The organism is Variovorax sp. OK605, from assembly GCF_900115445.1.
In the GTDB taxonomy this organism is placed as follows: domain Bacteria; phylum Pseudomonadota; class Gammaproteobacteria; order Burkholderiales; family Burkholderiaceae_C; genus Variovorax.
This window is the reverse complement of the sequence record NZ_FOWL01000005.1, coordinates 114,607-169,721: the sequence shown is the minus strand read 5'-3', so window position 1 is coordinate 169,721 and position 55,115 is coordinate 114,607. Positions and strand designations below refer to the sequence as shown.

The 55,115-nt window shown below is 69.3% G+C and carries 53 protein-coding genes and 1 pseudogene (2 of these 54 only partly in view); 27 read left to right on the top strand and 27 right to left on the bottom strand.

What is annotated here, in order from left to right:
- The 8 genes from zigA to BM013_RS15030 all read right to left on the bottom strand — a co-directional run.
- Window positions 1–1,140 carry the 5' portion of a zinc metallochaperone GTPase ZigA gene (gene zigA / locus BM013_RS15065; protein ID WP_093128359.1) on the bottom strand. Its footprint begins 54 nt before the window's first position, so only the first 1,140 of its 1,194 coding nucleotides appear in the window; its start codon is at window positions 1,138–1,140; its stop codon lies beyond the left edge, outside the window.
- A gap of 154 nt (window positions 1,141–1,294) precedes the next feature.
- Window positions 1,295–2,008 carry a DUF899 family protein gene (locus BM013_RS15060; protein WP_093128357.1) on the bottom strand — a complete coding sequence of 238 codons (714 nt, stop codon included), beginning with the start codon at window positions 2,006–2,008 and terminating at the stop codon, window positions 1,295–1,297.
- A 124-nt stretch (window positions 2,009–2,132) separates the two neighbouring features.
- On the bottom strand, window positions 2,133–4,286 hold the full coding sequence (locus tag BM013_RS15055; RefSeq protein ID WP_371280128.1) for a site-2 protease family protein: 2,154 nt from the start codon (window positions 4,284–4,286) through the stop codon (window positions 2,133–2,135).
- 16 nt (window positions 4,287–4,302) lie between these two features.
- Window positions 4,303–5,679, bottom strand: a complete 1,377-nt coding sequence (locus BM013_RS15050; RefSeq protein WP_256221513.1) for an efflux RND transporter periplasmic adaptor subunit — start codon at window positions 5,677–5,679, stop codon at window positions 4,303–4,305.
- The gene (locus tag BM013_RS15045) at window positions 5,676–6,503 is read right to left on the bottom strand and encodes an efflux RND transporter periplasmic adaptor subunit (RefSeq protein WP_093128356.1); all 828 of its coding nucleotides are present in this window, start codon (window positions 6,501–6,503) and stop codon (window positions 5,676–5,678) included. Before BM013_RS15045 ends, BM013_RS15050 begins: the two co-directional genes overlap by 4 nt.
- The gene (locus BM013_RS15040) at window positions 6,500–8,005 is read right to left on the bottom strand and encodes a TolC family protein (protein ID WP_093128355.1); all 1,506 of its coding nucleotides are present in this window, start codon (window positions 8,003–8,005) and stop codon (window positions 6,500–6,502) included. The genes BM013_RS15045 and BM013_RS15040 overlap by 4 nt, the downstream gene beginning before the upstream one ends.
- Before the next feature lie 38 nt (window positions 8,006–8,043).
- Window positions 8,044–15,615, bottom strand: coding sequence for an Ig-like domain-containing protein (locus BM013_RS42140; RefSeq protein WP_093128353.1), 7,572 nt, complete (start codon window positions 15,613–15,615; stop codon window positions 8,044–8,046).
- Window positions 15,612–16,496 (bottom strand): sulfotransferase family protein, encoded by an 885-nt coding sequence (locus BM013_RS15030; RefSeq protein ID WP_093128351.1) that lies wholly within the window; start codon window positions 16,494–16,496, stop codon window positions 15,612–15,614. Before BM013_RS15030 ends, BM013_RS42140 begins: the two co-directional genes overlap by 4 nt.
- Before the next feature lie 177 nt (window positions 16,497–16,673).
- Here BM013_RS15030 and cysC point away from each other — a divergent pair.
- Window positions 16,674–17,201 (top strand): annotated as a pseudogene (cysC, locus tag BM013_RS15025) (adenylyl-sulfate kinase); the annotation flags it as partial.
- A 27-nt stretch (window positions 17,202–17,228) separates the two neighbouring features.
- Here cysC and BM013_RS15020 read toward each other — a convergent pair.
- The gene (locus BM013_RS15020) at window positions 17,229–18,125 is read right to left on the bottom strand and encodes an SDR family oxidoreductase (protein ID WP_093128348.1); all 897 of its coding nucleotides are present in this window, start codon (window positions 18,123–18,125) and stop codon (window positions 17,229–17,231) included.
- Window positions 18,126–18,182: 57 nt separating this feature from the next.
- A complete protein-coding gene (locus BM013_RS15015) occupies window positions 18,183–19,076 on the bottom strand; it encodes a helix-turn-helix domain-containing protein (RefSeq protein ID WP_093128347.1) in 894 nt (297 codons plus the stop codon).
- A 125-nt stretch (window positions 19,077–19,201) separates the two neighbouring features.
- Here BM013_RS15015 and BM013_RS15010 point away from each other — a divergent pair, with 125 nt between their 5' ends.
- Window positions 19,202–19,855, top strand: coding sequence for a glutathione S-transferase (locus tag BM013_RS15010; protein ID WP_093128716.1), 654 nt, complete (start codon window positions 19,202–19,204; stop codon window positions 19,853–19,855).
- Between the two features lie 3 nt (window positions 19,856–19,858).
- Here the strand turns inward: BM013_RS15010 and BM013_RS15005 are convergent, their stop codons facing one another.
- Entirely contained in the window at window positions 19,859–20,761 is a 903-nt protein-coding gene (locus BM013_RS15005) for a LysR substrate-binding domain-containing protein (RefSeq protein ID WP_093128345.1), read from the bottom strand.
- A 155-nt stretch (window positions 20,762–20,916) separates the two neighbouring features.
- Here BM013_RS15005 and BM013_RS15000 point away from each other — a divergent pair, with 155 nt between their 5' ends.
- A complete protein-coding gene (locus BM013_RS15000; protein WP_093128343.1) occupies window positions 20,917–22,284 on the top strand; it encodes an MFS transporter in 1,368 nt (455 codons plus the stop codon).
- A gap of 52 nt (window positions 22,285–22,336) precedes the next feature.
- Window positions 22,337–23,440 (top strand): M14 family metallopeptidase, encoded by a 1,104-nt coding sequence (locus BM013_RS14995; protein WP_093128341.1) that lies wholly within the window; start codon window positions 22,337–22,339, stop codon window positions 23,438–23,440.
- Between the two features lie 28 nt (window positions 23,441–23,468).
- Here BM013_RS14995 and BM013_RS14990 read toward each other — a convergent pair whose 3' ends face one another.
- The 3 genes from BM013_RS14990 to BM013_RS14980 all read right to left on the bottom strand — a co-directional run bounded on the left by BM013_RS14990 (window position 23,469) and on the right by BM013_RS14980 (window position 25,041).
- Window positions 23,469–24,266 carry an enoyl-CoA hydratase/isomerase family protein gene (locus BM013_RS14990; protein WP_093128340.1) on the bottom strand — a complete coding sequence of 266 codons (798 nt, stop codon included), beginning with the start codon at window positions 24,264–24,266 and terminating at the stop codon, window positions 23,469–23,471.
- A gap of 17 nt (window positions 24,267–24,283) precedes the next feature.
- Window positions 24,284–24,706, bottom strand: a complete 423-nt coding sequence (locus tag BM013_RS14985) for a hypothetical protein (protein WP_093128338.1) — start codon at window positions 24,704–24,706, stop codon at window positions 24,284–24,286.
- A 62-nt stretch (window positions 24,707–24,768) separates the two neighbouring features.
- The gene (locus BM013_RS14980) at window positions 24,769–25,041 is read right to left on the bottom strand and encodes a DUF2164 domain-containing protein (protein ID WP_093128337.1); all 273 of its coding nucleotides are present in this window, start codon (window positions 25,039–25,041) and stop codon (window positions 24,769–24,771) included.
- A gap of 146 nt (window positions 25,042–25,187) precedes the next feature.
- On the opposite strand from BM013_RS14980, the gene BM013_RS14975 reads away from it, so the two are divergent.
- Both BM013_RS14975 and BM013_RS14970 read left to right on the top strand, forming a co-directional pair.
- Entirely contained in the window at window positions 25,188–26,393 is a 1,206-nt protein-coding gene (locus BM013_RS14975; RefSeq protein ID WP_093128336.1) for a YncE family protein, read from the top strand.
- A 30-nt stretch (window positions 26,394–26,423) separates the two neighbouring features.
- Complete coding sequence (locus BM013_RS14970) at window positions 26,424–26,636, top strand: hypothetical protein (RefSeq protein WP_093128334.1); 213 nt, start codon at window positions 26,424–26,426, stop codon at window positions 26,634–26,636.
- A gap of 30 nt (window positions 26,637–26,666) precedes the next feature.
- Here BM013_RS14970 and BM013_RS14965 read toward each other — a convergent pair whose 3' ends face one another.
- The 3 genes from BM013_RS14965 to BM013_RS14955 form a co-directional block, all read right to left on the bottom strand.
- Complete coding sequence (locus tag BM013_RS14965; RefSeq protein ID WP_093128333.1) at window positions 26,667–27,575, bottom strand: DUF808 domain-containing protein; 909 nt, start codon at window positions 27,573–27,575, stop codon at window positions 26,667–26,669.
- Window positions 27,576–27,724: 149 nt separating this feature from the next.
- Window positions 27,725–28,408 (bottom strand): PepSY-associated TM helix domain-containing protein, encoded by a 684-nt coding sequence (locus BM013_RS14960; RefSeq protein WP_093128332.1) that lies wholly within the window; start codon window positions 28,406–28,408, stop codon window positions 27,725–27,727.
- 7 nt (window positions 28,409–28,415) lie between these two features.
- Window positions 28,416–28,934 (bottom strand): GNAT family N-acetyltransferase, encoded by a 519-nt coding sequence (locus tag BM013_RS14955; RefSeq protein ID WP_093128331.1) that lies wholly within the window; start codon window positions 28,932–28,934, stop codon window positions 28,416–28,418.
- 87 nt (window positions 28,935–29,021) lie between these two features.
- Between BM013_RS14955 and BM013_RS41220 the strand changes: the two genes are divergently transcribed.
- The 3 genes from BM013_RS41220 to BM013_RS14945 are packed head-to-tail and all read left to right on the top strand — an operon-like array spanning window position 29,022 to window position 29,775.
- Window positions 29,022–29,171 carry a hypothetical protein gene (locus BM013_RS41220; RefSeq protein WP_015866429.1) on the top strand — a complete coding sequence of 50 codons (150 nt, stop codon included), beginning with the start codon at window positions 29,022–29,024 and terminating at the stop codon, window positions 29,169–29,171.
- Between the two features lie 47 nt (window positions 29,172–29,218).
- Complete coding sequence (locus BM013_RS14950) at window positions 29,219–29,491, top strand: VF530 family protein (protein ID WP_093128330.1); 273 nt, start codon at window positions 29,219–29,221, stop codon at window positions 29,489–29,491.
- Complete coding sequence (locus BM013_RS14945) at window positions 29,488–29,775, top strand: 2Fe-2S iron-sulfur cluster-binding protein (RefSeq protein ID WP_093128328.1); 288 nt, start codon at window positions 29,488–29,490, stop codon at window positions 29,773–29,775. Before BM013_RS14950 ends, BM013_RS14945 begins: the two co-directional genes overlap by 4 nt.
- Here the strand turns inward: BM013_RS14945 and BM013_RS14940 are convergent.
- The gene (locus tag BM013_RS14940; RefSeq protein ID WP_093128327.1) at window positions 29,772–30,986 is read right to left on the bottom strand and encodes an MFS transporter; all 1,215 of its coding nucleotides are present in this window, start codon (window positions 30,984–30,986) and stop codon (window positions 29,772–29,774) included. The two genes, BM013_RS14945 and BM013_RS14940, sit on opposite strands and share 4 nt — an antisense overlap.
- A 209-nt stretch (window positions 30,987–31,195) precedes the next feature.
- Between BM013_RS14940 and BM013_RS14935 the strand changes: the two genes are divergently transcribed.
- Window positions 31,196–31,855, top strand: coding sequence for an RluA family pseudouridine synthase (locus BM013_RS14935; protein ID WP_093128325.1), 660 nt, complete (start codon window positions 31,196–31,198; stop codon window positions 31,853–31,855).
- Between the two features lie 23 nt (window positions 31,856–31,878).
- On the opposite strand, the gene BM013_RS14930 is transcribed toward BM013_RS14935, so the two are convergent.
- The 5 genes from BM013_RS14930 to egtB all read right to left on the bottom strand — a co-directional run bounded on the left by BM013_RS14930 (window position 31,879) and on the right by egtB (window position 36,586).
- Window positions 31,879–32,325 (bottom strand): universal stress protein, encoded by a 447-nt coding sequence (locus tag BM013_RS14930; protein WP_093128323.1) that lies wholly within the window; start codon window positions 32,323–32,325, stop codon window positions 31,879–31,881.
- Window positions 32,326–32,492: 167 nt separating this feature from the next.
- Window positions 32,493–33,248, bottom strand: coding sequence for a 2OG-Fe dioxygenase family protein (locus BM013_RS14925; protein ID WP_093128322.1), 756 nt, complete (start codon window positions 33,246–33,248; stop codon window positions 32,493–32,495).
- On the bottom strand, window positions 33,245–33,529 hold the full coding sequence (locus BM013_RS14920) for a DUF427 domain-containing protein (protein ID WP_093128320.1): 285 nt from the start codon (window positions 33,527–33,529) through the stop codon (window positions 33,245–33,247). Before BM013_RS14920 ends, BM013_RS14925 begins: the two co-directional genes overlap by 4 nt.
- Before the next feature lie 772 nt (window positions 33,530–34,301).
- Window positions 34,302–35,321, bottom strand: a complete 1,020-nt coding sequence (egtD, locus tag BM013_RS14910) for an L-histidine N(alpha)-methyltransferase (protein ID WP_093128319.1) — start codon at window positions 35,319–35,321, stop codon at window positions 34,302–34,304.
- Window positions 35,322–35,323: 2 nt separating this feature from the next.
- Window positions 35,324–36,586 carry an ergothioneine biosynthesis protein EgtB gene (gene egtB / locus BM013_RS14905; protein WP_093128318.1) on the bottom strand — a complete coding sequence of 421 codons (1,263 nt, stop codon included), beginning with the start codon at window positions 36,584–36,586 and terminating at the stop codon, window positions 35,324–35,326.
- A 167-nt stretch (window positions 36,587–36,753) separates the two neighbouring features.
- Here egtB and BM013_RS14900 point away from each other — a divergent pair, with 167 nt between their 5' ends.
- Window positions 36,754–38,100 (top strand): NAD(P)/FAD-dependent oxidoreductase, encoded by a 1,347-nt coding sequence (locus tag BM013_RS14900; RefSeq protein ID WP_093128316.1) that lies wholly within the window; start codon window positions 36,754–36,756, stop codon window positions 38,098–38,100.
- Window positions 38,101–38,126: 26 nt separating this feature from the next.
- Entirely contained in the window at window positions 38,127–38,375 is a 249-nt protein-coding gene (locus tag BM013_RS14895; RefSeq protein ID WP_093128315.1) for a hypothetical protein, read from the top strand.
- Between the two features lie 29 nt (window positions 38,376–38,404).
- Here BM013_RS14895 and BM013_RS14890 read toward each other — a convergent pair whose 3' ends face one another.
- The gene (locus BM013_RS14890) at window positions 38,405–40,333 is read right to left on the bottom strand and encodes a PhoX family protein (RefSeq protein ID WP_093128314.1); all 1,929 of its coding nucleotides are present in this window, start codon (window positions 40,331–40,333) and stop codon (window positions 38,405–38,407) included.
- Window positions 40,334–40,441: 108 nt separating this feature from the next.
- Window positions 40,442–40,882, bottom strand: a complete 441-nt coding sequence (locus tag BM013_RS14885) for a thermonuclease family protein (protein ID WP_256221510.1) — start codon at window positions 40,880–40,882, stop codon at window positions 40,442–40,444.
- A 260-nt stretch (window positions 40,883–41,142) separates the two neighbouring features.
- On the opposite strand from BM013_RS14885, the gene BM013_RS14880 reads away from it, so the two are divergent.
- Complete coding sequence (locus BM013_RS14880; RefSeq protein ID WP_093128310.1) at window positions 41,143–41,622, top strand: tetratricopeptide repeat protein; 480 nt, start codon at window positions 41,143–41,145, stop codon at window positions 41,620–41,622.
- Between the two features lie 49 nt (window positions 41,623–41,671).
- Here the strand turns inward: BM013_RS14880 and BM013_RS14875 are convergent, their stop codons facing one another.
- A complete protein-coding gene (locus BM013_RS14875; protein WP_093128309.1) occupies window positions 41,672–43,369 on the bottom strand; it encodes a long-chain fatty acid--CoA ligase in 1,698 nt (565 codons plus the stop codon).
- Window positions 43,370–43,656: 287 nt separating this feature from the next.
- Between BM013_RS14875 and BM013_RS14870 the strand changes: the two genes are divergently transcribed.
- Window positions 43,657–44,097: an OsmC family protein gene (locus tag BM013_RS14870; RefSeq protein WP_093128307.1), complete on the top strand. Its 441-nt coding sequence runs from the start codon at window positions 43,657–43,659 to the stop codon at window positions 44,095–44,097.
- 43 nt (window positions 44,098–44,140) lie between these two features.
- Window positions 44,141–45,115 carry a Bug family tripartite tricarboxylate transporter substrate binding protein gene (locus BM013_RS14865; protein ID WP_093128305.1) on the top strand — a complete coding sequence of 325 codons (975 nt, stop codon included), beginning with the start codon at window positions 44,141–44,143 and terminating at the stop codon, window positions 45,113–45,115.
- A 41-nt stretch (window positions 45,116–45,156) separates the two neighbouring features.
- Here the strand turns inward: BM013_RS14865 and BM013_RS14860 are convergent, their stop codons facing one another.
- A complete protein-coding gene (locus BM013_RS14860) occupies window positions 45,157–45,876 on the bottom strand; it encodes a Crp/Fnr family transcriptional regulator (RefSeq protein ID WP_093128304.1) in 720 nt (239 codons plus the stop codon).
- A gap of 141 nt (window positions 45,877–46,017) precedes the next feature.
- On the opposite strand from BM013_RS14860, the gene BM013_RS14855 reads away from it, so the two are divergent.
- The 12 genes from BM013_RS14855 to BM013_RS14800 all read left to right on the top strand — a co-directional run.
- Window positions 46,018–46,524: an ester cyclase gene (locus tag BM013_RS14855; RefSeq protein ID WP_093128302.1), complete on the top strand. Its 507-nt coding sequence runs from the start codon at window positions 46,018–46,020 to the stop codon at window positions 46,522–46,524.
- Window positions 46,521–47,294 carry an SDR family NAD(P)-dependent oxidoreductase gene (locus BM013_RS14850; protein WP_093128301.1) on the top strand — a complete coding sequence of 258 codons (774 nt, stop codon included), beginning with the start codon at window positions 46,521–46,523 and terminating at the stop codon, window positions 47,292–47,294. The genes BM013_RS14855 and BM013_RS14850 overlap by 4 nt, the downstream gene beginning before the upstream one ends.
- A 203-nt stretch (window positions 47,295–47,497) precedes the next feature.
- Entirely contained in the window at window positions 47,498–48,577 is a 1,080-nt protein-coding gene (locus BM013_RS14845; RefSeq protein ID WP_093128299.1) for an MBL fold metallo-hydrolase, read from the top strand.
- A 33-nt stretch (window positions 48,578–48,610) separates the two neighbouring features.
- Entirely contained in the window at window positions 48,611–49,963 is a 1,353-nt protein-coding gene (locus tag BM013_RS14840; RefSeq protein WP_093128298.1) for an MFS transporter, read from the top strand.
- A 99-nt stretch (window positions 49,964–50,062) separates the two neighbouring features.
- Entirely contained in the window at window positions 50,063–50,863 is an 801-nt protein-coding gene (locus BM013_RS14835; protein ID WP_093128296.1) for a GntR family transcriptional regulator, read from the top strand.
- A complete protein-coding gene (locus BM013_RS14830) occupies window positions 50,860–51,660 on the top strand; it encodes a transporter substrate-binding domain-containing protein (RefSeq protein ID WP_093128294.1) in 801 nt (266 codons plus the stop codon). The genes BM013_RS14835 and BM013_RS14830 overlap by 4 nt, the downstream gene beginning before the upstream one ends.
- A gap of 15 nt (window positions 51,661–51,675) precedes the next feature.
- Entirely contained in the window at window positions 51,676–52,338 is a 663-nt protein-coding gene (locus tag BM013_RS14825; protein WP_093128293.1) for an amino acid ABC transporter permease, read from the top strand.
- 19 nt (window positions 52,339–52,357) lie between these two features.
- Window positions 52,358–53,011, top strand: coding sequence for an amino acid ABC transporter permease (locus BM013_RS14820; protein WP_093128291.1), 654 nt, complete (start codon window positions 52,358–52,360; stop codon window positions 53,009–53,011).
- Window positions 52,995–53,774: an amino acid ABC transporter ATP-binding protein gene (locus BM013_RS14815; protein ID WP_093128290.1), complete on the top strand. Its 780-nt coding sequence runs from the start codon at window positions 52,995–52,997 to the stop codon at window positions 53,772–53,774. The genes BM013_RS14820 and BM013_RS14815 overlap by 17 nt, the downstream gene beginning before the upstream one ends.
- A gap of 226 nt (window positions 53,775–54,000) precedes the next feature.
- Window positions 54,001–54,462 carry a P-loop nucleotide/nucleoside kinase family protein gene (locus BM013_RS14810; RefSeq protein WP_093128288.1) on the top strand — a complete coding sequence of 154 codons (462 nt, stop codon included), beginning with the start codon at window positions 54,001–54,003 and terminating at the stop codon, window positions 54,460–54,462.
- A gap of 29 nt (window positions 54,463–54,491) precedes the next feature.
- Window positions 54,492–55,001, top strand: a complete 510-nt coding sequence (locus tag BM013_RS14805) for a GNAT family N-acetyltransferase (protein ID WP_093128286.1) — start codon at window positions 54,492–54,494, stop codon at window positions 54,999–55,001.
- Between the two features lie 21 nt (window positions 55,002–55,022).
- Window positions 55,023–55,115, top strand: partial view of a LysR family transcriptional regulator gene (locus BM013_RS14800; RefSeq protein WP_093128285.1) — the beginning only. The gene runs 801 nt beyond the window's last position; the window shows 93 of its 894 coding nt (coding positions 1–93); its start codon is at window positions 55,023–55,025; its stop codon lies beyond the right edge, outside the window.

Here is a 55,115-nt window from a genome sequence, read left to right as displayed (position 1 = left end):
GAAGCGCATCTCGTCCTCGGTGAGCAGGCAGGCGTCGAGCCGGGCGCGCAGCGCGTCCTCGTCCATGCCGATGCCGATCAGCACCAACTCCTGCCGCGCGTCGCCGGTGGCCGGGTCCCAGTTCTTGCGGATCAGCTCCAGCGCGTCGGCGTCGCTGGGCCAGTGCTCGCGCGGCACCGCCGCCCACCAGAAACCCGCCGCGCCGTAGCGGCATGCGCCGCCGGCCTGCGACCACGAGCCGGCCCGCGTGGCGCGGCTCGCGAGCCAGAAGAAGCCCTTGGAGCGCACCACGCCCTCCCATTCGCTTTGCACCAGCTTCCAGAAGCGCATCGGGTGGAACGGCAGGCGCGAGCGGTACACGAAGCTGCGGATGCCATAGGCCTCGCTCTCGGGCACATGCTCGCCGCGCAGCTCGGCCAGCCAGCCGGGCGCCTGCTCGGCCTGGTCGAAGTCGAACAGGCCGGTGTCGAGCACCCGCTCGAGCGGCACGCGGCCGAACTCCGACAGCTCGATGCGCGCGCGCGGGTTCAGGCTGCGCAGCATGGCCATGAGCCGCTCGCGCTCCTCGGCGCTCACCAGGTCGGTCTTGTTCAGCACCAGCACGTCGCAGAACTCGATCTGCTCGATCAGCAGGTCGACCACCGTGCGCGTGTCCTCGTCGCCCAGCGACTGGCCGCGCTGGCCCAGGCTGTCGGCAGAGCCGTAGTCGCGCAGGAAGTTGAAGGCGTCGACCACCGTCACCATGGTGTCCAGCCGCGCCACGTCGCCCAGGCTCTTGCCGTCCTCGCCGGCAAAGGTGAAGGTCTCGGCCACGGGCAGCGGCTCCGAGATGCCGGTGGACTCGATCACCAGCTGGTCGAAGCGCCCCTCCTTGGCGAGCCGCCTCACCTCCAGCAGCAGGTCTTCGCGCAGGGTGCAGCAGATGCAGCCGTTGCTCATTTCCACCAGCTTCTCTTCGGTGCGCGAGAGCTTGGCGCCGCCGTCGCGCACCAGCGCGGCGTCGATGTTGACCTCGCTCATGTCGTTCACGATGACCGCCACGCGGCGTCCCTCGCGGTTGTGGAGGATGTGGTTCAGCAGCGTGGTCTTGCCGGCGCCCAGAAAGCCGGAGAGCACGGTGACGGGAAGGCGGTCGGGCATGGGGCGGGCTCCATATATTGCAACAGGATTGCATTATAGGAACCAATGCAACTTTGTTGCATTTGAAGATGACCCCGAACGCAGGTCGGCCGGTGGCTCACCGTGCGCGCCGATGATCGCTGGGGTCGCGCTGCGGTCGTACCGACGGGCCGCGCTAGTAGCCCAGCTTCGGGTACCAGTCCTTGCCGCGCCCTTCCGGCGTCATGTCGAGCAGGTTCCAGATCGGCATCGGGTCGGGCGCGCCGCGCGGGTCCTGGCCGGCGTCCGCGGTGCCGGCGCCCATCTCGGCGGCCCAGAAATGGCGCAGGGTGTCGCCGTCGCGGCGGAACACGTTGAAGGCCGCGTTGTCGCCGCTGTCGTCCGTCTCGCCGGCGTAGTCCCGGTTGAAGTCGGTGCCGGCCGACGAGTACAGCGGCAGGTGGCGCCAGCCGCGCTCGCTGGCAAAGGCCGTCATGCGCTCGATCGGCGAGGTGGCGATGACCGCGAACGCCACGCGCTGCAGGATGTCGGGCATCTCGCCGTCGTAGGCGCTCAGCAGCGAGGTGCACATGGGGCACGGCCGCTCGCGCCGGGTGCCGAACATCCAGTTGTAGGTGATGAGGGTGTGGTGCTTGCCGAAGAGCGCGGAGAACTTCACCGGTCCGTCGGCGCCCTGGAACAGATAGTCCTCCGGCACGGGCCCGCCGGGCGGCAGCGCGCGGCGCATTTCGGCCACGTGCTCGATGCGCCGGCGCAGGTCGATTTCCTCGGCCAGCAACTCGGTGCGCGCCTTGCGGTAAGCGGCGCTTTCGCCTGGAAAGCGCACGGGGCTGGACCTGGCGAGCTGGCTGGCAGACGCAGGGCCGGTGAATTCGGCGTGGGACGGCATGGCGGGTCACCTCCTGGAGGGCACAACATTGAACCTGCCGCCATCTTGATCCTTGGGCGGGCCCTTCGCCAGTCCGCGCAATTCGCCTGCACGCGGCGCATTTGTCCTACGCCGGCGCCCTGCCCTACAACCCGCCCTCGCGGTGCAGCACCGCGGCCAGCTGACGCAGCCACTGCCCGGCAAAACTCTGGTGCGAATTGCCGATGACGGCGCTGCCGGTGCGCTCCCGCCCGGTGCCCGGCATGCCGGTGCACTCGTGCAGCCGCACGCGAAAGCGCGCGTCGTGCGGCTGGGCCACGCCGTTGCCGTCCAGCTTGGCGGGAATGGGCCCGCCGTACGGGCTGGTCAGGGCCAGGTGCTCCACGCTGGGCAAGGCGATGCGGTCGACGCTCTGCACGCGGCAGTCCACGCGCGGCACGCCGGGTTCGTCGGCGATGAAGCGCGCGGGCGCGCCGGCCTCGATGCGCGGCAGGAACGCCTCTTCCACGTACGCATCGACCTTCACGCCCTCGGGCGCGGCCACCTGCACCAGCCGTTCGCCGCGCGCCACCCACACGCCGGGCTGCAGGGCGCTGTTCAGGCTGACCACCACGCCGTCGAAGCTCGCGCGCAGCTGCAGCTGCTGGTTGAGCGCCAGCAGGCCCGCCACTTCTTCCCGGGCGCCTTCCAGGCGTTGCAGGAGTCCCGCGCCGCTCTGCTGCAGCCGCTCGGAAAAAGGCTGCTGCTCCAGCTGCCAGCGCAGCTGCTGCTCGCGCGCCTGCGCCAGGCCCAGCTGGCGCCGCAGGTCGGACGAATCGAGCGTCAGCAGCACCTCGTCGGCCTTCACCTTCCGGTGCACCGCCACCTGCATGCCCTGCACCTGCGCCGGCGCCGGCGCATACAGCCACTGGGCCTGCTGCGCGCCCAGCACGGCCGGCGCCTCGACACCGCGCGGCCACGGCACCAGCACCACCAGCAGCGCCACCAGCGCCAGCCCGGCGCTGCGCACCGCCTGCCGGTTCAGCCGCATGCGGGCACGCTGCGACCACCACACGGCCACTTCCTTCTGCACCGGCCGGGCAATGAACCAGCCCAGCTCCACCGCCAGCAGCAGGATGCCCAGCGCCTTGAAGAACAGGCTGTAGACCAGGAAAGCGATGCCCAGGAACAGCACCAGCCGGTAGACCCACACCGCATAGGCGAAGGCCACCAGCCCGCGCTGGCGCCGCGGCGCGAAGGTTTCCGGCGGCGGCTCGCCCCAGCCGAAGAGCCATTCGCGCAGCCGCCAGCGGCCGAGTGCGAAAGCGCGCTCGTGCAGGTTGGGCACTTCCAGCCAGTCGCACATCAGGAAGTAGCCGTCGAAGCGCATGAACGGGCTCAGGTTGATGGCGAGCGTGACCAGCCAGGTGCTGGTGGCCAGCAGGAACACGCCGGCGCGCACCGGCCCGTCGGGCAGGAAGTTCCACAGCAGCGTGGCCACAGCCGCCAGCGCCAGCTCCGCGGCCATGCCGGCCGAGCTGATGAACAGCCGCGCGCGGCGCGACGGCAGCTTCCACGCCTCGTTGGTGTCGGTGTAGAGCATGGGCACCATCACCATGAAGGCCACGCCCATGTTGGGCACGCGGCAGCCGTAGCGGTAGGCGGTGAAGGCGTGGCCGAGCTCGTGCGCCACCTTGGCCACGCTCAGCGCCAGGCCGATGGCCACCACGCCCTGCCAGCTGCTGTAGCCGGAGAACTGGTGCATGAAGCTGTCCCACTGCTGCGCCACCAGGTACAGCCCCAGCGCGCCCACGCCCAGCACGGCCCACCAGAACTGCGGCGTGAACACCCAGCCGATGCGCGGCAGCATGGCGCGCAGGAAGGGCATGGGCCGCACCAGCGGAATGCGAAAGAACAGGTAGTGCTTGAGCAGCCACATCGCGTGGCCCATGCGGGTGGCGTTGGCGTAGTGGGCCAGGCGCGTGTTGTCCTCGGCGCTGCGCGCCACCAGCAGGTGGTGGTGGCGCAAGAAGGCGAACACCGCCTCGATGTCGGCCTGCGACACCTCCAGCGTGGTGTCGTGCCGGACGGCGGCCAGCACCTGGGCGGCCTCGCGCATCGACCAGCGCGACAGGATCTCGAAGGCCGGCCAGCCGATCTGGAAGAAGCGGTTGTCGATCGGGTCGTGCAGCGTCCAGCTCGGCACGCCGTCGGCGTCCGTCGGGCCAGGGTGAATGGCCAGCTCCTGGCGCAGCGCCGGCAGCGTGCTCAGGGGCGGCGGCGCCATGCCGTTGCCTGCAACCATGTCCGCGGGGTGCAAGGGGTGCGTCCTCGGCCTAGATGCCCAGCCACTGCCGCAGCGTGGTCAGCGGGCGGCGCAGCGCGTAGTAGAGCAGCGGCACGCGGCTGCCGTGCAGCTTGGCGGTGCCCATGAGGCCGATGCGCGGCAGCGTCTCGCCGGGCTTGAAGTCGGCCTTCAGGCGGTAGGCGATCTGCCCGTCGCGCGTGGGCTCGGCGCTGTAGGCCACCTGGGTCACCACGGCGTCGTAGCTCGACAGCGGGCTGGCGTTGGGGTACAGGCTCACGGCCGCGCCGGGCTCGGCGTCGAAGCGCTCGCCCACGGGCAGCCAGATCGACAGCTCCACCTTGGCGGGGTCGGCCAGCGTGAGCACGCGCTCGCCGAGCTGCACGGTCTTGCCCTGCCATTCGTTGACGTCGGAAATCACGGCGATGCCGCCGCGGTCGGCGCGCACCTGCACGCGGCCCATCAGCTCGTTGAGGTAGCCGAGCTCGACCTTCTTTTCTTGCAGCGCGCCACGGCGCAGCGACATGTCGAGCTTGCCCTTGTCGTCGGTCACGGCCATCTGCGCCGACTGGCGGAACTCTTCCTGCGCCGTGTCGTAGGCCTTGCTGGCCACGGCCTGGCGCGCCTGCAGCGCGGCCTGGTCGAGGTTGAACAGCGGCGTGCCCGCGCTCACCGCCTGGTTGGGCTGCACCAGCACGCGGTCGACCACGCCGTCCTGCGGGGCGCGCACCAGGAACGGGTCCTTGGGAATGACTTCGGCCGGGGCCAGCACGCTCTTCTGCACCGGAAAGCAGGCCACCAGCACGGGCAGCAGCCACACCCAGCGGCGGCGGCGGTTGCGCCGCAGGGTGTCGCGCAGCCGGTGCAGCGCCGTGGGGCGCGGCGCGAAGGCGGCCAACGCGTGGGCATAGCTGCCGCCGATCTCGGCGGCCAGCGCCATGTCGTGCGGCGTCCAGGCGCTGTCGGCCGCGAACAGCAGGTAGCCGGTGGGCGCCGCGTCGCCGCGCTTCAGTGGCACCCACAGCACGTGGGCGGGCAGCCACTCGCCCCATTCGGCGGCCAGCTCGGGCACGTCGGCCGGCGACAGCGCCGCGATGGCGTCGCTCCCCGGCCTGCCGATGGCCGCGCGAAAGAGCCGCGCCAGCCAGTGGATGTAGGGCGCGTTCGGGTTCGGCTCGGGCAGGCCCGACACCGCCGCCACGCGGCTGATGCCGGCCACCGCGGTGTCCACGCGCCAGAACGCCGCCTGCCGGTAGCGCAGCACCTGCAGGCTCTCGTTGACCATGACGAAGGCCAGCGCCTGCGGGCTGGCCGCGTCGCGCGCGCGACGCGCGAGCTGCACCAGTCCCAGGAGCTGGGCGACCGGCTCGCTCACTGTGCCGCCGGGTTGTTCGGGCGAAGTGCTCAACGTGCCGGGGTCGGTGCGGGGGTGGAGGCAGGCGCGAACGTGGCCCAGCCGCCCATGCCGGGCAGCAGGCCCGCGGCATTGCCGTCGACCACGCCGGTGACGCCGATGGTCTGGCTGACCGGGTCGATGCGCGCACCGAGCCGCGCGATGCGCGCGCTGACCTGCGTGCCCAGCTCGTCGACCTGCACCTGGAACTTGCTGCCGACCTTCAACCGCGAGAGCCATTGCGACGGCACGATCAGCTGGAGCTCCAGCTCGCTGGTGTCGATCAGGCCCAGCAGCGGCGTGCCCGGCGTGACGTACTGGTAGTTCGCGGCCTGCCGCTTGGCGATGCGGCCGTTGAAGGGTGCGTGGATGGTGCAGCGGTTGACCGTGGCCTGCGAGTACGCGACCTCCGCCGTGCCCTCGTTCACCCGGCCCTGGGCCTGCTGGAGTTCCAGCGCACCGGTCGAGTTGAGCTCGGCCAGGCGCTTCTGCACCACCAGCGTCTGCTTTGCGGTGTCGAGCGTGGCGCGGGCCTTGCCCAGCTGCGCCTGGAACAGCGAGCAGTCGAAGGCCACCAGCGTCTGGCCGGCGCGGAAGGCGTCGCCTTCGCGCAGCGGCAGGCTGGAGATCTTCGCGGCCAGCTCGCTGGAGATGACCACCTCGTTGCGCGGCGCGAACTGGGTGCGGATGCGGTTGTCGGAAGCGCCCGGCGCATCTGCAGGCGCCTTCATGGCGGCAGGCGCGGGTGCGTTCGCCGGCGTGGCGGGCGGCGCGGCCTGCACCATGCCCGCGCAGGCGGCCAGCAGGGCCGTGCCCAGGAATCGGCGAGCCAGCGTCATTGCGTCTTGCTCACTTCGTCGGCCCAGCGCGCTTCCATGGTGCCGACGGCGCTGCGCAGCGCCGACAGGTCATGGCTGTCGATGCTCGCGGGCAGCGGGTCCAGGCCCAGCGTGCTCAGCATCTGGCCGTAGGCGTTCTGCATCGCGCCGTAGCTCTGGTACAGGCGCAGCTCGGAGGTGAGCGCGCTGGCGGCGGCGCGCACTTCCTGCAGCTTGCCGGTGGCGCTGGCGCGCGTGGCGTTGCGCACGTGGCCGAGGAACTTCTGGTCGACGTCGTCCATGTCCTTGCTCAGTTCGTACTGGCGCAGGCGCCCGGTGTAGTCGCGCAGCGCCACGTGGGTCTGCGTGAGCACGGCCATCGACACGGCCAGGTGCTGCTGCCTGGCCAGCTCTTCCTGCGCCTGTGCATTGGCGCGGATCGACTGTGCGTTGATCAGGTTGAACAGGTTGAAGCTCACGCGCAGGCCGGCGTCGCGCCAGTTGCTGTTCACCAGGAAGCTGTTGCTGTCGTAGTGCTGGCCGATGCCGAACTCCAGGCCCGGCAGCAGCCGCGTGATGGCCTTCTTGGTTTCGAGCACGCTGATGCGTTCGTTGTAGCGCGCTTCCATCAGCTCGGGGCGCAGCATCAGCGCGGTTTCTTCCATCTTGTCCACCGGCATCCTGAAGGTGGGCGCGGCCAGTGCGGTGGGCAGCGCGATGGTGAAGCGCGTGCCGGGCTCCAGGTTCATCAGCGACGCCAGCTGCGGCTTGGCCTGCGACAGCTCGTCGTTGATGGCCTCGAGCTGGCGGATCACGTCCAGCAGCTGGCGCTGGTAGTTCAGCACTTCCAGCGGGGCCATGAGTTTCTCTTGCTCGATCTTGCGGGAGTCGTCCAGCGCGCGGCGCGCGTCGGCGACCACCACGTCGATCTTGCTGCCGAGCTTCTCGGCGCCCGCGGCCTGCCAGTAGGCCTGGCGCACCTGCTGCATGACCTGGTGCACCGTCTTGCGGCGGCGCTCCTGCGCCACCAGCACGCGGTCGGCCTGCTGCTGCGACTGGAAGTAGCTCACGCCGAAGTCGAGCACGTTCCAGGTCAGGCCGAGGTCGCCGGTCACGCGGTCGCGGTCGGTCGAGGTCGAGGGCACCAGCGACTGGGCGCCGGTGGACAGGCTGCGCGACGACGAGCCGTTCTCGTTGTTGCGACCGGCGTAGCCGGCGGCCACGGTGAGCTGGGGCAGCAGGTCGTTCTGGCTCAGGTCGAGCTGGCGCTGCGCCAGCACCTCTTCCATGCGCTTCAGGCGGTAGTCGAGGTTGTATTTCAGCGCGCGGGCCATGGCCTCGTCCAGCGTCACCGGGCCGCTCAGGGCTTCCTGGTTGGCGGTGATGGCGGTGCGCTCGGTGGCGATGGCGGCGCGGCGCTCGCCCATCTCGATGGGGCGCGGCTGCATCGCGCAGCCGCCGAGCAGCAGAACCGCCGCGGCGGCCAGCACGGTGAGTGCCCGGGGTGCTTCGAGTTTGGTCATGGTGGGGAAAGTCTCTGGTTGAATGGGGTGGTCGCGGTTCACGAAATTTCAGCCGGTGCCTGCACGCCGTCGCGCTCGGCGGCCGCCGGGCTCAGGCGGCCCAGCAGCGCCGCGCCGTGAAGGTCTTGCGCGTGCTTGCCGAAGCGGGCGAACTGGTCGTCCAGGCTGGCGCGGCCGGCGGCATGGCGCCCGGCGGGCGTCGGGGCCGGCGCGGGTGCCGGCGCGGCCGCATCGAAGTTGAACTCGACCACGGTGCTGACCCGGTGGCCGAGGTTGTCGGTGGCGATCACCGCGATCTTCACCACCCCCTTGGCGCCCGCCGGCGGTTCGCCGGAGATCACGCCGCTGACGGGGTCGAAGCGCATCCACGCCGGCAGCGGCGCACCGCTGAGCTGGCGCGCCTCGACGCTGACGATCGCGCCCGGGTCGCCCGAGACGAAGGTGCCGTCCGGCAGGTTGAACGAGAAGCCGCGGCCCACGCGCAACGCATGCGAGCCCGAGTCGGGCACGGCCGTCAGGCCCTGCGCGCCGCTGTCGGGGAAGCGCACGAGGCCCGAGAGGTTGCGCACCAGCGGCGACGCGTCGTAATCCACCGTGCCCAGCGCGTTCAGGCGCAGGAGGTGGTCGATGGTGAGCGGTGCCGCGGCGGACACCGGCACCAGCAGCGAGGTGGCGCGCTCGTCGTGGCGCCATGCATCGAGCGAGGAGCCCACGCTCAGCGTGCCGGCTTCGAAAGGCACCGCCGCCACCGGCTCGTGCGCCTTGCGCTCGCCGAACAGCGGCGCGCCCAGCGAGGTGTCGATGACCGGCGCGAGCGTCGACACGCTGGGCGTTGCCGCGCCGAACTTGCGCTCCTCGCCGTCGAAGCCCTGCGTCATCGCGTTGCCGGCCACGTCGGCCACCGTGCGCGCGCCCGGGCGCAGGTCGAGCTGCAGCGTGCCTTCGCCGGTGATGTCGCCGACGCTCACGCGCCAGGTGAGCGCATCGACGCGGGTCACGCCCGTGATGCTGCCGCGCGCCTGGCCGCCGGTGCGCAACGCGAAGTCGGCGCTGCTCAGGCCGTCGACCGGCTCCGAGAAATGCACGAGGTAGCTCGCGCCGCTGCCGCTGCCCGCTTCGAAGCTCAGGCCGGTGGCCGTCGGCGCGGTCACGTCGAGCACGTAGTTGGCCGACAGCGCGGTGCCCGCGCCGACATTGCCCGCCGCGTCGGTCACGCCGGCCAGGTTCAGCCGGATCGCGTTGGCGGCGGCGTCGAGGCCGGCCGTGGGCGTGAAGGTCGCGCTCCAGGTGATGCCGCCGTCGGTGCTGCTCACCGCCGACAGCGTGCCGTTGGCCACCGTGAGGTCGGCGTTGCTGAAGCCGCTCACGGCTTCCGAGAAGGTGATGGTCACCTTCGTGGTCTCGCCCGCGGCCAGGGCCGCGTCGGCCAGCACGATGGTGGCCGTGGGTCCCTGCGTGTCGATGGCGATGGCCGGCGTGGTGCCGGCCGCGCCGTCGTTGCCCGCGGCATCGGCATAGGCGCCGGCCGCCACGGTGATGCTCGCCGAGCCTGTCGCCAGGCCCGCCGTCGGCGTGAAGATGGCGGTGCGCGTCAGGCCGGTGCCGGTGATGGCGCCGAGCGTGCCGCCGCTGACGACCACGTCGCCCGCCGTGAAGCTGGCACCGGGGTTTTCGCTGAAGCTGAAGGTGATGGTCGCGGTCTCGCCGATCTTCAAGGCACCGGCGTCGCTGGTGATGGCCAGCGTGGGCGGCAGCGTGTCGATGGCGATGGATGGCGCGGCGCCGGCACCGCCGGCGTTGCCGGCTGCGTCGGTGTAGCTGCCGGCCGCGACGGTGATGCTCGCCGTGCCGGCGGCCACGCCGGCGATCGGCGTGAAGATGGCCGTGCGCACGGCGCCGGTGGTCGTGAGGCCGCTGAGCGTGCCGCCCGCCACGGCGATGTTGCCCGCGGTGAAGCTGGCGCCGGGGTCTTCGCTGAAGGTGAAGGTGACGATGGCCGTCTGGCCGGCCTTCACCGTGCTCACGTCGCTGGTGATGGCCAGCGCGGGCGGCGTGCTGTCGACGTCATAGGTGTTCGACGACACCACGCCCACGCCCGCGTTGCCGGCCTGGTCCGCGACGCCGCCGGCGTCCACGCGCACTGTGTTGCCGCTGTGGGTCACGCCGGCCGTCGGGGTCAGGGTGGCGGTGAAGACCCTGTTGTCGCTGGTGGCGAGCCCCGACAGCTGGCCGCTGTCCGTGAGCACGTCGCCGAGCGTGAAACCCGACACCGCTTCGGAGAAGGTGAAGGTCACTGTCGCGGTCTGGGTGGCCGACAGGCTGGTGCGGTCCACCACGATCGTGACGGTGGGCGGCAGCGTATCGATGGCGATCGATGGCGCGGTGCCCGCGCCGCCGCCGTTGCCCGCTGCGTCCGTGTAGCTGCCGGGCGCCACGGTGATGCTGGCCGCGCCGGCGTTCAGGTTCGCGCTTGGCGTGAAGGTGGCGGTGCGGGTCAGTCCGGTTCCGGTGAGGGCACCGAGCGCGCCGCCGCTCACCACGATGTCGCTGTCGATGAAGCTCGCGCCCGGGTCTTCGCTGAACGTGAAGGTGATGGTGGCCGTCTGGCCGGCCTTGACGGCGCTGACGTCGCTGCTGATGGTCAGCGTCGGGGGCAGCGTGTCGATGCTGATCGACGGCGCGATGCCGGACGCGCCGGCGTTGCCTGCGGCATCGGCATAGGCCCCGGCCATCACGGCGATGCTAGACAAGCCCGCCGCCGTGCCTGCCGCTGGCGTGAAGATGGCGGTGCGGGTCAGTCCGGTTCCGGTGAGGGCACCGAGCACGCCGCCGCTCACCACGATGTCGCCGTCGACGAAGCTCGCGCCCGGGTCTTCGCTGAACGTGAAAGTGATGGTGGCCGTCTGGCCGGCCTTCAGCAGCGAGACGTCGCTGCTGATGCTCAGCGTGGGCGCCTGCGTGTCGATCACGATCGCCTGGTTGGCGCCAAGCGAACCGGCCGCGCCCGGCGAGGCCAGGGCCAGAGCGGCATCGTTGCCGGTCAGGTCGCGAATGCTGCCGCCATTCAGCGCCAGCGCGGTGGTGGAAAGGTAGTCGAGGTCGGCGCTGGTGTCGCCGGCTTGCACCGTGTAGCGGAACGTCAGCGTGCCGGTGCCGCTGCCGCCCAGGTAGTTGACGACCCGGTCGGTGGCGCCCGTTTCCAGCGTGATCTGCGGCGTGCCCGTGACGTAGACGTTCTCGCTGAAGTTGACCTGGATGTCGATGACGTCGCCGGCCTTGTGCGCGCCGTTGCCAGCGCCCGCGGTGACCGAGTTCACGGTCGGCGGCGTGGTGTCCACGTTGGACACGGTTACGCCGTTGGTCGTGTCGGCGATCACCAGGGCGACGTCCGCGCCCGGCGCCCAGTCTTCCGCGGCCGACAGGTTGTAGGCCGTGCCGCCCGTGGAGCTGGCGCCGGCCTTGTTCATCAGCGCGGCCAGGCCCGCGGCGTCCGTGAGGCTGAGCTGCAGGGTGAAGCCGGTGCCCGAGGTGATCTCGACGTTCGCGGTATCGGTCAGCGTGTAGGTCGCGCCCCCTTGCCCCGTCAGCGTCAGCTTGCTGGCGATGATGTCGTTCGCTCCCCCCGCCGCATGCGTGAAGCCGGTGCCCGTGACCACGAGCACGCCGGTGCCCGCGTCGTAGGTGGCGCTGGTGATGGAGGGCATCGCGACGTTGCTCACGGTGACGCCGTTGCCTGTCGTGTCCGCCACCACGACGACCGCGTCCGCGCCCGCGGCCCAGTCCTCGGCGGCCGACAGGTTGTAGGCGGTGGTGTCGGTCGAGTCCGTGCCGTTCTTGTTGGCGATCTGGTTCAGCATCGCGCGGTCGTTGGCGCTCAGCACCAGCGTGAACGACGTGGCGGAGGTGATCTCCACGTTGGCGGTGTCGCTCAGCGTGTAGGTGGCACTGCCTTCGCCGGTGAAGGTGAACTTGTTGGCGACGATGTCGTTGCCGGCGCCGCTCAGGTGCGCAAAGCCCGTGCCGGTGACGACCACCGTGCCGGTGACGGCGTCGTAGGTGGCGCTGGCAATGATGGGCACGGGCACGTTGCTGACCGTGACCACGTTGCCCGTGTCGGCGATGTTGCCGCCCGTGACGGCGCTGTTCCAGTCGTCGGAGGCACCGAGGCTGTAGCCTGCGCCGCCGGTCGAAGCGACGCCGTTGCGGTTGAACAATACGGCGACGCCCGCGATGTCGGCGCCGCTGAGCGTCACGCTGAAGCTGGTGCCGCTGGTGATCTCGACGTTCGACGTGGTCGACAGCGTGTAGGTCGCGCCGCCTTCACCGGTGAAGGTCAGCTTGCTGACGGTGATGTCGTTGGTGGCGCCCACGGTCTTGACAAGCCCCGTGCCGGTGACCGTCAGCACGTGCGTGCCGGCGTCGTAGGTGGCCGACGTGATGGTGGGCGCGGTGACGTTGGACACCGTCACGCCGTTGCCGGCCACGTCGGCGGCCGTCGTCCGGCTGGCGTCCCAGCTGGCGGCCGCGTTCAGGTTGAAGGTGGTGGTGTCGACGGCCGAGGTGCCGTTCTGATTCAGGATGCCGTTGATGGCGAGCTTGTCGGTCGCGTTCAAGTTCACCTGGAACGTGGTCCCGCTGCTCGCCGTCACGTTGGCGCTGGTCAGCGTGTAGCTGCCGCCCTGGCCGGTCAACGAGAGCTTCGACACGTCGATGGTGTCGCCGGTGGTCATGTTGCTGCCCGTGACCGTCAGGATGCCCGTGCTCGCGTCGTAGGTGGCGCTGGTGATGACGGGTGGCAGGTTCGACACCGTGATGCCGTTGTTGGCGGTGTCGGCAATGTCGCCGCCGGTGACGGTGCTGTTCCAGTCGTCGGCCGCGGCGATGTTGTACGTCGTGTTGTTGCCCGACGTGGTGCCGTTCTTGTTGAACAGCGCGGCGACGCCCGCGATGTCGGCCCCGCTCAGTGTCACGCTGAAGCCGGTGCCGCTGCTGATCTCGACGTTCGACGTGGTCGACAGCGTGTAGGTCGCGCCGCCTTCACCGGTGAAAGTGAGCTTGCTGACGGTGATGTCGTTGGTGGCGCCCAGGGTCTGGACCAGACCGGTGCCGGTCACGGTCAGCACGTGCGTGGTGGCGTCGTAGGTGGCCGAGGTGATCGTCGGTGCGGTGACGTTGGAGACCGTCACGCCATTGCTCAAGCGGTCGGGCAGCACGCCGAGCGTTGGCTCCCAACCCAGGCCCGCTGCGACGTTGAAGGTGGTGGTGTCGACGGCTGCGGTGCCGTTCTTGTTGAAGATGCCGTTGATGGCGAGCTTGTCGGCCGCGCTCAGCGTGATCGTGAAGGCGTTGCCGCTGATCGCAGTTGCAACCCCGCCAGTCAGCGTGTACGAGCCGCCTTGGCCCGTCAACGAGAACTTGCTTCCATCGACGATGGCGCCGTTGGGCATGCCAGTGCCCGTGACGGTCAGCACGCCGGCGGCGGCGTCGTACGCGGCACCCGTGATCGTGGACGGCGTGAACGTCGTGGTCGTACCCAGGCTGCCCTGAGCTGCCGTTCCGCTGGGTGCGGCCTGGCCGTTGCCACCGCCCAGGCCGCCAACGCCGCCGCCGCCCACGTTGTTTCCTGCGGTCAGCGAGCTGGAAGTGCTGGCGTCCAGTCTCACGGCGGCACTGCTCGCAGACCAGATTCCGCCGACACCCATGCCGCCAGCCCCGCCAGCAGCATTGCTTAGGCTGGCTGGATCAGCCCCGCCCCCGCCCCCGCCCCCGGCACCGATGTTGTTGGAAAGAGTGCTTGCCGCAATGGTGAGCGTGCCGGTGCCGGCGTTGTAGATGCCGCCCACGGCGTTGCCTCCTCGGCCGCCGGCAGCGTCGTAGCCCACGCCGCCGCCGCCGCCGCCGATCGACAAGCCGGCGCCGCCGTTCGCAGTGCCCCCCGCACCGCCCCCGGCGTAACCTGCGCCGGTGCCAGCCGCACCGCCGCTGGTGTTGCCACCCGCGCCGCCCAGGAAGTTGCCGTTCAAAAAGTAGCCTGCGCCCCTGCCGCCTGTGCCGGCCGAAGGACCAGCTTGAACGTAGTCTCCGAAGTTGCTGCCCCCAGCGCCGCCGAAGGTGCTCCCGAATCCGCCGCCACCACCGCCGGCACCGTTGGCAGGACCGTTGAAAAGATTGCCGCCCGCACCGCCGCCGCCGGCGGCCTTGTTATTCGTGACAGCGCTGTTCGTGATGGTGAGAGTGCCCGCGTTGTAGATGCCTGCGCCGAGGGCATCTTTGCCGTCGCCGCCGGCACCTTGCTGACGATCTCCACCGGCGCCCGTGAGGAAGCCGTTCTTGATGGTCAACCCATTGAGGGCCACCACGCTGTTTGCCGCGATGTTGAGCACCCGGGACTGGTTGTTGCCGTCGATGGTGACAAGCGGCGTGCTGCCACCGCCCGGGGCGCCGTCGATCGACAGGTTCTTGTCGACGAGCAGTTCGCCGTTGACCAGCGTGATGGTCATGCCGGCATTGAACACGATGGTGTCGTTTGCGGCCGCCCAATGAATCGCCTCGCGCAACGACAGGCCACCGCCGTCCGCCATATCGGCTGCATAGTTCGCGGCGATATTCCCGTCCGCGCCGCTGTCGAGGTTGGTGGTCACCGTCAGCTGCGCCAGGCTGTGGTCGTACGCCTGCAGCGACGCCTGCGCGAACGGCGAGGCTGCTTCGATGCGGCCGGTGGTCACTTCGAGCACCCAGTCGCCGCCCGCGCCGGTGCGGTTGCTCGACGCCGCGATGTCGGCGCCGGTCAGGCCGGCCAGTTGGCCGAGCAGTTGCGCGCCGTCTTCGCCGGCACCGGTGTTGCAGCTGTACAGCAGGATGTCGCCGCCGGCCACGATGCCCTGGCCGATGCGGGCGAAGTCGGCGCTGTGCGCCTGCACCGTGCTGTTGTCGATGAAGGTGGTGCCCAGCCAGAGGTTGCCCTCGTAGCCGTGGGCCAGCACGTGCACCGCGCTGGCGCCGGGGTGGGCGCTCAGGTAGTCGGCCATCTGCTTCACGCCGTCGGCATTGGCCGAGAGGTAGACCACCTCGGCGTCGGGCGAGATGCCCTTGAGCAGCTCGGCGCTGTCTTCCACGCGGCTGTCGACGAAGACGACGTCGTGCGCGGGGGTGGCCGCCAGGGTCGACGGGGCGACGCTGGCCGCCACGGTGCGGCTGGCATCGGCGGCTGCAGCGGGTGCGGGCACGGTATCGGTGCCGGCGCTCTTGACGGGCGCGACGGTGGGTGCCACCGGTGCGGCTGCGGGGGCCTGCGTTTCGCGCGGCGCCACGGCCGCCGGTGCGTCGACCGGGGCCACGGCGGGGTGTGCCGCCGGCGCCAGCGCCGTGTCGGCGGCATGCGCGGCCGCCGGGTCGTTGGCCACCGCGGTGGCGACGGCGGCGCCGTCGAACATGATGCGCGGCTCCAGCGCCATCATGTGGACCTTGCCGGCGCGCGGCATGGCGGCGGGGCTGGCGGCGGCGGCGTCGGCGCTGTTGCCCGATCGCTTGCCCTTGCGCGAGGTGTGCTCGCCCACGGCCACGAAGGACTGCGTGATCTCGTTCCAGAGGGTGCTGAAAATGCGGTTCATGCGTTGTTGTCCTGCTTGGCCTGTGGGGGCGCCTGGGCATCGGTGGATGCGTCGGCGGGTCGGGCGGTGATCACGCTGGCGCGGCTGTTGGCGCCGTCCTGCCAGAAATTCATGTTCGTGTACTGCGCGAAAAGGTCGGGCGGCAGCACGGTGCGGCGCGGTTTCAGCGAGACCTCGGGGCGCACCTTGTGCAGCCCGGCCACGCCGAGCGCGGAGTCGAATTCGGGCGCGTCGAACGCCAGGTTGCGGAAGTCGTGCCCCTCGAACCAGGGCTCGCCGATGAACTGGTAGACCAGCGGCAGCACCTTGTCGGGCGCGTTGGCCAGCAGGTCGTAGTCGACCACCAGCAAGGCGCCGGCCTGCTCGCTGTAGAAGGCTTCCTTGATCGCCGTCCAGGCAAAGCCGACCAGCCGGTTGCGCTGCGACAGCGTTTCCACGCGGCTGTAGACCGTGTTGCGCTCGATGGCGTCGTTGAACAGCCGGGTGTTCTCGTAGGGGTTGGCGCGGTACAGCCGCTCGATGCTGTCCATGACCCACGCCACGTTGCGCACGCAGGCGATCACCTTGGCGTCGGGGAACAGGTCGCGCACGGCGGGCAGCCTGGCCGACCAGACGCGGTTGGTGTCGAAGACGACGCTGCCTTCGGGCTTGTCGGCGTAGTAGCTGGCGAAGAGGCCGCGCAGCAGGCGCTGGCGCTGCGCGGTGGTCACCACGGGGCCGAACTCGGAGCCGGCGCTGACCTGGTCGAGCAGGCTGTTGACGAAGGCGCCGACCGGGCTGGTCATGCCTGCATGGAAGCGGGGGTTCTGCCGCAGGATGGCGGACAGCAGCGTGGAACCCGAGCGTGGCATGCCCGAGATGAAATGGATCTTGTTGTTCATGTTGACTGCACAGCGCTCACTGCACGTCGCTACAGCAGGCAGAAACCGCTTGTCTCATCCCGTTGTTGTGCGCCCTGGGGCTTTCAAGGCCCAACTTGGTCAGGGGATGTAAGTAAAAGTTAATAGATTACTGCAAAGCCTTACCATTCGTCCATGTTTTTTAACAAATCGCCTGGGAAGTCGTCTGCGGTGCGTTGCGTCTGGCTGACCGGCCTGTCCGGCGCGGGCAAATCGACCATTGCCGGCCTGCTCCACGATCGGCTGAACGCGCAGGGGCTGCACAGCTGCGTGCTCGACGGCGACCGGCTGCGCACCGGACTCAACGCGGATCTGGGGTTTTCCGAGGCCGATCGCATCGAGAACGTGCGCCGGGTCGGAGAGGTCGCGAAGTTGATGGCCGATGCGGGGCTGATCGTGCTGGTAGCGGTCATTTCCCCCTACCGGGCGCAGCGCCGCCTCGCGCGCGGGCTGTTCGCCGAGGGCGAATTCCTCGAAGTCTTCGTCGACGCGCCGCTGGCGGAGTGCGAGCGGCGCGACACCAAGGGCCTCTACGCGAAGGCACGCCGGGGCGAGTTGAAGAACTTCACCGGCATCGACAGCGCGTACCAGCCGCCGGAAGCACCCGAGCTGCGGCTTTCGACGGTGGACCTGGGTGCGCCGGCGTGCGCCGCGCGGGTCCTTCAACGGCTGGGCCTGCCGGACTGAAGCGACGCCGGGCGTGCGCTGGCCCGGTTACATCTCGAAGGCCTCGACGCGCCTTCCGTCGATGTCGGTGAAGCCGTATTCACGCGCCAGGTCGGCCACGCGCAGCACCTCGCCGGTCTTGCTCATCACGTTCGCGTCCCCCGCCAGCGCGGCCACGGCCCGCCCCAGGTAGCGCGGCGATTCGGTGCGCGCGAGCGCCGGGCGCTCCTGCCAGTGCGCCTCGTCGGCCTGGTGGCCGGCCAGCACGAACTCGGTGCGCATCCAGCCCGGCGACACCGCCACCGACGCCACGCCGTGCGGCTTCAGTTCCTGCGCCATGCCGAAGGCCAGCCGCGTCATCGAGGCCTTGGCCAGGTCGTAGAACAGGTTGCCGCGCAGGTAGTGGCCGCGGTCCCAGAAGGTGGTGGTGACCATCAGCCCCTTCTTCTGCCGCACCATCAGCGGCGCGGCGCAACGCCCGGCCAGCAGGTGGTTGCGCACGCCGCGGTCGAACATGGCGTCCCAGTTGGCAAGCGGGTGCTCCCAGAACGGCGCGTCGAACACGCCGTTGAAGCTCTCGTGCCCGCCCCAGGCATTGTTCACGAGCAGGTCGATGTGGCCGGCCTCATGCGCCACACGGGCGAACAGCGCGGCCACCTCGTCTTCCTGCGTGTGGTCGCACCGCACCGCAATGCCGCGCCCGCCCTGGCGCGTGACCTCGTCGGCGGTGTCGTCGATGCTGCCGGGCACGGCGTCCATGCCCGACAGCGACAGCAGTTGCCCATAGCTGCCGGCGGGCTGCGCGCGCGTGCTGCGGCCGGTGACGTACACGGTGGCGCCCGCCGCGCCCAGTTCCAGCGCCATGCCGCGCCCCGCGCCGCGGCTCGCGCCGGTGACCACGGCCACGCAGTCCTTCAGCGCGCGGCTCTTCGTTTCGTTCTGCATCTTCTTCGTCGCTCCTTCGATCCGATGTTGCTGGGAGCGGCCGAAGATAGTCCGCCCTCAGCCCGCCGTCTTGGAAGAACCCGCAATCGCGCGCCCCATGAACTCGGTCGGCGTGACGCCGCACAGCGCGCGGAACTCGTTGACCAGGTGCGACTGGTCGTAGAAGCCGCCCTCGAACGCCACATCGGCCCAGGCGGGCGACGGTTGGCGTCGCAGCGCGCGCAGGCAGCCATGCATGCGCGCGAGCCGGCTCCAGGCGCGCGGCGAGAGGCCGACATGGGCATGAAAGAGCTGCTGCAGCCGCCGCTCGCCGACACCGATGGCCGCCGCCACCTCGCGCAGCGGCCGGCGCCCGCCGGACGAGGCGATGAGCTGCGCGGCGTGCGTGGCAGCAGCTGCTGCGTTGCCTGCGGCCTCCCGGCCCTGGAGCCGCTGCTGCAGCACGGTGTGCAGCAACGCGACCCGCGCCGCATCGCTGCGCGCCCCGGCCATGCGTTCGAGCAGCAAGGCGCCCTCCCCGTGCCACAAGGCATCGAGGTGCAGCGCGCTGCCGAGGATCCCGCCACTCTCGCCGATCTCGCCGGCCGGCACCCCCAGCAATGCCGCCGCGGCGCCGGTGCGCAAGGTGACCGAGAGCCCTTCGACCTTCCGGCGCATGCGCAGAACGACCGGCGTGGCCGATGCGCCGATGGCTTGCACCGCCTGCCCTTCGTTGCCGTTGGCCGACGGCGCGTCGCCGAGGTTGAACACCAGCCGCACCGCGCCGTCGGGCACCACGCGTTCGAGCACCTCATGGCCTTCGGCGAAGTTCTCGCGGTACAGCAGGATGTGCGCGATGTGGCCGCGCAAGGCCGCGCCCACCGGGAACGCACGCAGCGCGCCGGCGGGCACGCCCGATTCCGGCCCGTGCAAGGGGTCGTCGTCGAGCCGGAGGAAGAGGCGTTCGCCCATGGCGGGGATTGTGGGGAAAAACCCGCAGCGGCGCGAGTGCGGCGCCGTCGCCGAAAATCGGCCGCTCCGCCTGTTTCCTGTTCCGCCTGTTCCGCCTGTTCCGCCTGTTCTGCCTCGTTCCCCGCATGCCCACCGCGCTCCCCGTCCTCTATTCGTTCCGCCGCTGCCCCTACGCGATGCGCGCCCGGCTCGCGCTGGTCGCGAGCGGCCAGGCCTGCGAGCTGCGCGAAGTGGCGTTGAAGAACAAGCCGGCCGAGATGCTCGCGGCCTCGCCCAAGGGCACGGTGCCGGTGCTGCTGACCGAAGACGGCACGGTGCTGGAGCAGAGCCTCGACCTGATGCTTTGGGCACTGCAGCGCAGCGACCCGCAGCGCTGGCTGCAACCCGCCACCGGCACGCTGGAGGACATGCGCGCGCTGATCGCCGCGTGCGACGACGACTTCAAGCGCCAGCTCGACCGCTACAAGTACCCCGAGCGCCATGCCGACGGCGGCGAGCCCGCGCGCGAGCGCGGTGCGCAGTTCCTGCGCGGCCTCGAAGCCAGGCTCTCGGCATCGGCCCACCTCGCCGGCGGCCACGCCACGCTGGCCGACGCCGCGCTGATGCCCTTCGTGCGCCAGTTCGCGATGGTCGATGCCGCGTGGTTCGACAGCCAGCCATGGCCGCGCCTGCAAGCCTGGCTCGCGGGCTGGACCTCGTCGGCGTTGTTCGAGCGCGCCATGCACAAGTACGCGCCCTGGAAGAGCGGCGAGGCCGGCATCGACTTTCCGCCGGCCTGAGCGTCAGGCGTTCATCGCCATTGCGGAGGCCCGCTGGATGCACTCGATGAAGTGCTGCGCCGCCGGCGTCGTCAGCTGCCCGCGCCGGCGCACCACGCACACGTTGAGCATCGGCAGGCGCTCCTCGACCTCCACGCGGCGGATGCCGTGCCGCTTGAAGGTGAGCTTGACCAGCGGCTCGACGAACAGCCCGATCAGGTCCATGTGCCCCACCAGCCCGAGCGCCACCGTGACCGACTGGCCCTGGATGATGCGCGACGGCGGCGGCAGCCCCAGCGGCGTGAACAGCGGCGCCACCGACTCGCGCCCCCGGTGGTCGTCGCCCGGCAGGATCCATTCGGCGCCGTAGAGGTCGAGCAGCGAGCGCGCCCCGCGCAGCGGATGGCGGTTGCGCATGCCCACCACCAGCTGCACCGGGAACAGCTCGAGCGCCTCGAACTGCGCGTCGAGCGTGCCCGGCACCACGTGCGCCACCGCGAAGTCGAGGTAGCCGTCGCGCAGCCGCGCCAGCATCCACGGCAGCACCGCCTCGCTGAACTGCACGTCGACCGCGGGCAGGCGCGTGTGGAAGTCCTTGAAGGCCGCGGGCAGCACGGTGAGCGCGAACGAGGCGCTCACGGCCATCGACACCGACCCGGTGGCGCCGTCGCGGATCTGCGCGATCTCGTCGCGGGCGCGCTGCATGTCGGCCAGCAGCAGCCGCGCGCGCGGCGCGAAGACCTTGCCGAACTCGGTGAGCCGCACGCCCTTCACGCTGCGCTCCACCAGCGGCGCACCCACTTCACGCTCGAGCTCGCGCACGATCTTGGTCACCGCCGGCTGCGACAGCCCCAGCACGCGCGCCGCGGCGCGGATGCTCATCTGCTCGACCACCGCCACGAAGGCGTGCAGCTGGTTGGGTTTCATCGGATGCGCTTCATAGGGTAGACCTCAAGACAACAAAAAGTTATCGTTTTGCCCCAATTATTGTCTTTTCATGACAGTACGGAGTCTCTAGCATCCGGCGCGGTCAGGCCGAACCTTTTGCCTGCCGCCCCCTCGAAAAGCACAACTGGAAAGACATGAGCATTCCTAGCCACCAGCCTTCGCCTTCATCGGTCCCGTCGGCCTCGTCTACCTCCTCTGCCTCCTCTGCCTCCTCCCCTGCGCGGCGGCGCCAGACCATCGTTGCCACCACCATCGGCAACGGCCTGGAGTTCTTCGATTTCACGGTGTACGGCTTCCTGGCGCTGGTGATCGGCAAACTGTTCTTTCCGACCTTCAACTCTTATGGCCAGCTGCTGCTGACGGTGGCCAGCTTCGGCGTGGGTTTCATCATGCGGCCGCTGGGCGGCATCGTGATCGGCGCCTACGCCGACCGCGCGGGCCGCAAGAAGGCCATGACGCTCACCATCTTCCTGATGGCGCTGGGCTGCGCGCTGATCGCCTTCACGCCCACGTATGCGGCCATCGGCGTGGCGGCGCCCATCGTCATCGTGCTGGCGCGGCTCATCCAGGGCTTTTCGGCCGGCGGTGAAGTGGGTGCGTCCACTACGCTGCTGGTGGAGCACGCCACGCCCACCAACCGCGGCTACATGGCAAGCTGGCAGTTCGCCAGCCAGGGCCTGGGCGTGCTGCTGGGCGCGGTGGTGGTGGGCGTGCTGACTTCCTCGCTCTCGCCCGAGGCCATGCTGAGCTGGGGCTGGCGCGTGCCGTTCATCCTGGGCATGCTGATTGCGCCGGTGGGCATGTACATCCGCCGCCACCTGGAAGAGTCGCTGCACATCTCGCCGGAGCAGGCCGCCGCGCCGCGCGAAAGCAGCCTGAAGATCGTCTGCACGCAGCACGGCAAGACGGTGCTGGCCGCCATTCTTTCGCTGGTGGGCGGCACCACGGCCGCGTACGTGGTGACCTTCTACATGCCGACCTACGCCGTGCGCGAGCTGGGCTTCACGCCGTCGGTGGCGCTGTTCGGCGCGGCGCTCACGGGCCTCATCTCGTTCGCCTTCGCGCCCTTCGTGGGCAAGCTGTCGGACACGGTGGGCCGCAAGCCGCTCATTCTCTGGAGCCGCATCGCGCTGGCCGTGATGATCTATCCGGGCTTCCTGTGGCTCAACGCCTCGCCCACGCCGGCGGTGCTGTTCACCGTGCTCGGCGTGTTCAGCGTGGGCCTGGTGGCGCAGACGGTGCCCGGCATCACGATGCTGCCCGAGATGTTTCCCAAGGCCGTGCGCGCCAGCGGCATGTCGCTGGTGTACAGCGTGGGCGTGGCCCTGTTCGGCGGCTTCGCGCCCTTCATCAGCACCTGGCTGCTGAACGCCACGGGCAGCAAGCTGGCACCGGCGTGGTACCTGGTGGCGATGACGCTGGTCTCGCTGCTCGGCCTGCTCTGGCTGCGCGACCACACCGGCCGCGACATCGACGCGGCGGGCGCGCACGCCGCGGCCTGATCGCCCGAAGCCCCGAAGCTCTCTTCATTTCAAAGCACAGGAACCCCACCTCATGCCAACACAACGCAGCGCCGCCACGCGGTATTTCTCGGGCACGTACGTCGAAGCCCGCGCCAAGTTCCTCGAGGCCGCCGCCCAGCGCGGCGCGGCCGTCGAGTCGTTCGTGCACCCGGCGCACCGCGGCGCGCTCGGCGAAGAGCTCGCCACCGACGTGGCGCTGATCGGCGCCATCGACGCCAGGAAGGTGCTGCTCGTGACCTCGGGCACGCACGGCCCCGAAGGCTTCTGCGGCTCCGGCACGCAGGTGGCCACGCTGAACGACACCGACCTGCTCGCGCGGCTGCAACAGGCCGGCGTGGCGCTGCTGCTGGTGCACGCCGTCAACCCGCACGGGTTCTCGCACCTGCACCGCACGAACGAAGACAACATCGACCTGAACCGCAACCACATCGACTTCGACGCGCCGCTGCCGGTGAACGCGGCGTACGCCGATGTCGAGCCGCTGGTGCTGCCCGCCGCCTGGCCGCCGACGCCCGCCGACGAAGCGGCCGTGGCCGCCTACATCGGCCAGCACGGCATGACGGCGTTTCGCGCGGCCGTGACCAAGGGCCAGTACACCTCGCCCGACGGCCTGTTCTACGGCGGCACCGCGCCGTCGTGGAGCAACAGGACCATTCGCGCGATCCTGCGCAAGTACGCCGCCTCGGCCACGCACCTGGGCTGGATCGACGTGCACACCGGCCTGGGCCCCTACGGGCACGGCGAGAAGATCTACCCTGGCCGCAACACGCCCGAAGACCTGGCGCTGGCCCACGAATGGTGGGGCGCCGACGTGTTCGCGCCGTTCGCCGGCGACTCGGCCTCGGCCGACGTGTCGGGGCCGGTCATTTCCACCGCCTACGACGAATGCCCGAACGCGCGCGTGGCGCCCATGGGCCTGGAGTTCGGCACGCTGCCCGACCTGGAAGTGCTGCAGCGCCTGCGCGCCGACACCTGGGTGCGCCGCCATCCGGAAGCGCCGGAATCGCAGAAGCGCGAGATCCGCGCGGAACTGCGCGACGCCTTCTATTGCGACAACGAAGAGTGGAAGGGCATGGTGCTGGGGCAGACGCGCGTGGTGCTGCTGCAGACCCTGCAAGGTTTGCGCAAGGCCTGAGTCCGTCAGGCGATGCGCCGGGCTTCGCTCAGCCGAAGTTCGGCGCGCGCCGTTCGCGCAGCGAGGCCACGCCCTCGCGCACATCGGCGCCGGCGAAGCCCATGAACTCGAGCGCCAGCGAGGCGTCGAAGGTCGGGCCGGCCTGGCGCAGCCAGTTGTTCAGCGCGTACTTGGTCAGGCGGATGGCGCTCTGGCTGCCGGCCGCGAGCCGGTCGGCCACTTCGTAGGCGCGCGGCAGCAGCTCGGCCTCGTCCACCGCGAGCGACACCAGGCCGATGCGCTCGGCCTCCTCGCCGCTCACCGGTTCGCACAGCAACAGGTGGTACTTGGCCTTGGCCATGCCGCACAGCAGCGGCCACACGATGGCCGCGTGGTCGCCCGCCGCCACGCCCAGGCGCGTGTGGCCGTCGACGATCTTCGCGTTCTTCGTGGCGATGGAGATGTCGGCCAGCAGGCCCGCCACCAGCCCCGCGCCCACGGCCGGGCCGTGCATGGCGCTCACGATCGGCTTGTCGCAGTTGATGATGTTGTAGACGAGGTCGCGTGCCTCTTTCCACACGCGCTGGCGCACCGCGTCGTCGGTGGTCATGTCCTGCACCATGCCGAGGTCGCCGCCGCCCGAGAAGCCCATGCCCTCGCCCCGCAGCACCGCGCAGCGCACGCTGTCGTCGGCCGACACGTCGCGCCAGATCTCGGCGAGCTCGCGGTGCCCGTCATGGCCCGCCGTGGGCAGCTTGCCGTTGGCGGCCCGCATCTGGATGTCGAGCACCGCGCCGTTCGCGCCGCGGCGCGTGATGGCGAGGGTGGTGTAGCGGGCGTAGTCCATGGCGTCTTTTCGAAAATCTATTTCCGGGCGGCCACCTCGCGGCAGCGCTTCACGTTCGCGTCGAAACGCGCGGCCAGCCCGGGCTCGCAGTCTTCGGAGGGGGCGAGCCGGCACATGCCGACCACAGCGTAGTCCATGACGGCGGCGGTGCACATCGGGTAAGCCGCGAGATCGGGGTTGGCCGTGACCTTGAAACCCCAGCGTTCCGAGAACTGCACCGTGCGGACCATGGCGCCGTGGAAGAAGCTGCGGTCCTTGGCGGCGATGGCGGCCTCCATGCGGGGCAGCTCCTCGTTCAGGTAGCCGACCGAGTCGAGCGGGAAGCCGGACGGGTCCTGCTGCGCGGTGGCCACCGATGCGGCAACGACCAGCGGCAAGACGGCCAGCGTGCGCAGGACCGGAGAGAGGGAGAAACGTGGGAGCGTGCGGTGGAAATGCATGGCTGCGAATTCTGCAACGTTTTGAAGCACTTTTGAAATGCCGCGACGCGCCGGCACCACGCCTACCGGCCCTTCTTCTGCTTGTCGAACTTGCGCCAGTACTGGAACTCGTCCTCGTGCACCTCGAGGTCGATCTCCGAGATGCGCTGCTGCAGCCGCTCCTGCACTTCGGCCACGGCCTTGTTGTAGACCAGCGGGCCGACCTCTTCCAGGAAGAAGCCGAGCAAGGCGCCCGCGCCGATGTTGCCGATCGGCTCTTCCATGTTCTCCTGGAAGTAGCGCTGGATCGACGTGATGGCCAGCTGGCGCGCTTCCTTCGAAATCTCGATGGTCATGGGTGTGCGTTTCTCAGGGGTTCGGTCGATCGATTGTGCCGGCCCCGGCCCCGGCCCCGGCCATGACCCGGGCCGCGAACCCGCATGCCGCGCCGCGGCGTCCTTCGCTACCATGCGCACCACACAACAACACCGGAGACAGACACATGAAGTTCCGCCCTGCCGCGCCCGCGGCCCTGGCATCGGCAGCCCTGGCCGCTCTTGCGGCCCTGTCGGGCTGCGCGCCCCTGACGCCCACCGTGCCGCAGCGCCAGCTGATGCTGGTCGCCAACGACGAGAAGCAGACGTGGAACGACGCCGGCGTCGTGGCCCTCGGCCCGGTGGGGCGCGACACGGTGCAGGTGCTGGACATCGGCACCGACCCGCTGGCGCCCAAGGTGCTCGGCACGCTGCAGCTGGACAACACCATCGCCGGGCCGCCGACCAACCTCGCGATCACGCCCGGCGAAACGCTGGCGCTGGTGGCCAACTCGCTCAACGTGGTCGAGGAGAACGGCCTGCGCAAGCAGGTGCCCGACAACCGCCTCTTCGTGATCGACCTGACCACCACGCCCCCCAAGCTGCTGGACACGCTGCAGCTGGGCAAGCAGCCCTCGGGCCTGTCGATCAACCGCGCGGGCACGCTGGCGCTGGTGGCCAACCGCGCCGACAACTCGGTGAGCGTGCTGCGCATCGCGGGCAAGAAGGTCACGCTGATCGACACCGTGGCCGTCGGCGAGTCGGTGGCGCACGTGCGCTTCACGCCCGACGGCAAGCGCGCCCTGGCCGCCAAGTTCCCGAGCCACAAGATCGCGCTGCTCGACGTGAATGGCGAGAAGGTCAGCTACAACAAGGTCGACCTCGCGGCGGGCCTGTGGCCCTACAACGTCGACGTGACGCCCGACGGCAAGCTGGCGCTGACGGCCGACAACGGCAACGCGGGCGCGTCCGACGGCCAGGTCGACACGGTGAGCGTGATCGACATGGAAGCGGCGCCGCCGCGCGTGATCGACAAGGTGGTGGTCGGCGACGGCCCCGAAGGCCTGGCCGTGAGCCCGACCGGCAAGCATGCGGTGGCGGTGATCCTGCGCGGCAGCAATGCGGCGAAGAGCGCCTACTTCTACAACCGCAACGGCTCGGTGGTGCTGCTGAAGATCGACGGCAAGAAGGTCACGCGCGCCAACGAGGTGGTGGTGCGCGGCCTGCCCGAAGGCGCGGTGTGGAGCGCCGACGGCAAGTACCTCTACGTGGGCAACTTCATCGACCAGGACATCTCGATCCTGCGCCTGGACGGCGACACGCTGGTACCGACAGGCAAGTCGTTCCCGCTGCAGGGCCATCCGGCCGCGATGCGCGGGACAATGACGCACTGACCGAACCACTTTCCCCCGAACGAAGAAGACATGGCGCAACCCAAACGACAACTCCGCACGCTCGAACGCGGCATCCTCTGCCTGGTGATCGGCGCCGCCGTCCTGCTGGGCCCGCGCTTCCTGCAGGGCACGCGCTGGTTCGAGATGGTCGCGGGCGCGTACCTGGTCGGCTGGTTCGCGCTGGTGTTGGGCGTGGCGCTGATCGTGGTCGAGCTGGTCAAACGCGGCAAGCCGCGCCAGTAGCCGACTGTTCCGACCGCGGCGGCAGGAGGCTCAGGCCTTCTTGCCGCGCAGCTTGCCGACCAGCTCCACCACGGCCAGCACGACGGCGCCGGCCACCAGGCCCACGCCGGCGTTCACGCCCATCGAGCCGAGCGTGCCGAACACGCCGCCCGTGGCCTTGGCCCAGTCTTCCACGGCATGGCCGAAGGCGGGCACGCCGTGCACCAGGATGCCGCCGCCCACGAGGAACATGGCGGCCGTGCCGGCCACCGACAGCGCCTTCATGAGCCAGGGCGCCGCCCACAGGATGGCGCGGCCGAAGGCCTGCGAGGCGGCGCTGGCGCGCTGGCTCAGGTAGAGGCCCGCGTCGTCGAGCTTCACGATGCCGGCCACCAGGCCGTACACGCCGATGGTCATGATCAGCGCGATGCCGACCAGCACGCTCAGCTGCGTCAGGAAGGGCTGGCCCTGCACGGTGCCCAGCGTGATGGCGATGATTTCGGCCGACAGGATGAAGTCGGTGCGCACGGCGCCCTTGATCTTGTCCTTCTCCATCGCGACCACGTCGACCGAGGCGTCGGCCACGGCCTTCTCGTGGCGCTCGGTGCCGGCGTCGTGCTCCTTCTTGTGCAGGAACTTGTGCGCCAGCTTCTCGAAGCCTTCGAAGCACAGGAACGCGCCGCCCACCATGAGCAGCGGCGTCACCAGCCAGGGCAGCCAGGTGCCGATGGCCAGCGCCGCGGGCACGAGGATGGCCTTGTTGATGAACGAGCCCTTGCACACGGCCCAGACCACGGGAATCTCGCGCTCGGCCCTGACGCCGCTCACCTGCTGCGCGTTGAGCGCGAGGTCGTCGCCCAGCACGCCGGCCGTTTTCTTGGCGGCCACTTTGGTGAGGATCGACACGTCGTCCAGGACGGTCGCGATGTCGTCGAGCAGCAGGAGAAGGCTGGTGGCCATGGGCAAGGGGTGGGCTGAAAAAGAAGCGGCGAGCTTATCCGCTGCCACCACCCCGCCCTTGCAATAACCGTACGCATTCGCCCCGAACGTGGGGCGAATGCAGGCAAATGCGGCCCGGATGCGAACTTACGGACGAATCAGAGCGCGAATCAGAGGGCGCCGACCGCCAGCGTGAGCATCGCGAGCAGCGAGGCGCCGAACAGCACGAGCCCCACGCGGCGGCGGCGGTGCGTGAGCATCCACAGCGCCACGCCCGACAGCGACAGGAAGATCAGGCTGCCGGCCAAGGTGTCGACCAGCAGGATCCAGGGCAGCGGCATGCCGCCGCCCTTGTGCATGTTGGTGAGCGTGGCGACGAAGCCGTTGTGCGTGGTGGACACGCCGACCGAGCGGTTGCCCTGCCAGTACTCGGCCTGGACGATCTCGTTGGGACCGCCGAAATTGAACACCCAGTGCGCCGGCTGCGTGAGCGCCGGGGCGGTCTTGTCGCTCTTGTCGGCCCAGGCCACGGGCTTGGCCGCCTCGATGCGGCTGCTGTTGGGCGGCCCGCTCATGCGCAGCGCGCCCTGCAGCCACTGGCCCATGGCCTCGGGCGTGTCCGGCACGGGGTCGGGCAGCGCCAGCTGGGCGCGGGTGCGCTCCTGGGCCTGCGGCAGCTTCAGCACGTTGCGGTGGTTGAGCCAGATGCCGCTGAAACCGAACAGCAGCCCCAGCACCGCGCCCCACAGGCCGAACCAGCCGTGGGTGCGGCGGATCCACTGCACGACGGCCGTGCGGCGCTGGTGGGCGCGCACGCGCGCGGCGTGGTCGAGGGTGCTGCCTTCGGTGCTCATGCCGGGCTCAGGTCACGTTGCGCTTGAGGCGGATTTCCTCGACGCGCACGGAGCCCATGGCGGTCGTCTTGGCGGTCTTCATCTCGCGCTTGAAGCCGGCGAGTTCGTGGAAGCGCAGCGCGCGGTCGTTGCGAATGGGCACCCACACGGTGACGGTGGTGCAGCCTTCTTCTTCCAGGCCTTCACGGGCGGCGTCCCAGAGGGCCACGCCCACGCCCTTGTCCCAATGCTCGGGCTTGACGTAGATGGCCCAGATTTCGCCGGTGGTGGGCGGGGTCTTGGGGTCGCGCGAGCGGTCGAAGCCCACGAAGCCGACGATTTCGCTGCCCAGCACGGCCACGCGCACCTGCGGTTCGCTGTACTCGATGGCTTCGCGCCACTTGGCCTCGCGCGAGGCGGGGGCCAGCACGGGCAGTTCTTCTTCGGGGAGGATGCCTTGGTAAGCGGCCTTGGCGGCCAGGGCATGGACTTCGGCGACGGCCTTGGCGTCGCGCAGGGTGGCGGGGCGAACTTCGTAATCTGACATGAATGCGGGGAAATCAATGGGACCGCGTATTGTCGCCGCACCGCTAAACTGCCCGCTGTATCCGTCGTAACAACAGGAGAAATCGACATGGCCAAAGGTCAGCAACGCGCCAACAAGGAAGCGAAGAAACCGAAGAAGGACACTTCGCCACCCAAGCCCGTGGGCACTGGCGGCATCGAGCCCGTGCGCACGATCACCACCGCCGTGATTCCCCGCGGCAAGCTCAAGAACAAGTGACCGACGACGCGCCAGCACCGGCGCCGGAAGCCCCAGCACCCGTCCCGGTGGCAGCTGCGGCCAAGAAGGCCCAGCCGCGCAATCCGCTGCACGGGCTCACGCTGGAGGCCATCGTCACCACGCTGGCCGACTACTACGGATGGGAGCACCTGAGCGAGCTGGTTCCCATCCGTTGTTTCGCGATCGACCCGAGCGTGGGCTCCAGCCTCAAGTTCCTGCGCAAGACGCCGTGGGCGCGCGAGAAGGTCGAGAGCCTCTACCTCTTCATGCTGCGCGAGCAACGCCGCGAACAGCAACAGAACCAGCCACCGCAGCCATGAAGGTCCGACTCGAGCCCTCGGGCCTCGACTTCGAGACCGACGCGGACACCACGCTTCTGAAGGCCGCCGAGGCCGCCGGCATCGAGCTGCCGAGTTCGTGCCGCAACGGCACCTGCCGCACCTGCATCTGCCTGCGGCTCGCGGGCGAAACCCGCCACACCATCGAATGGCCCGGCCTGAGCGCCGAGGAAAAGGCCGAGGGCTGGATCCTGCCCTGCGTGGCGCTGGCGCTGGGCGACCTCTCGCTCGAGGTGCCGGGCGCGCGCTCGCTCTTCGCGGACTAGGACTGCACGGGTCCGGGCTGCGGCCGCACCGCCGGCACAGCCACCACCAGCCGGTCGCGCCGGGCCAGCGACGGGAACAGCTTGAACCAGGTCAGCGCGACCAGCATCGTGCCCACGCCGCCCACCACCACCGAGCCGACCGGCCCGAGCAGCGCCGCCGTGGCGCCCGACTCGAACTCGCCCAGCTGGTTGCTCGCGCCGATGAAGATCGAGTTGACCGCGCTCACCCGCCCGCGCATGGCGTCGGGCGTCTCCAGCTGCACCAGCGTCTGGCGGATCACCACGTTGACCATGTCGGCGCCGCCCGAAACGGCCAGCGCGATCAGCGACACGATGAAGCTCTTCGAGATGCCGAACACCACCATGCACAGCCCGAACAGCGCAATGGCCAGCAGCAGCGTGCGGCCCACGTTGCGCTCCACCGGCCGGCGCGTGAGCGCGATGGACATCACCAGCGCGCCCACCGCCGGCGCGCCGCGCAGCAGGCCGAGCCCCCAGGGGCCGGTGTGCAGGATGTCCTTGGCGTAGATGGGCAGCAGCGCCACCGCGCCGCCCAGCAGCACCGCGAACAGGTCGAGCGAGACCGCGCCGAGCACGGGCTTGCGCTTCCAGATGAAATCGACGCCCGCGAACACCGTGGCCAGCGTGACCGGCTCGCGCGCGGCCGGCGTGTAGGCATAGCGCAGGCGCAGCACCAGCGCGCAGGCCAGCGCGAAACACACCACGCTCGCGCCGTAGACCACCGCCATGCCCGCCACGAACAGCAGGCCGCCCAGCGCCGGTCCGCCGATGATCGCGCCCTGCATGCCGGCCGAGCTGAAGGCCATGGCGCGTGCCAGCATGCCGGGCGGCACCAGCAGCGGCGTGAGCGCCTGCTGCGCGGGCATCTGGAAGGCCCGCACGGCGCCCAGCACCAGCGACAGGCCCAGCAGCAGGCCGCGCGTGTCGTGCCTGTCCATCACCGCCAGCAGCAGCACCAGCGCCACCAGCCCCTGCACCGCGAAGCACGCGGCCACGATGCGCCCGCGGTGGTGGCGGTCGACGATGTGCCCCGCCAGCAGCGCCAGCAGCAGCGCCGGCACGAACTGGTAGAGGCCGACCAGGCCCAGGTCCCAGGCGCTGCCGGTGAGGTCGTACATGTGCCAGCCGATGGCCACCAGCAGCATCTGCGAGGCGGCGGTGCCGAACAGGCGCGCCGTCCACATCTGCATGAACGGGCGTTCGCGCGTCAGGTCGGAAAAGCTGGGGGGAGAGGTGGCGCCGGCCGCTGGAAGGGCGGTGGCAGCGGGAGAGGAAGCGGGGGCGGGAACAGGAGCTGGAGCGGGGCCGGACATTCGTTCGAGGATATCCGAGCCTGCATGAGCGGGCCGTGAGCATGCCGCAACGCCCCCGCGGCGCGCTCTCTAAACTCGGCGTACCCATGACCGCCGCGCCGCCTTTGCACCCCGTTCACGAAGACCCTTACCTGCTGGTGCTCGACAAGCCCGCCGGCCTGCTCTGCGTGCCCGGCCGCGGCGAGGACAAGCAGGACTGCCTGAGCACGCGCGCCCAGTCGCAGTGGCCCGACGCGCTGATCGTGCACCGGCTCGACATGGGCACCAGCGGCCTGGTGGTGATGGCGCGCGGCACCGAAATGCAGCGCGCGCTGAGCGCGGCCTTTGCCGAGCGGCGCGTGCACAAGCGCTATGAGGCCGTGGTCGACGGTGCGATGCCGCTGCGCGAAGACTGGTCGCTGATCGACGCTCCGCTCATGGCCGACTGGCCGCGCCGCCCGCTGCAGAAGATCGACCCCGAAGGCAAGCCGAGCGCCACGCGGTGGAAGGCGCTGTCATTGCCGAGCGGCGAGCCCGCGGCCACGCATGTGCTGCTGGAGCCGCTGACCGGCCGCTCGCACCAGTTGCGCGTGCACCTGCTGTCGATCGGCCATCCGATCCTGGGCGACGCGCTCTATGGGGACGCGGCCTTGCAGGCGCGCGCGCCGCGCCTGCTGCTGCATGCGAGCGAACTGGGCTTCGTGCACCCGGTGACGCGGCAAGAGCTTTGTTTCAAGCGGCCGGCTGAATTCGTGATCACCCCGTAGCCTCCTGGCTTTGGGTTTCTTTCTTAATTGAAGCCGCCCTTCACCACCAGCACCGGCATGTTGGCGTCCTGCAGCACGCGCTGCGTCACGCTGCCCAGCAGCAGTTTCTCGATGCCGCTGCGCCCGTGCGAACCCATCACGATCAGGTCGGCCGCGATGGCGATGGCCGTGTCGACGATGCCTTCGTGCACCACGTGGCCGTCGATCACGCGCTGGTCGCTGTGCAGGCCTTCGGCCGCCAGCGCCGCCACGCCGCGCGCGAGCGCCGCATTGGCGCTGGCCGTGGCGGCGGCCAGGTATTCGTTCTGGCCGAGCGCGTAGTCCGCGCCCACGCCGATGAAGGGGTAGTTGTCGATCACGTGGATCAACGTGATGCGGCTGCCGAAAGCCAGCGCGAGGCCACTGGCCTTGCTGACGGCGAGCATGGAAGTTTCGGAGCCGTCGATCGGAACCAGGATGTGATTGAACATGGCGGAACCTCGCTTTCGTTCGCAGACAGACACGGGCGGTGCGAGTTTGAAGTCACATGGCGCCGGGTCTCGAATTTAACCGCTGTTGTGCGGGCGGGCTGTAGGACTCGGGCCAGCGACCCCGCGCTGCTTGCGCGCGTGTGCCGCCGCCCCGCTCCGGTGGGGGTTCAGTCCCCCTGGAAACCCTTGGATCGGCAGGTGACCACGAGCGTGTCGCGCCAGCCTTCGCCGCCCTCTTCGAGCGGCTGGATCGGCGTGGACTCGTGGATCACGCGCGCGTCGTCGAGCACCAGCAGGCTCCAGGGCTCGGTCATGGTGAAGCGCTCGCCGCGGCGGCCATTGGCCTCGAACACGCGCGTCTCGCCGCCCTTGATGCCGTGCCGCCCGAGCAGCGCCACGGCCACCAGGTCGACGCCGTCGCGGTGCGCGCCTTCGGGTGTCGGGCGGCCGATGCCGCCGGCGGTGTCGATGCGGAACTGGTGCGCTTCCACGTACCAGCGCTGCGGTGCCGCGCGCATGTCGCTGCTGGCCTTGCCGAGCTGCTGCAGCAGGCGCTGCCACGCCGGCTTGGCCACGGTGGCGTCGAGCATCGGCGCGAACCAGCGCTGCATGCCGCCATGCAGCGCGTTGTATTCGACCGGCTGCCAGTGCGCGCGATGCGGCACCTGCTGCAGCGTGGCCTGCTCGTCGGCCTCGACGGTGAAGCAGGCGTGGCGGCGCGTGCGGTAGCGCCCGCCGTCCTTCAGGTAGTCGTCGGGCGGGAGATCGTTCCAGTCCACATGCAGCGCGTTCAGCTCCTCGATCGGAACCCCGAGCCATTCGCTCACGCCTTGCGGGCTCAGCACCGCGTAGCCTTGGTCGCGCAGGGCGGCGGTCAGCTCCGGGGGGGCGATGAACGGGGGAGTGAAGGCGGCGGTGGTCACTGCGCGGCGACCTTCACGTCCTTCCAGAACGCGACGCGGTCGCGGATCTCTTCGGCTTCGGGCTTGGGGTCGGCGTAGTACCAGGCGGCGTCGGTGTTGAGCTCGCCGTTGACCAGCAGCGAGTAGTAGCTGGCGGTGCCCTTCCAGGGGCAGGTGGATTTGTGGTTGCTGAAGGTGACGTAGTCGCGGTTGAGCGCGCTCATCGGGAAATAGTGGTTGCCTTCGACGAGCACGGTGTCGTCGCTTTCGGCGATGGTGACGCCGTTCCAGGTTGCTTTCATGTCTTGGACTCCAGGGGGAGGGGTTGCGGGCGCTGGCCGTTGCGCTGCCGCACGGGGCGTTGGTATTGTGCCGTTGCTTGCGGCTTCGGCTTTTCTGTTGCCGTATCCACCCTATTTGGGCTGGTTTATTTTCCGGGGCCGGGTCTCGCCCCGGCAGGCGACTCACTTTCTTTTGCTTCGCCAAAAGAAAGTAAGCAAAGAAAAGGCGACCCTGCTGTCTGCGACCCCTGCGCTTCGCTACGGGGCAACCTGCGGTGCTCACGTTTCGCGGGGTCTCGCAGAACTCGCTCCACTGCGTTGCGCTCAAACAGCTGCGAGCCCTGATCCGCGAAACGCTCCGCTCCTCGGCGCAGCCAGAAGGGTTTGGGATCGGGAACCGACGCGCCATCGCTGCGCTCGGCTTAGGAACGGCCATCACAGAAAGCAGAAAGACGGTCGCACCCCGTCCTTGCCCTGCCCTGCCCTGCCCCTGGTTCAACCACTGCAGGCGCGCAGCGCCCGCAGTGCATCGGGCCGAGCGACGCGATGGCCTGTGGGTATCCACCTCCCCTCTGGCTGCGCCGAGGAGCGCAGCGTTTCGCGGATCAGGGCCCACCCTTGTTTGAGCGAAGCGAGTTTGGGTGGGACCCCGCGAAACGCGAGCACCGCAGGTTGCCCGCAGCGAAGCGGAGGGACGCAGACAGTGGGGTCGCCTTTTCTTTGCTTACTTTCTTTTGGCGAAGCAAAAGAAAGTGAGTCCGCCGCCGGGTGGAATCCCGGCCTCGGGAAAAAACTAGGCAGCCAGCCAATGCACGCTGAAGAGCCTCTCAGGATCCGTCCAAACAGCCCCCGGCCGAAACCCCGCCCGAACAGCCAAGGCACGAAGCCCCTCGACAGTGAACTTGTGCGAGTACTCCGTATGAATGGTCTCGCCCTCCTCGAACCCAAATGTCTCCCCGTTCAAGGAAACGCTCTGGGCCCGACGGCTCACAAGGTGCATCTCGATCCTGCGCAGAGGCGCGTTATAGAACGCAGCATGCGAGAACCCATCCAGATCGAAGTCCGCATCGAGCTCTGAATTCGCACGCCGCAGCAGGTTCAGGTTGAACTCCCCCGTCACCCCTTGCGCGTCGTTGTAGGCCGCGTGCAACCGCCCCGGATCCTTCACCAGGTCCACGCCGATCAGCAGCCCGCCGCCACGCAACATCCGCGCAGCCAACTGCAAGAAGGCCAGCGCCTCCTCAGGCTCGAAATTCCCGATCGTCGACCCCGGAAAAAACCCGACCCGGCGCCCTGCTCCCGCGACAGGCGCAGGCAGCACCAAGGGCATCGTGTAGTCGGCCGCAATAGGCTGCACCAGCAACGCCGGATAGTCGGCCTTCAGCCGCTCGGCGGCCGCCTCCAGATGCTCACCGGAAATGTCGATCGGCAGATAGCGCTTGGGAGATTCCAGCGCGTCCAGCAACAGCCGCACCTTCGTCAACGACCCCGCCCCGAACTCCACGATCTCCGCGTTCGGCCCCACCTGCGAAGCAATCTCCCCCGCGCATTCGCCAAGGATTCGCAACTCCGTGCGCGTCGGGTAGTACTCCGGCAAGTCGCAGATGCGGTCGAACAGCTGCGACCCCGCCGCGTCATAGAAGAACTTGGGCGAAATGCTGCGCGGAGAACGCGCCAGCCCCTCCTGCATCTCGCGCCCGAACTCGGACAACGGCGCTGCGGTTGCAGCTTCGGCCGCAGGAGAAACGCGGGGCTTCTGCTGCGCCTTCGCGGACACGAACGACAACGAGGAAGAAGAAATTGGATTGCGCATGATCAAAGGTCTTTCGCGAGCCGCAGCCCCGAGAACTGCCAGCGCGCCGCCGGCGGAAAGAAGTTGCGATAGCTGGGCCGCGTATGCCCCGCGGGGGTGGCCACGCTGCCGCCTCGCAACACCAGTTGCCCCACCATGAACTTGCCGTTGTATTCGGCCGCGATGCCCGGCATGGGTCTGAAGCCCGGGTACGGGTCGTACGACGAACGCGTCCACTGCCAGACGTGCCCCGCCATCTGCGAGATGCCGTGCGCGTCGTACGCCGCTTCCCATTCGAACTCGGTCGGCAGCCGCGCGCCGGCCCATTCGGCATACGCGGCGGCTTCATAGAAACTGAGTTGCGACACTGGCGCGTCCGCCTCCATCGGCCGCACGCCGTGCAGGCCGAACACATGCCAACCGCTCGCGTTCTGCGCAGCGCCCGCCGCACCGCCAAAGCCCAGCCGAGGATCGTCGGACGCGAGCCAGTACGCCGGATGCCGCCAGCCGTTGGCCTGCACCGCGGCCCAGCCGTCGGACAGCCACAGCTCGGGGCGCTGGTAGCCGCCGTCGGCAATGAACTGCGCATAGTCGCCGCAGTTCACCAGCCGGTCGGCAATGGCATGCGGCTGCACCAGCGCACGGTGACGCGGTGTCTCGCTGTCGAACGAAAAGCCCTCGCTTGCATGCCCCACCTCGACCACGCCGCCTTCCTGCGCGATCCAGCGCATCGCAGTCGGCACCGACGCCAGACGCAGCGCGGGTCCGCTCGCGGGCTTGTAGGCCGGCAGCATCGGGTTGCACGACAGCGCATGCAGGATGTCGGTGAGCAGCAGCTCCTGGTGCTGCTGCTCGTGGTTCAGGCCGAGCGTGACGATCGGTTCAATGACGGCCCAGTCGAGCCCGCCCTGCTCCAGCAGCGCCACCACGGCCTCGTCGACATGGCGGCGGTACGCATGCACTTCGTCCACGGACGGCCGCGTGAGCAGGCCGCGCTGCGGGCGCGGATGGCGCGGGCCGAGCGCCTCGTAGTACGAGTTGAAGAGGTAATGAAAACGCACGTCGAAGGGCCTGTAGCCCGTGGCGTGCGGCTCCAGCAGCACGGTCTCGAAGAACCACGTGGTGTGCGCGAGGTGCCACTTCGTCGGGCTCGCATCGGGCATGGACTGGATGCACTGGTCTTCGGCGGAAAGCGGGGCGGCGAGTGCGAGGCTGGCGGCACGCACTTCGCGGAACTTGTCGCGCAGTGCGCCTGCCGCCTGCGGGGTCGGCCGGGAAAGCGTCATGGGGTCTCCAGTCGGGTCAGCTGCAATTTGTAGCCCATCCCGGTTACGGCGGCACGTAGGACAACGCCCCGCGGGACATCGACCGGAAGATCCGCCGGAAAATCGGCGGGCAGCCACTGTGGCACAAGATGCCGGGGCGTGCAGGGCGGCTGCGTATCATCCGTCGGATGCAAACGACCAACCCCTCGGGCAGGCTCCAAGTCGTCATCGTCGGCTGCGGATTCGGCGGGCTCGAAGCCGCGCGCAAGCTGCAGAACGCCGACGTCGACGTGACGGTGATCGACAAGACCAACCACCACCTGTTCCAGCCGCTGCTGTACCAAGTGGCCACCGCGGGGCTGGCGGCACCGTCGATCGCGGCGCCGGTGCGTTCGCTGTTCCGCAAGCAACCGAACATCACCACGCTGCTGGGCGAAGTGAGCGGCATCGACCCGTTCACGCGATCCGTGCACCTGGCCAACGGCGACCGCGTGGCGTACGACCACCTCGTCGTTGCGGCGGGTGCCACGCACAGCTATTTCGGGCACGACGAATGGGCCAGCGTGGCGCCGGGGCTGAAGACGCTGGCCGATGCCTTCGAGATCCGCCGCCGCGTGCTGCTGTCGTTCGAGACCGCCGAGATCACGGCCGACCTGGAGCGCCGCCGCGCCCTGCTCACCTTCGTGGTGATCGGCGCCGGTCCCACGGGCGTGGAAATGGCCGGCACGCTGGCCGAGATCGCCAAGCACACGCTGTCGGGCGAGTTCCGCCACATCGACCCCGGCAGCGCGCAGGTGCTGCTGGTCGAGGGCGGCCCGCGCGTGCTGCAGGCCATGCCCGAGTCGCTGAGCCAGAAGGCGCTCGAGCAGCTCGAAAAGCTCGGCGTCGAGGTGCGGCTCAACGCGCGCGTGACCGCCATCGATGCCACCGGCCTCGAGGTGCAGACCGGCGGCGGCGCGGACGGTGCCCCGGTCACCAGCTACCGAATCGATAGCAGCTGCGTGGTGTGGGCGGCCGGCGTCGCGGCCTCGCCGCTGGGCCGCATGCTGGGCACGGCCACCGGCGTCGAATGCGACCGCGCCGGGCGCATCAAGGTCGAGCCCGACCTGAGCCTCACCGGCTACCCCGAGATCAGCGTGGTGGGCGACCTCGCCGCCGCCATGAGCCATGCGCCCGACAAGCCGCCCAAGCCCGTGCCCGGTGTGTCGCCCGGCGCCAAGCAGATGGGGCGCGCGGCGGCCGCCAACATCCTGCGCCGCATCGCGGGCCAGCCCACGGTGCCGTTCCGCTATGCCGACTACGGCAACCTCGCCACCATCGGGCGCAACTCGGCCGTGGTCGACCTGGGCACGCCCTTCGGCCCGCTGCGTTTCAGCGGCCGGCTCGCGTGGCTGTTCTGGCTGTTCGCGCACGCGTACTTCCTGATCGGCTTTCGCAACCGCATCGTCGTGATGATGGATTGGGCCGGCGCCTACTGGAGCTTCCGGCGCAACGCGCGCGTGGTGGCCGACGTGCAGGGCAAGAGCGAGTCCTGACGCTCACCTCCCCAGGAGAACGCGCGATGTCGCTTGCCCTGTGGACCGTGTGGCATGCCGCCAAGGCGCTGTTCTGCCTCTGGGTGCTGCGCTGGGGCGGCGCCGAGCGGCTCGAGGCCAGCTTTGCCTCCGGCTTCATCAGCAGCTTCGCGCCGCGCTGGAGCGCCGAGGGGTTGCGCATGGCGGCGCTGATCCTGCTGGTGCTCTGCGCCGTCGGCTTCGTGGCCGGCCTGTTCGTGCCCTCGCTGCGCTGCTGGGTCGGCGGCGGCTGCTGACCCCGGCACGCGACGACTTCCCCCGCCCTTCAGGTCCCGATCACGCCGCCGTCGTTCTTGGTGATGGCAATGGTGGCCGAGCGCGGCCGGCCCGCGCCGTCGGGCCACTTCGACACGGCCAGCGGACGCTCGGGGTCGCTGCGCTCGTTGGCCGGCTCGCCCGGATGCTGGATGTTGATGAACAGCGTGCGCAGGTCCGGCGTGGCGGTGAGGCCCGTGATCTCGCAGCCGGCGGGCCCGAGCAGGAAGCGGCGGACCTCGCCCTTCGTCGGGTCGCAGGCCAGCATCTGGTTGTTCGGCAGGTTGGCGTACTCGCCCTTGCCCAGCGTGGAGGTCGACACGTCGGTCTCGATCCACAGCACGCCGCGCGCATCGACCATCAGGCCGTCGGGGCTGCCGAAGGTGTCGCCCTTGATGTTGCCCTGCGCCTCGTAGCGCGTCTGCTTCGGGTCGCCCGCCAGCACGAGGTGGTTCCACGCGAACCTGGTCGCGTCGAGGTCGCCGCTTTCCTTCCAGCGGATGATCTGGCCCATCGTGTTGTTCGAGCGCGGATTGGCCGCGTCCATGAACGGCTGGCCGGCACCGCCGCGGTTGCTGTTGTTGGTGAGCGTGCAGTAGACCTCCTTGGTGAGCGGGTCCACGGTGGTCCACTCGGGGCGGTCCATCTTCGTGGCGCCCAGCAGGTCGCTGGCCTGGCGCGCCTTGATGAGCACGTCGCCCTGCGTGACAAAGCCCTTGTCGGCCACCAGGCCGTTGCGGCCTTGCACCAGCGCCAGCCATTCGCCGGTGCCGTCCACGTCGAAGCGCGCCACGTACAGCGTGCCGTGGTCCAGCAGGTCGCGGTTGGCCGCGGCGCCGCCGGGCTGCACCTTGTCGCGGCTCACGAACTTGTAGATGTACTCGAAGCGCGAGTCCTCGCCCATGTAGATGACGGCGCGGCCGTCGTCGGTGAGCGCGGTGGCGGCGCCTTCGTGCGCGGCGCGGCCCAGCGCGCTGCGCTTGCGCGGCGTCGATGCCGGGTCCTGCGGATCGATCTCGACCACCCAGCCGTAGCGGTTCGATTCGTTCGGGTGCTTCGCCGCGTCGAAGCGTTCTTCATGCTCGTGCCAGCGGTACTTGGCGCCGTTGCCCTTCTTGATGCCCCAGCGCTTGTGGTGCGCGTCGGGCTGGTCGGTGCCTTCGAAGTAGTCGGCGAAGTTCTCTTCGCAGGTGAGATACGTGCCCCACGGCGTGTGGCCGTTCGCGCAGTTGTTGAAGGTGCCCAGCACGCGCGTGCCCGACGGGTCGGCGGCGGTGCGCAGCATGGCGTGGCCGGCGGCGGGGCCGGTCATCGTCATCGGCGTCAGGGCGGTGATGCGGCGCGCGAAGCGCGAAGGCGCCAGCTGCGTCCACTGGCCGGCGTCGCGGCGCAGTTCGATGACCGACACGCCGTGCGCGTTCATCGACTTGCGCACCTTCTCGCGCGTCCAGGTCTTCATGCCGTCGGTGTGCAGCAGGCCGTCGTCGACGTATTCGTGGTTCAGCACCAGCAGGCCGCGGTTCGATCCCTCGAGCGGAAAGAAGGCCATGCCGTCGTGGTGCATGCCGGCCTGCAGCGCCTGTTCGTCGGCGGTGTTGGAGCCGTCGGCCTTGAAGGCGGGCATCGCGCCCGCGATGCCGGTGGCGTCGCCCCAGCGGTAGAGCACCTGCGTGCTGTAGCCCTCGGGCACGACCACCTTGTCGACCGCCGCCATCGGCACGCTCTTGAAGCCGATCGCGCGGCCCAGCGAGCTCACGTTGCTTCCCGCCGTGGTGGCGCAACCGGCCAGCGTGCCGGCCGCCAGCGGGCCGAACAGGCCGGCCACCGCGGCCGCCATGCCGCCGCGCACGAACACGCGCCGGCTCGGGTCGGACACGTCGTGGATCGTGGGGTTGGCGGAGGGGTTGGAATCCTCCATGCGGTCGAAGTCTTTGGCCATGTTCTTCTCGTGGGGGTGTGCGGGAAGCGGCGATGGTGTCGCCGTCCCGTGAATCCGCCGTGACATGGCCGGGTGGCCAGAGCCTCGAGGGGCCGGAAGCTCAAGCGCTCAGAAGAAACTGCCCCAGTGCGGCTGCTCGTTGCGCTGGCGCTTGCGCCAGTCCCAGGGCGGCGTGGGCTTCGAGTCGGCCCACAGGCCCAGGTGCCGCCCGCGCGCGCTGTCCTGCAGCTTGAAGAGGCCGCCGCCGCGCTTGGTGGCCAGGCGGTTGTAGTCGTACACCCAGGCCCAGCCGTCGGCCACCATGCGGCTGCCGGCGTCTTCGCCGTTGCAGCTCACGTCGGCCACGGTGCGCCCGTACCGGTCGGTGTCGATCTGGGTGATGAGCGCCTTCTCCTGAAAGCAGATGTCGCTGAGCGCCTGCTTGCTGCGCTGGCCGTAGGGCTGCGCCTTCTCGGGCGCGTCGATGGCGGCGATGCGGACCTTCACGCGCTCGTAGGCGCCGATGCGTCCGCAGCGCGCGGTGAGCGTGTCGCCGTCGCTGATGCCCACGACCAGGCAGGAGCGCGGTGCGGCCTGGGAGAGCGCGGGGAAGAGGGAGAAAGCCAGAAGGCCGGAAACGGAGACAACGAAGCGAAGGGAGCGAAGGGAGCGAAGGGAGCGAAGGGAAAGTAGCGCGCGAAAGTGCATGAAGGAGCCGGAGATAGGCAGAATGGCCGGACCGATCGAGGCTAAGTGATCCGCACGCCCGGAGGGATCGGGACACAGACTTTTTCTTTCTTGCGAACCGCGCTTCGAAGGAGACACCTCATATGCAGGAACCCACCCAGGACGACTGGTTTTTCGCGGCAAACGACGCGTGGGACGCCGGCGCGCACAAGAAGGCACTGTCGCTGTTCCTCAAGGCGGCGGCCGCGGGCGAGACCCATGCGCTCAACAGCGTCGGCTACTTTCTCGACCACGGTATCGGCGTGAAGCAGGACAGCGCCGCCGCGCGCGACTGGTACCGCAAGGCCGCCAAGGCCGGCGACATCGCGGGCTGCGCCAACCTGGCCATCTGCTACCGCGACGAAGGCAACTTCCGCTGGGCCCGCTTCTGGTTCGAGCGCGCCTACGCGCAGGGCGACGGCGACGCCGCACTCGAACTCGGCCGCCTCTTCCTCTGGGAAGGCCCGAACCAGAACCACCGCAAGGTGGTCGACTACCTGACGAAGGCGGTGGCCGCCTCGCATGTCAGCGTGGACGGGAAGAAGGAAGCGGGGAAGCTCCTGAAATCTCTGGGCCGAAAGTGAGGGGCCCGCCGGCCACCGCCAGCACCGTCGACTAGGGCCAGCCCTGGCCTCACTTCGCTGCGTTCTCGTCGTCCTGCAGGAACCGCCACATCACCTTGCCGCTGCCGCTCTTGGGCAGCGCGTCGACGAACTGCACCTTGCGCGGGATCTTGTAGACCGCCATGTTCTCGCGGCACCAGTCGATGATCTCCTGCTCGGTGGTGTCCTTGTGCGTGGGGCGCAGCACCACCACGGCCTTGACCGACTCGCCGCGGTAGGCGTCCTTGGTCGAGATGACGCAGGCCTCCTGGATCGCGGGGTGGCGGAACATCAGCAGCTCGACCTCGGCCGGCCACACCTTGAAGCCGCTCGCATTGATCATGCGCTTCAGGCGGTCGGTGATGAAGAAGTAGCCGTCCTCGTCCATGCGGCCCATGTCGCCCGAGCGGAAGAAGCGCCTGCCCTCGAACTCGACGAACGCTGCGGCGGTGGCGTCGGGGCGCTTCCAGTAGCCCTGGAACACCTCGGGGCCGTGGATGATGATTTCGCCCGACTCGCCGATGGGCATCTCGGCCAGCGTGTCGGGGTCGACCACGCGCGCGTCGGTGCTCATGAACGGGATGCCCAGGCATTGCTGCTTGGGGTTGTCCGACGGGTTGGTGTGCGAGGGCGCGGCGGTCTCGGTCAGGCCGTAGCCCTCCTGGTACTTCAGGCCGTACTGCTCGAACAGGCGCTGCGCCACGGCCTGCGGCATGGCCGCGCCGCCGCCGCCGATGTAGTTCATGCTCGACAGGTCGTAGCTCGCGAAGTTCGGGCTGGCCATGAGGTCGATGACCATGGTCGGGATGTTGGTCCAGGCCGTGACCTTCCAGCGCGAGATGAGCCGGCCGGCCACGTCGCGGTCCCAGCGCGGCATGATGATCAGCGTGGCCGCCGCCAGCACCGCCGTGTGCATCATGCTCACCACGCCGGTGATGTGGAACATGGGCACCACGGCCAGCACCACCGCCTCCGAGGTCGACCCGCCCCACAGCTGGCCGGCCATCGCGTTGTGCATCAGGCTCGAATGGTGGTGCACGCAGCCCTTGGGCAGGCCGGTGGTGCCGCTGGTGTAGGGCAGCAGCGCCATGTCGTTGGCGCCCACCACGTGCGCGGGCGCCGGGTGGCCCGCGGCCAGCGCGTCGGTCCAGGCCAGCGCCTGTCCGCCTTCCAGCGCGGGCAGCGGGTGGCGGGTGGTGAGCCAGTCTTTCCAGGCCGGTGCCGGGGCGTCCTCGCCCGACACGCCGGCGTCGAAGGCGTCGGTGAACTGGGTCACGATCATGTGGGCGAGCCGCTGCCCGGGCGGCAACGCGTTGCTGGCCTTGGCCAGCTCGCCGGCCAGGTCGCCGGTGATGATGGCCACCTTGGCGTCGGGGTCGGTGATGTAGTGCTTGAGCTCCTCGGCCCGGTTCATCGGGTTGACCGGCACCACCACCGCATTGGCGCGCAGGATCGCGAAATGCGCGATCACCAGCTGCGGGCAGTTTTGCATGTCCAGGATCACGCGGTCGCCGCGCTGCACGCCCAGCGCATGCAGCGCGCCGGCCAGGCGCTCGGCCTGGTCCGCGAACTCGCGGTAGCTGAGCACCCGTCCGAAGAACACCAGCGCGGGCTTGTCGGGGTAGCGCGCGGCCGAGGTGGCCAGGTTGTGCCAGAGGGAGGTGGCGGGGACGGTGATCGAATGCGGGAGGCGTTTGGGCCAGAACTTGTAATGCGGGCGTGGTTGCATGGTGAGAACAGGCGGGGAAAAGGGAAAGCGGGAGGAACGAAGAAAGGCAAAACGGCAAAAAACGCCGCAAGGCGATTGCCCGCCAGCCTAAGCCGCCACGGCCGCCGCTCCCATCGGGGAAGCCCCCGGAACGTCGCCAAGGTGACGCCCTTTTTTCTCACTTCCAGCGCAACCGCCCCTCCCCCTTCCGGTCGACCCCGCACGCGCCGTGCGACTACAGACAGCCAGCGGTTTCTGGGCGATACCTGCCGTTCCCTCCAACCACCACCCGCACCGAAGGAATCGACATGGCAGCAGACAAGCACGCAAGCGTTCACTGGGAAGGCGCCGGCAAGACCGGCAAGGGCCAGATCAGCACCGAGACCGGTGCCCTGAAAGACTACCCCTACGGCTTCGCGAGCCGCTTCGGGGACGACAAGCGCGGCACCAACCCCGAGGAAATCGTCGGCGCGGCGCACGCCGCCTGCTTCACCATGGCCTTCGCCTTCGCGCTCGAGGCGGCCGGCCTCGCCGCCACCCGCATCGACACCAAGGCCGCCGTGCGCCTGGCCAAGGACGGCGACGGCTTCAAGATCGACCGCATCCAGCTCGAGCTGGACGCCGCCGTGCCCAACCTCGACGAGGCGAAGTTCCAGCAGATCGCGGCCGCCGCCAAGGCCGGCTGCCCGCTGTCGAAGGCGCTGGCGAGCGTGCCCGAGATCACGCTGAAGGCCACGCTGGCCAGCTGACCCCGCTGCTTATGATCGTCTCCCAATAAAAAGGAGACGGATCATGAACACCCCCATCCGGACCGCGCTCGCGGTCTTTTCCTTGGCCGTCGGCAGCGCGGCAGCACCCGCGTGGGCGGCCTACCCCGACAAGCCGATCAAGGTCGTCATCGGCTTTCCGGCCGGCGGCCCGCTCGACCAGCACGCGCGCCTGCTCACCGACAAGCTGCAGGCCGTGCTGGGCCAGCCGCTGATCGTCGACTACAAGCCCGGCGCGGGCGGTTCGGTGGGCGCCGACGCGGTCGCCAAGAGCCCGGCCGACGGCTACACGCTGATGCTGTCCAACACCGGCGTGGCCGTGATCAACGGCGCGCTCTACAGCAAGCTGCCCTACAACACGCAGCGCGACTTCGTGCCCATTGCGCGCACCGCCATGCAGCCGCTGGCGCTGCTGGTCACGCCCAAGCTGCCGGTGCAGAACCTCAAGCAGTTCGTCGACTACGCCAAGGCGCGGCCCGGCCAGGTCAACTACGGCTCGGCCGGCAACGGCGGCATCAGCCACCTGGTGCCCGAGATGTTCAAGACCGCCACGGGCCTGTTCATGGTGCACATCCCTTACCGCGGCAGCGCGCCGGCCTTCACCGACCTGATGGGCGGGCAGGTGCAGTTCATGGCCGAGTCGATTCCGCAGGCCGCCAACTATCACAAGCAGGGCAAGGTGCGCGCGCTGGCCGTGACCAGCCGCGAGCGCAACCCCGCCCTGCCCGACGTGCCGACCGTGATCGAGTCCGGCTTCAAGGGCTTCGAGGTGGTGGGCTTCTACGGCTTCCTGGCGCCGAAGGACACGCCCAAGGACGTGGTCGCCAGGCTCAGCGACGCCTTCAGGCAGGTGCTGAACAGCCCCGAGGTGCGCGACCGCATGGTGAGCCAAGGCGCCGACCCGGCCTTCCTGGGCAGCGAGGATTTCGCGCGTTTCCTGGCAACGGAAACGCCGCGCTGGGAGCAGGCGGTGAAGGCTTCCGGCGCGCGGATGGACTGACGCGAGGCCCATCGCCCCCCGCCGCAGCCTGCCACCCGTGATCAGTTCGGCGTGGCCGCGTGCCGCTCCAGCTGCGCGCGGCTCAGCAGCTCGATGCTGCGGTAGCGCACCCGCAGCGTGCCGTCTTCTTCCCACAGCTTGAGCTGCCGGTTCACGCTCTGGCGCGACACGCCGAGCATGAACGACAGGTCTTCCTGCGACACGCCCAGCAGCGTGCCGCCGCCCTCCCCCGGCCCCTGGCCGTGCGCATCGAGCGTGAGCAGGCGGTGCGCGAGCCGCACGGGCAGCGGCATCAGGATCACGTCGTCGATCCACGCCAGCGCCTGGCGCAGCCGCAGGCACACCAGCCGCGTGAAGGCCGTGTGCACATCGGCATGCTCGGCCACCAGGCGGTGGAAGTCGGCCGCCGCCACCACGGCCATCTCGGTCGTGTCGACCGCGCAGGTGTCGTAGACGCGCTCGCGCCCCACCAGCAGCGACACCTCGCCGAACCAGTGGCCGGGCTCGAGCATGGCGATCACCGCCTCGCGCCCGCCCGGCGCCACCACGCTCACGCGCAGCGAGCCGCCGACCACGCCGAACAGCGCATCGGGCGACGAGCCCTTGTGAAACAGCGACTCCCCGCGCGCCAGCGTGCGCCGGTGCGCCACCGCGAGCAGGCGCTGCTGCACGTCGTCGGCCAGGCGCATGTCGCTGTTGTGCACGGGTGAGGGCTGTGCGTCCGGCTCGGTGTGGCTCTGTGGCGTGGGCGTGCGTGGCATCGCGGGTTTGTCCGTAGCGGCGATTGCCAACACCGGACAGTCTTGTTTGTGGGGCGTGCCGATAGTACGCAGCGAGCCCGGTGCGGCGCATTCGCAGCAACCCGAGGCCCTGCCATTCACTGTCACATGGAGCACACCCCGATGAACGCCCCCACCGAACTTCAAGCCCGCCGCGAGCGCCTCGTGCTCGACCATTTCGCCGACGAGACGCGGCAGGACTTCGACGCCGTGCTCGGCACCTTTCCGCACCCGCACTACGAGCTGATTCCCAGCGGCGAGGTGCACGACGGCATCGCGGACGTGCGTCAGTACTACATCGACACGCGCCGCGCCTTTCCGGACCAGCGCCACGAGATCATCCAGCTGCGCCATGCCGAAGACTCGGTCATCGTCGAGTTCTGGCTGCTCGGCACGCACCGCGGCCCGCTCAAGGGCATTCCGCCCACGGGCAACAGCTTTCGCTGCCGCATGAACGCCTTCTTCATCTTCGAGGGCGACCGGCTGGTGTGCGAGCGCGTGTACTTCGACACCCTCACGATGCTGCGGCAACTGCTGGTCGGCGTGCCGGCGGCACAGGTCGGCGCGCTCGTGGGCAGCCTGCTGGGCCAACCCGCACCGGCCCCTGCCGCCGAAGCAGCCGCGGCATGACCGCCCTGCGCAACGACGCGCTGAACGGCCGCCACGCCATCGTGACGGGCGGTGCGCGCGGCATCGGGCTGGCCATCGCGCGGCGCTACCTGGCGGCCGGCGCGAGCGTGGCGTTGTGGGACCTCGACGCGGCGTTGCTCACCGGCGCGCAGCAGGCGCTCGCCCCGCTCGGCACGGTGAGCGCCGAGCTTGTTGATGTGCGCGACGAAGCGCAGATCGCACGTGCGGCCTCGCAGTCGCAGGAGCGCTTCGGCGGCATCGACATCCTCGTCAACAACGCGGGCGTGCTCGGGCCCACGGTGCCGGCGTGGGAGCACACGCCCGCGCAGTGGCGCAACGTGCTCGACGTCAACCTCACGGGCGCGTGGCTGTGCTGCCGCGCGGTGGCGCCGGTGATGCTCGCGCAGCGGCGCGGGCGCATCGTCAACATCGCATCGGTCGCGGGCAAGGAAGGCAACGGCTTCAACGCCGCGTACTCGGCGTCGAAGGCGGGGCTCATCGCGCTGACCAAGTCGCTCGGCAAGGAGCTGGCGTCGGCGGGCGTGCTGGTGAACTGCATCACGCCGTCGGCCGCCGACACCGAGGTGTTCGCGGCTGTACCTGCCGAGCACCGTGAACAGTTGCGCACCGCGCTCTTGTCGCGTGTGCCTATGGGGCGCTTTGTCGAGGTCGATGAGGTGGCTGCCATGGCTGCTTGGCTTGCTTCTGACGACTGCTCCTTCAGTACGGGCGCTGTGTTCGATATTTCTGGGGGGCGGTCGATGTACTGAAGGGAGCCGTTCGGAGTGCTCGCCGATCAACCAGAGCTCCGAACACGCTCACGTCGATGGGGTGCCTTGCGCAGCGAAATAAAGGAGGAGGCCGCAGGCCGGGGGACATTCGCGGAGCAAGGTACCCCGTCGGCGTGAGCGCTCCCCGAATGCCTCCAAGCACATCGATCCAAAGAACAAGCATTCATTTCCAGGAGACGATCATGATCCGAGACCCAGAGCCGACCGGCTTCGCCCAGTTGCCGCACTTCGACGGCACCCGCACCGCCGCCATGCCGCAAGACCGCCTGCGCGCCATCCGCCATGGTGCCGAGGCGCTGCGCGAACAACTGCTGGACGCCCCGCCCGTTCGCTTCGCGCGCAGCTTCAACCTGCTGCGCATTCCCTACCCCGCGTGGTTCGCCTTCACCGGCGTGTACTCGCAACAGCTGCTCAAGCCGCACATGGTGCACTTGCTGGCGCGCACCACGCTGATCCAGTACGACGACTTCGAAGGCCGGCTGCGCACGCTGCTCTTCACGCCCGCCGACTTCGAGGCCGGCAACGAGACGCCCTATTTCAAGCGCCTGAGCGAGCAGACGCCCAGGTTCCTGCACAAGACCATCGCGCCGATCTACCAGACCGTGCCGCAGGCGCTGGCGAGCTGTGGCGTGGCGCCGGAGCAAGTGGACTACATCACCTACGACCACCTGCACACGCAGGACGTGCGACGCTGGCTCGGAAGCGCGGGCGCGCCCGGGCTGCTGCCGAACGCCAGGCTGCTGGTGCATCGACAGGAACTCGCGAACGTGCAAGGACTGCTGCCAGTGCAGGCCGAGTGGTACTGCCCGCACGGGCTCGACGGCGTGGCCCCCGGGCGTGTCGTCGCCTTCGACGGCAGCATCCAGCTGGGCCGCGGCCTCGCGCTGGTGCACACGCCGGGCCATACCGAGGGCAACCATTCGCTGGTCTACCGCACCGCCGACGGGTTGCGCGTGAGCAGCGAGAACGGTGTGTCGGCCGACAGCTGGGCACCACTGCTGTCGCGCCACAACGGCATTCGGCGCTACGCACAGGCCACGGGCGCCGAAGTGATCCTGAACGGCAACACGCAGGAAAGCAGCAACGACCAGTACCTGTCGATGGTGCTGGAGAAAACGCTCGCGGGCACCTCCGCCGCGCACGGGTTCAGCAACGTGGTGCCGTCCAGCGAGTGCTCGCCGCACTGGCTCTTTCCGGGCGCGCCCACCAGCCACCTGTGGGGCGAGACGCGCTTCGGCACGCCGGTGCTCGCCGGCGCCTGAAGGTCGCCAGCAACAACAAGAAAGAGACAACCGATGAACACCGCCACCCTCGACAACGCCAGCACCAGGACGCCGACGCCGGCCACCACCGGCGACGACACCGCCCTCTTCCGCAAGATCACCTGGCGGCTGATGCCGCTGCTGTGCGCCTGCTACGTGCTGAACTACCTCGACCGCACCAACGTCGGCTATGCCCAGTTGCAGATGAAGGAACAGCTGGGGTTCAGCGACGCCGTGTTCGGCCTGGGCGCGGGCATCTTCTTCATCGGCTACGCCGTGTTCGAGATTCCGAGCAACCTGATGCTCGCGAAGATCGGCGTGCGCGCGACCCTGCTGCGCATCATGGGCCTGTGGGGCCTGGCGTCGGCGGCCATGATGTTCGCCACCACGCCCACGCAGTTCTACGTGCTGCGCTTTCTCATCGGCGTGTTCGAGGCGGGCTTTGCACCGGGCGTGCTGTTCTACCTGACGCTGTGGTTCCCCTCGCACCGGCGCGCGCAGGCCATGGCGCTGTTCTTCATGGCCTTCGGTGCCGCGCCCATCGTGGCAGGGCCGATTGCCGGGCTCACCATGACCTACCTCGACGGCGCGATGTCGCTGCGCGGCTGGCAGTGGCTGTTCCTGCTCGAAGGGGTGCCGAGCGTGCTGCTGGGCCTCGCGGCGTTCCGCTGGCTGTCGAACAGCCCGTCGCAGGCGCCATGGCTGTCGCCTGCCGAAAAGCAGCGCGTGGCGCGTCTGCTGGCCGACGACCAGGCCGCCCACGGCGCCACCGAGCGCCACACCTTCGGCGCGGCGATGCGCGATGGCCGGGTGTGGCTGATCGGGTTCATGTCGTTCCTGATCATCCTGGGCATCTACGCGCTCTCGTTCTGGCAGCCGACCATCCTGAAGTCGATGGGGCTCAGCGTGCTGCAGATCGGTTTCTACGCGGTCGTTCCGGCGGCGGCGGGCATTGCGGCCAACATCGTCATCGGGCGCCGCTCCGACCGGCGCAAGGAGCGCCGCTGGCACTTCGCGCTGAGCGCGGTGGTGGGCGCGGCCGGGCTGGCGCTCACCACGCTCTTCATGCACAACGCCGTTGCCGCCGTGCTGTGCCTGGCGCTGGCGTCGATGGGCATCTCGGCCGCGTTCACGGTGCTGTGGTCGGTGCCGGGCACCTTCATGTCGAAGAGCGCGGCGGCCGCGGGCATTGCGCTCATCAGCACCATCGGCGGCAGCGCGGGGCTGGTGGCGCCCATGATGGTCGGGGCGCTCAAGACCATGACGGGTGGCTTCACCGCCAGCCTGTACGTGCTGAGCGGCGCGCTGGTGCTGTCGGCCTTGCTCATGCTGGTGGCACTGCCGGCCAGCGCGCTGGGCCGCGGCAAGGGCGGCGCGAAAGGCTGAGCGCGCCCCATCGCGGGGGCCCCGCGCCGGGGCCATGATCCATTTCGGTGCACACATCTTGCATACCAGTTGGCACAGAAGCTGCTGGTATGCAGGACCATGGCCATCTCCGCATCCGAAATCAGTGCACGCATCGTCGAAGCGGTGATGGCGCAAAAGCTCGCGCCGGGTTCGCGCCTGGGTGAGCAGCAGCTGGCCATGCTGTTCGACTGCAGCCGCACCATCGTGCGGGAGGCGCTCACGCGGCTGGCTGCGCGCGGCATCGTCACGGTGAGCGCGCGGCGCGGCTGGTTCGTCATCGAGCCCTCGCAGGACGAGGCGCGCGAGGCCTTCGAGGCGCGCCGCGTCATCGAGCTGGGCTTGATCCGCAGCGCGGGCAGCACCGGAAAAATCGAGAAGACCGCCCTGCGCCAGCTGAAGGCGCACCTCCAGCGTGAAAAGGCCGCACTGAAAGAAAGCGACGTCGGCAACCGCAGCTTCCTGCTGGGCGACTTCCATGTGTGCCTGGCCGAATGCCTGGGCAACACGCTGCTGGCCGACACGCTGCGCGACTACACGGCGCGCACCACGCTGATCGCCATGCTCTACCAGTCCACGCACGACGCGGTGCAGTCGTGCGAAGACCACGTGCAGATCGTCGCGGCGCTGGAGCGCGGCGACCACGCCGGCGCCGAGGCGCTGATGGCCGCGCACATCGGCACGGTGCAGTCGGCGCTGCGCGTGCAGGCGCCCACCGACCCGCTGGCGCAACTGCGCGACGCGCTGGCGCCGCTGCACAACACCGCCGCCGCGGCGCCCAAGCCGAAAGCCAAAGCCGATCGCCGCAAGGCCGTCCCATCCGCCGATTCCGCTTCCGATTCCGATCCTGATTCTTCGACTTACCTAGGAGCCCTGCTATGACCTTCTCTCTGTCCAAACGCCACCTCGCCCTCGCAGTGGCTTCCATCGCCATGCTGGGCGCCGCCGGCGCCGCCCAGGCCCAGAACGCACTCGACAACGTGCTCAAGGCCAAGACCATCAAGATCGCCGTGCCCACCGACTACCCGCCCTACGGCTCGGTCGACAAGAACATGAAGCCGCAAGGCCTGGACGTGGAAATGGCCGAGCTCATCGCCGCCAAGCTGGGCGTGAAGATCGAGCTGGTGCCCGTGACCAGCGCCAACCGCATTCCGTACCTGCAGACCCGCAAGGCCGACCTGGTGATCTCCACGCTCGGCAAGAACCCCGAGCGCGAAAAGGTGATCGACTTCTCGTCGGCCTATGCGCCCTTCTTCCAGGCCGTGTATGCGGCCAAGAGCATGAAGCTCGCCAGCTTCGCCGACATGGCCGGCAAGACCGTCGCCGTGACGCGCGGCGCCATGGAAGACCAGGAACTGAACAAGGTGGCGCCGTCGAACGTCGACTACCGCCGCTTCGAGGACAACAACGCGACCATCGCGGCCTTCGTGGCCGGCCAGACGCAAACCCTCGCAACCAGCGCGGCAGTCGCCGGCGACATGCTCGCCAAGAATCCGAAGGTGAGCGCCGAGTTCAAGCTGCTGCTGAAAGACAGCCCCTGCTTCGTCGGCGTCGCCAAGGGCGAAACCCCATTGAAGACCAAGGTCAACGAGATCATCGCCGCCGCCAAGAAGGACGGCACCCTGGACGCCATGTCGAAGAAGTGGCTGGGCAAGGCCGCTGGCGACCTGCCCGTCTGATCGAACTGCGCGGCCATGAACATCGAATTCGACTTCGGGGCGGTTCTGTCGGAATGGCCGCTGCTGCTGCGCGGCGTGGCATGGACCGTCGGCCTCACGGCCGTGGGCACCGTGCTGGGCATGGCCGTGGGCACCTTCTGCGCGTGGGCGCGCTCCGGTGGCCCGCGCTGGCTGCGGCTGGTGGTGGGCACGTATGTGGAGCTGATCCGCAACACGCCCTTCATCGTGCAGCTGTTCTTCATCTTCTTCGGGCTGCCGGCCGCGGGCGTCAAGCTCTCGCCCGAGGTGGCCTCGGTGATCGCCATGGTGATGAACCTGGGCGCGTACTCCACCGAGATCATTCGCGCCGGCATCGAGGCCACGCCCAAGGGGCAGATCGAAGCCGCCGTGAGCCTGGCGCTGAGCAAGGCGCAGGTGTTCCTGCGCGTGGTGCTGCCGCCGGCGCTCAAGAAGGTATGGCCCGCCATGGTGAGCCAGATCGTCATCGTGATGCTGGGCTCGGCGGTGTGCGGACAAATCTCGACCGAGGAGCTGAGCTACGCGGCCAACCTGATCCAGAGCCGCAACTTCCGCGCCTTCGAGGCCTTCATCGTCGCCACGCTGATCTACCTGGCGCTGTCGGTCGCGCTGCGCCGGCTGCTCGACTGGGCGGGGCCGAAGTTCTTTTTCGGTCGCTGAACGCAAGAGGCCACCACCCATGTCTGATTTTTCTCTCTGGGACATCCTGCGCAACCTGCTGCTGGCGCTGCGCTGGACTGTCGTGCTCTCGCTCATCGCCTTCATCGGCGGCGGCATCGTGGGCGCGCTGCTGCTGTTCCTGCGGCTGCGCGGCGGCAAGGTGGCGAACAAGGCGGTGGGCCTGTACGTGCAGCTCTTCCAGGGCACGCCGCTGCTGATGCAGCTGTTTTTGGCCTACTTCGGCATCGCGCTGTTCGGCATCGACGTGTCGGCGTGGACGGCGGCCAGCGTGGCGCTCACGCTGTACACCAGCGCCTTTCTCGCCGAGATCTGGCGCGGCTGCGTGGCCTCCATTCCCAAGGGCCAGTGGGAAGCATCGGGCAGCCTGGCGCTGAGCTTCGGCGAGCAGATGCGCCACGTGATCCTGCCGCAGGCCGTGACGATCGCCATTGCGCCCACCGTCGGCTTCCTGGTGCAGGTGATCAAGGGCACGGCGCTGGCGTCGGTGATCGGCTTCGTCGAGCTCACCAAGGCCGGCAGCATGATTTCGAACGCCACCTTCCAGCCCTTCGTGGTGTTCAGCTGCGTGGCCCTGCTTTACTTCGTGCTGTGCTTCCCCGTGAGCCTGTACGCCAAGACCCTCGAGAGGAAAACCCATGGCCGCCGTGCTTGAACCCCAACAACCCGCCACCTCGGTGGGCGCGCCCATCGTTCGCATCACCGCGCTGCGCAAGTCCTACGGCACCAACGAGGTGCTCAAGGGCATCGACCTGGACGTGAAGCGCGGCGAGGTGATCGCCATCATCGGCAAGAGCGGCTCGGGCAAGAGCACGCTGCTGCGCTGCATCAACGGGCTGGAGGTGTTCCAGGAAGGCGCGCTCACCGTCGACGGCAAGCCGCTGCTGCACGAGAGCGCCATGGCCATGCGCGAGCTGCGCCAGCGCGTGGGCATGATCTTCCAGAGCTTCAACCTGTTCCCGCACCTCACGGTCGGCAAGAACGTGATGCTCGCGCCCACGCTGGTGAAAAAGCGCGGCGGGCTGGAAGCCGCCTCGCAGGCGCGCAAGCTGCTCACGCGCGTGGGCCTGGCCGAGAAGTTCGACGCCATGCCCGACCAGCTTTCCGGCGGCCAGCAGCAGCGCGTGGCCATTGCGCGCGCGCTGGCCATGGAGCCCGCCGTGCTGCTGTGCGACGAGATCACCTCCGCGCTCGACCCCGAGCTGGTGGGCGAAGTGCTGCGCGTGGTGGAGTCGCTGGCCGACGAGGGCATGACGCTGCTGATGGTCACGCACGAGATGAGCTTCGCGCGCAAGGTGAGCGACCGCGTGATCTTCATGCACCAGGGCCGCGTGCACGAAATGGGACCGCCGGCGGAGCTGTTCGGCAACCCGCAGACGGCCGAGCTCAAGCAGTTCCTGTCGTCGCTGCATGACTGAAAGCGCGAAGCTGGGCTATCCTCGGCCCATGGCCTGCCTGCAGAACGCGTCGATTATTCGCACCATCTCAAAGATGGTGGGTTAGCGCGCGGTTCCACAAGTTCACGCCACACGACCCGCCCCAAGAGGCGGGTTTTTCGTTTCCTGGGGTTCATGTTCCAAGCCGACCACCAGGAGAAACGAATTGACAGCCACACCCAAACCCAGGCACACACCCCTGCTTCACATGGTCTGCGGCAAGATCGGCGCCGGCAAGTCGACGCTCACGCGGCAACTTGCCGCCGCGCCCGCCACGGTGCTCGTCAGCGAAGACGCATGGCTCGACGCGCTGTACCCGGGCGAAATCCACGAACTTGGCGACTACGTGCGCTGCTCGGGCCGCCTGAAGAAGGCCATGGCGGACCACGTGGCGGCCTTGCTGCAGGCGGGCGTGTCCGTGGTGCTCGACTTTCCCGCCAACACCGCGGGCAGCCGAAGCTGGATGCGCGGCATTTTCGAAGCCGCCGGCGCGGCGCACACGCTGCACTTTCTGGACGTGCCCGACGCGGTCTGCAAGGAGCGCCTGCGCGCACGCAACGCAAGCGGCACGCATCCTTTCGAGACGACGGATGCGCAGTTCGACCTGATCACGAGCCACTTCGCGGCGCCGTCGCTGGAAGAAGGGTTCGACGTGGTCCGGCACCCCTGACGGCGTGCCGCCGCTATGCTCTGGCCCCGATGCAGATCGAACAAGCCAAGCCCACCGAAGCCGCCACCGTCGCGGCCGTGTTGAACGAAGCCGCCCAGTGGATCGCCGCCGAAGGCCGGCCGCTGTGGTCGGCGGCCGACATCGCGCCCGAGCGCATCCAGCGCGACACCGACGCCGGCAGCTACTTCATCGCGCGAAAGACCGGTGAGATGGACGGCGAGGTGGCCGGCGTCGTGCGCCTCGACCTCGAAGACGCGCACTTCTGGCCCGAGATCGAGAGCGGCACGTCGCTCTATGTGCACAAGCTCGCGGTGCGCCGCGCGTGGGCGGGCCACGGCGTGCCGGCGCTGCTGCTGGACTTTGCCCGCGAACGCGCGCGCAGCCTGGGCCGCCCTTTCCTGCGGCTGGACTGCGTGGCCGACCGCGCGCCGCTGCGCGCGCTGTACGAGCGCAACGGCTTCGTGCTGCACAGCGTGATCCACAAGGGCGAGCGTGCCTTTGCTCGCTTCGAGCTGCCCGTGGCGCGGCTCGCCGACTGACACCCTCAGCCGCGCCGCGCCATGCAATTCAAGTGGATGGAAGACTTCATCGTGCTGGCGCAAACGCGCAGCTTCACGCGCGCGGCCGAGCTTCGCCACGTGACGCACCCCGCC

Coding starts and splice junctions, on each gene's coding strand:
- BM013_RS14895 (WP_093128315.1), top strand. CDS start 38,127: ATGTCGCTTGCCCTGTGGACCGTGTGGCATGCCGCCAAGGCGCTGTTC.
- BM013_RS14890 (WP_093128314.1), bottom strand. CDS start 40,333: ATGGCCAAAGACTTCGACCGCATGGAGGATTCCAACCCCTCCGCCAAC.
- BM013_RS14835 (WP_093128296.1), top strand. CDS start 50,063: ATGGCCATCTCCGCATCCGAAATCAGTGCACGCATCGTCGAAGCGGTG.
- BM013_RS14940 (WP_093128327.1), bottom strand. CDS start 30,986: ATGCAGATGTGGACGGCGCGCCTGTTCGGCACCGCCGCCTCGCAGATG.
- BM013_RS14985 (WP_093128338.1), bottom strand. CDS start 24,706: ATGCATTTCCACCGCACGCTCCCACGTTTCTCCCTCTCTCCGGTCCTG.
- BM013_RS15060 (WP_093128357.1), bottom strand. CDS start 2,008: ATGCCGTCCCACGCCGAATTCACCGGCCCTGCGTCTGCCAGCCAGCTC.
- BM013_RS14865 (WP_093128305.1), top strand. CDS start 44,141: ATGAACACCCCCATCCGGACCGCGCTCGCGGTCTTTTCCTTGGCCGTC.
- BM013_RS14935 (WP_093128325.1), top strand. CDS start 31,196: ATGACCGCCGCGCCGCCTTTGCACCCCGTTCACGAAGACCCTTACCTG.
- BM013_RS14860 (WP_093128304.1), bottom strand. CDS start 45,876: ATGCCACGCACGCCCACGCCACAGAGCCACACCGAGCCGGACGCACAG.
- BM013_RS14805 (WP_093128286.1), top strand. CDS start 54,492: ATGCAGATCGAACAAGCCAAGCCCACCGAAGCCGCCACCGTCGCGGCC.
- BM013_RS14995 (WP_093128341.1), top strand. CDS start 22,337: ATGCCAACACAACGCAGCGCCGCCACGCGGTATTTCTCGGGCACGTAC.
- egtD (WP_093128319.1), bottom strand. CDS start 35,321: ATGCGCAATCCAATTTCTTCTTCCTCGTTGTCGTTCGTGTCCGCGAAG.
- BM013_RS15010 (WP_093128716.1), top strand. CDS start 19,202: ATGCCCACCGCGCTCCCCGTCCTCTATTCGTTCCGCCGCTGCCCCTAC.
- BM013_RS15015 (WP_093128347.1), bottom strand. CDS start 19,076: ATGGGCGAACGCCTCTTCCTCCGGCTCGACGACGACCCCTTGCACGGG.
- BM013_RS15040 (WP_093128355.1), bottom strand. CDS start 8,005: ATGACCAAACTCGAAGCACCCCGGGCACTCACCGTGCTGGCCGCCGCG.
- BM013_RS14820 (WP_093128291.1), top strand. CDS start 52,358: ATGTCTGATTTTTCTCTCTGGGACATCCTGCGCAACCTGCTGCTGGCG.
- BM013_RS14945 (WP_093128328.1), top strand. CDS start 29,488: ATGAAGGTCCGACTCGAGCCCTCGGGCCTCGACTTCGAGACCGACGCG.
- BM013_RS14975 (WP_093128336.1), top strand. CDS start 25,188: ATGAAGTTCCGCCCTGCCGCGCCCGCGGCCCTGGCATCGGCAGCCCTG.
- BM013_RS14875 (WP_093128309.1), bottom strand. CDS start 43,369: ATGCAACCACGCCCGCATTACAAGTTCTGGCCCAAACGCCTCCCGCAT.
- BM013_RS15030 (WP_093128351.1), bottom strand. CDS start 16,496: ATGAACAACAAGATCCATTTCATCTCGGGCATGCCACGCTCGGGTTCC.
- BM013_RS14980 (WP_093128337.1), bottom strand. CDS start 25,041: ATGACCATCGAGATTTCGAAGGAAGCGCGCCAGCTGGCCATCACGTCG.
- BM013_RS14855 (WP_093128302.1), top strand. CDS start 46,018: ATGAACGCCCCCACCGAACTTCAAGCCCGCCGCGAGCGCCTCGTGCTC.
- BM013_RS14845 (WP_093128299.1), top strand. CDS start 47,498: ATGATCCGAGACCCAGAGCCGACCGGCTTCGCCCAGTTGCCGCACTTC.
- BM013_RS14970 (WP_093128334.1), top strand. CDS start 26,424: ATGGCGCAACCCAAACGACAACTCCGCACGCTCGAACGCGGCATCCTC.
- BM013_RS14880 (WP_093128310.1), top strand. CDS start 41,143: ATGCAGGAACCCACCCAGGACGACTGGTTTTTCGCGGCAAACGACGCG.
- BM013_RS14870 (WP_093128307.1), top strand. CDS start 43,657: ATGGCAGCAGACAAGCACGCAAGCGTTCACTGGGAAGGCGCCGGCAAG.
- BM013_RS15005 (WP_093128345.1), bottom strand. CDS start 20,761: ATGAAACCCAACCAGCTGCACGCCTTCGTGGCGGTGGTCGAGCAGATG.
- BM013_RS41220 (WP_015866429.1), top strand. CDS start 29,022: ATGGCCAAAGGTCAGCAACGCGCCAACAAGGAAGCGAAGAAACCGAAG.
- BM013_RS14850 (WP_093128301.1), top strand. CDS start 46,521: ATGACCGCCCTGCGCAACGACGCGCTGAACGGCCGCCACGCCATCGTG.
- BM013_RS42140 (WP_093128353.1), bottom strand. CDS start 15,615: ATGAACCGCATTTTCAGCACCCTCTGGAACGAGATCACGCAGTCCTTC.
- BM013_RS14825 (WP_093128293.1), top strand. CDS start 51,676: ATGAACATCGAATTCGACTTCGGGGCGGTTCTGTCGGAATGGCCGCTG.
- egtB (WP_093128318.1), bottom strand. CDS start 36,586: ATGACGCTTTCCCGGCCGACCCCGCAGGCGGCAGGCGCACTGCGCGAC.
- BM013_RS14960 (WP_093128332.1), bottom strand. CDS start 28,408: ATGAGCACCGAAGGCAGCACCCTCGACCACGCCGCGCGCGTGCGCGCC.
- BM013_RS15020 (WP_093128348.1), bottom strand. CDS start 18,125: ATGCAGAACGAAACGAAGAGCCGCGCGCTGAAGGACTGCGTGGCCGTG.
- BM013_RS14930 (WP_093128323.1), bottom strand. CDS start 32,325: ATGTTCAATCACATCCTGGTTCCGATCGACGGCTCCGAAACTTCCATG.
- BM013_RS14840 (WP_093128298.1), top strand. CDS start 48,611: ATGAACACCGCCACCCTCGACAACGCCAGCACCAGGACGCCGACGCCG.
- BM013_RS14955 (WP_093128331.1), bottom strand. CDS start 28,934: ATGTCAGATTACGAAGTTCGCCCCGCCACCCTGCGCGACGCCAAGGCC.
- BM013_RS14900 (WP_093128316.1), top strand. CDS start 36,754: ATGCAAACGACCAACCCCTCGGGCAGGCTCCAAGTCGTCATCGTCGGC.
- BM013_RS15045 (WP_093128356.1), bottom strand. CDS start 6,503: ATGACGCTGGCTCGCCGATTCCTGGGCACGGCCCTGCTGGCCGCCTGC.
- BM013_RS15000 (WP_093128343.1), top strand. CDS start 20,917: ATGAGCATTCCTAGCCACCAGCCTTCGCCTTCATCGGTCCCGTCGGCC.
- BM013_RS14815 (WP_093128290.1), top strand. CDS start 52,995: ATGGCCGCCGTGCTTGAACCCCAACAACCCGCCACCTCGGTGGGCGCG.
- BM013_RS14965 (WP_093128333.1), bottom strand. CDS start 27,575: ATGGCCACCAGCCTTCTCCTGCTGCTCGACGACATCGCGACCGTCCTG.
- BM013_RS14810 (WP_093128288.1), top strand. CDS start 54,001: ATGGTCTGCGGCAAGATCGGCGCCGGCAAGTCGACGCTCACGCGGCAA.
- BM013_RS14990 (WP_093128340.1), bottom strand. CDS start 24,266: ATGGACTACGCCCGCTACACCACCCTCGCCATCACGCGCCGCGGCGCG.
- BM013_RS14830 (WP_093128294.1), top strand. CDS start 50,860: ATGACCTTCTCTCTGTCCAAACGCCACCTCGCCCTCGCAGTGGCTTCC.
- BM013_RS14920 (WP_093128320.1), bottom strand. CDS start 33,529: ATGAAAGCAACCTGGAACGGCGTCACCATCGCCGAAAGCGACGACACC.